Below are 57,671 nucleotides of genomic sequence, written 5' to 3'. Positions count from 1 at the left end.
TTTCCGCATTCTTCAGCGGAGTGCGGAAACTCCCCTGCCAATTCATCACTTCACGCTGGTTCAGCTGCAGCAGCAGCTCCAGATTCTCGGTAAAGAGCTGCTTGTAGTCCTCCAGATCATACCCGAACAACGGAAAGGACTCCAGAAAAGCACCCCGGCCGGAGATGATTTCCGCCCGGCCGCCGGACAGCAGGTCAAGGGTGGCGAAATCCTCGAAGACCCGCACAGGGTCGATGGTGCTCAGCACCGTTGTCGCACTGGTCAGCTTGATCCGCTTGGTCACCTGGGAAATGGCGGCCAGCACCACCGGCACGGAGGAAATGACAAAATCCAGCCGGTGATGCTCACCCACCCCAAACACATCAAGCCCCGCTTCATCGGCCAGCTTGGCCGCCTCTATGACTTCTTTCATCCGCTGCTGAGGGCTGATCCGCTGCCCTGTATGGCAGTCGGTTACGATATCCCCTAAAGTGTATAGGCCAAATTCAAATTCCGGTACTTGTTCTTTCGTGTGATTGTCCATCTTGTATAACCCCTTGTTATTCAGAATATTACCTCATGATGAGCAGTTTGCCCGTACGTTTGTCCGTAAAGGAGGAATACAAGTTATTGTATCATAATAACTTACAAAATGTAAGTATATGAGTGTAAGTTTGTTAATGTGCGGTTTGAGGGGTTGCATAGGTTTAGTGTGTTGGATTTTACCGTTTTCATCCATGGAATTTCGAGCGGGTCTGCAGGTATAATGGGAAATTATTGAATTAGGGAGAGGGTGAGTTATACTGGGTCTAGAGAAAGGCGATGGGAATGGCTCATAACTAAGGAGGAATAGCTTGATGAAAAAATTACAGATCAGGCAGAGGGCCTGCGCTATCATTGCCGGATTAAGCCTGTTGTTTGCGCCGTACTCCGTACATTCGGCTTGGGCTGATTCGCATACCTCTTACGTAGGAAACAACAGTGATTATGACTGGACCGCGACGACTCCGGCTGCCAAAACCGTCTGGACCCAAACCATGGATGTGAATACGGCGGCAGCGGATTACGAAACAATGAATCAGGGATCTGCAGTTACCGGAGGCGGGAAGGCCTATGTCATTCAGAAAGGACAGGCCGTAGCGATCAATGTGCAGACGGGGAAGGTAGCCTGGAAATATGGGGCCAAGCTTCTCGGTCCGCTGCTCTATCAGAAGGGGGTAGTCTATGCCCGTTCTGAGGGGGGGACGATATATGCCGTGCATGCCGACACTGGCCGCAACAAATGGAGTTCCACGGTCAACGCCAAAGGCAAGCTGAGCATTGATCAGGATCAGCTGTATGCTGCTGACAGCGATATTATGGCTTTCCGTCTGGGGGACGGCAAATTTCTCTGGAAGGACAACTACAGCGAAGCGTTGTTTTCCCCGCTGGTATTCCAAGGCAACCTGGTATTTGCCCAAAACTCGGTGTCCGGGGCTTACACTCTTACGGTGCTGCATGCTTTTGACCGTACAACAGGCAAACATCTGTGGGAAGCAGACAACCAGGCTCTTCCGCTAACGGCGGCGAATGGAACAGTGTTGTCTCAGCGGCTGAGTAATCTGATCGATCTGGTGCCCTTGACCACCCTGGACAGCTTGGATGCCAAAACCGGCAAGCGGGTGAAGACGGCAGAGTATAACCCGAAAAATATTGACCCGGTCAATCCCGAGCCCGTAAATGGTGTGATCAGCAGCGGGGGCAGGGCTTGGCTTCTCGGGGGACAGATTTATATCGGGGAAGGAAACAGCTTATACAGTTATCCTCTGGAGGCTGACCCTTCCAAAGTCAAAGCAATGAAATACACTGCGTCGGGCAGCGGGCTGTCCCTGGACTACGCCGCAGGTCCATATGACGGAAGAGTGTTTTTCAGCAATGCTCAGGCTGTTTACGGTATAAAGACGGCTAATCAGTCGCCGGTGCCGTATCCCTCAGGCGGACAGATTGCCAGATTTGACCTACTGGGTCACGGCATGTATCTGGCAGAGCCCTCCGGCAAGCTGGTGGCGATTAATCTCCTTACAGCGAAGCCTGTCCTGCAGCTGCAAACCTCAGGCCGAGTGTTTGGACCTACCCTGCTGGAGAGCGGGATGATTATTGTGCAGAGCAAAGGGAAGCTGACAGCGTTCAAGGAGCCGGAGAGCCTTAGAATGCAATAAGGAATAGAGTGAAAAGTTAATAATCACAACCACTCACATTAAGCGATTCGACGCACAATAATAAGCATTCTATTGCACGAAGTGCAGTCATGCTACAAATCTACTTATTCATAATGAGACTGCAGATTCAAGTTCAATCTGTAAAGTCCTTATTCCATGAAATTTCGATGCTTAACCTACAAAGGTTGATTGTATTCAGACTCTGCTTTAACATTGTATACCACATGCAATGCAAATTCGAACGGGAGGTATTATGGAACAGCAAGGGATTTGGGCGATAGGGATATTTTTGCTTACATACGGATTGATTATTTCCGAGAAGGTACACCGCACGATTCTCGCGATGCTCGGAGCCCTGATTATGATTGCAGCGGGAATTGTCCCGCAGGAAACAGCGCTTGAGCATATTGATTTCAATACGCTTGGGCTGCTGGTGGGTATGATGATGATGGTAGGGATTACCGCAGAGACGGGCTTGTTCAGTTATGTGGCGGTAAAAGCGGCCAAGCTGGCCAAGGGGGAGCCCAAACGAATATTGGTGGCTCTGGTGCTGGTTACCGCGCTGGCCTCTGCTTTTCTCGACAATGTGACGACCGTACTGCTGATGGTACCGGTCACTTTCAGTATTACAAGGCAGCTGCGCATTCACCCGCTGCCCTTTCTGCTGTCGCAGATTATCGCCTCGAACGTAGGCGGAACAGCAACGCTGATAGGAGATCCGCCGAATATTATGATTGGCAGCGCCGTGAAGGAGCTGACGTTCATGGCATTTATCAGCAACCTTACTCCGGTGATCCTGATCATCATTATGGCGTATTTGCCGCTGTTTCTGCTCATGTTCCGCAAGCAGCTGAAATCTTCTCCCGAACTGCAGCGGAGTGTGATGGAGATGGACGAGCGGGCGATGATCACTGACCGCAAGCTGCTGCGCAAATGCCTTTGGGTGCTGGGCCTGACGATTCTCGGCTTTTTTCTGCACCAGGCGATTCATTTGGAGTCGGCGACAGTGGCGCTGGCCGGGGCCTTTCTGCTGCTTCTCCTCACCGGAGGAGAGCAGATGCTGCACAAGGCTTTTGCCGGTGTGGAGTGGGTGACGATTTTTTTCTTCATCGGTTTGTTTGTGCTCGTATCTGGTCTCGTAGAGACCGGCGTGATTGCAGAGCTGGCAGGGCAAGCCATGGAGCTTACCGGCGGAAACCTGGCAGCCAGCTCGATGCTGATTTTATGGCTGAGCGCGATAGCTTCTGCTTTTCTGGACAACATCCCTTTTGTAGCGACCATGATTCCTCTGATTCAGGAGATGGGCAATCTGGGCATTCACAACCTGGAGCCTTTGTGGTGGAGCCTCGCACTTGGAGCATGTCTGGGGGGAACGGGACGCTGATCGGCGCGAGTGCGAATCTTATAGTTGCAGGCCTTGCGGCAAAAGAAGGATATCCCATCACGTTTATGAGATACTTGAAAGTGGGCTTTCCCTTGATGCTGTTGTCAATAGTAATCTCAAGCCTCTATATCTATCTGCGGTACCTGATCTAATTGTGAATTTTTGTTGACAGAGCTATAAATAGATGATATTTTAAATTTACAAATTCCAATTGATTTACTTTGAATTAAAATATGCCGACTGTTCCAACAGAGGTATCCGTGTTAATCACTGCACGGGACCTCTGTTTTTTGTTAGTGGCTTTAGCCAGTTGAGTACGCGAAGCGTGCGAAACAAAAAACCACCTGCTATGCGGGTGGTGTAGTGATGCTTATAGCAAAAAACCACCTGATGCGATCGTTATAATAGGAGTGTTCAAGCTACTATGTCTAACGAAAGGAGAAGGTGGTTTTTGTGGCACAAGCCAGAGAAGGCATGGCACAACCCAAGTGGATGTGCAAGTACCATATCGTATTCACCCCAAAGTATAGACGAAAGGTGATCTACAATCAATACAAAGAAAGTATCCGAGATATCCTAAAGCAACTCTGTGGCTACAAAGGAGTAGAGATTATCGAAGGACACCTCATGCCCGATCATATTCATATGTTGGTGAGTATTCCACCGAAAATGAGCGTCTCGAGTTTTATGGGATATCTGAAAGGGAAAAGTGCGCTCATGATCTTCGATAAGCATGCAAACTTGAAGTATAAGTACGGGAATCGCCATTTTTGGGCAGAAGGGTACTATGTAAGCACGGTAGGTCTCAATGAAGCAACGATTAAAAAGTATATCCAGGAGCAGGAAAGTCACGATATTGCACTGGATAAGCTGAGTGTGAAAGAGTATGAAAACCCCTTTAAGGGGTAGCTGGTAGTCCAAGCACCCCTTCAGGGGTAGGCAAAAGAGGCAAAGGCATAGTGGCTTGAACGAAGTGAAAGCCAGCGCCTTTAGACGCTAGCCGGCACCAGAGGCTTATAGCCTCAGAGCAAACCACCCGTTGGACGGGTGGTTATGATTGCCACCCTAGAAAATTTAAGCTGAAGGAGGAACGGGTATGGGAGAAGTTTTGCTGTCGATCACACAGCTGAATAAGAGCTTTGGTACGGCAGGGGGTCAGGTGCAGGCGCTGCAGAATGTCGAGCTTCAGGTGCAGGAAGGCGAGTTCATTACGGTCATCGGCCCAAGCGGCTGCGGAAAAAGCACGCTGCTGCGCATCGTTGCCGGCCTCGACACCGGCTATACCGGCAGCGCCACGAATGCACCGTTATATAGTCGGCCTGCTGCAGCAGGAGGAGGTAACCGGTTATAAGCTGGTCCATATGCTTACTCCTGACGCCACTGCCGCATTGGCCCGCGGGGATGTGGAAATACAGGGGTACCTGCGCTGAAGCTGATTGACCAGGGCTACACCCGTCTGGATGATGCTTCAAGCCATCCGGATCTGCTGGGCTCCAGTGCGACTGTGGTATCGGAGGAATATCTGAAGAAATTCCCGGATTTCCCGAAGGTGTGGAATGCGGCCCGTGAGAAGGCGCTGGCTGATCTGAAGCAGCATGAAGCTGAGTATTATCAGTTCCTGGCCGAGATCGGCGATACCACCCCTGAGCTGGTGAAGCAGGTGAGTCCGATCAGCGACATCAAGGATACGCCGTTCACTGAGGAGGGAACAAAGCTGCTGGAGGGCACGAAGAACTTCCTGGTGGAGGAGAAGCTGGCCAAAAAAGATTTCAATATCAGCGACTGGCAGCTGCAATAAAGGTCTTGTAGGACCAGAGATGAAGAAGCTTAGTGTGGAACTTGTGAATTTTTGTAACTGCTCAGTACCCTTCAGAAAAGGGTACTTTTTTTTGTAATGGAAAGGAATTTAACGAATGCTGTCCCTTGGGGATTTATTTTTGCTGCTGCAATGAGAGGTTTAATTTTTCAATAAGATCCTCGCACCAGGCCAGATACAGCCTTTCATACTGAGCCCCAAATTGAATGACGGAAATACTTGAGAAATTGGGGTCGCTGGTATCAAATAACTTGAACTGTCCCGAAAGTTCAACCATTTTTCGTTCATAGATAGCCAGCCGTTCCTCATGCTGGACTTTAATGTCCTTTAGCCGTTCAATCATCTCTGCGGGTGGGATCATCCAGGAATTGTAAGCCTTTATCAGAAAATCATCCCTTACTTTTTCCACTTCCTTAGGCTCGATGGTCCATTCGGCTAAGGTTGTTTTTCCTATATCCGTAATTTCATATACCTTTCGGGCGGGGCGGTAGCTGTGCTGCTCAACACTTATCAGTGTTACCAGCTCTTCCGACTCCATTTTTGATAACTCAGGATATACCTGGTTGCTTCCCGCTTTCCAGAAGGGGGCAAAACGATCGTTCATTTGCTGCTTGATATCATAACCGCTCAAAGGCTCCCGGGCCAGCAGAGAGAGCAAAGCGTAACGAATAAGACTCATAAAAACAACTCCTCTTAACATACTTATGTTCTATTTTAATCGAAAACAGGTTTCAGTTCAGCAAAAATATAGGTTAATTTTAACTTTACATCAACAGTGCTATAGGTTATATTTTCCATAGGTTAATTTTGACCTATAGAAAATATCATACTTGGGAGGTTTTTTTGATGAAACTTATTTTTCAGGACTCTACATTTTCTTTTGAACTCTTACGCACTATGAGCTACGCTGCGTTCGGCGGAGCTGATGTCGGCGAGTGTCTGGCTACCGCTTATCGAATTAAAGAAGGCGATTTTGAAAGCTGGCATACAGAATGGTATACCACAGCGAACCGTATTCAGGCATTGGCTGCGGAGAGCATGAAACTGGGAGAGCGGGTAAGTGCAAGAGAAGGGCTGCTGCGGGCTTCTAATTACTACCGTACTGCCGAATTTTTTCTGCATGGCAATCCTGATGATCCCCGTCTTTTGGATACATGGGGGAAGAGCAGAAAGGCTTTCCGGGAGGCTACTGCATTGATGGATTTTTCAGTTGAGCAGGTGGAGATTCCCTATGAGGGAATCACTTTGCCCGGTTACTTCTATCATTTGAATCAAGAGCCTAAACCTGTATTAATTATCCATGGCGGTTACGATTCTACGGGGGAAGAGCTTTATTTCGGGGGGGCGTTGGCGGCGCTGCAGCGGGGCTACAACTGTCTTACCTTTGAGGGACCAGGCCAAGGCGCGGTTATCCGGGAGCAAGCCATTCCATTTCGCCATGATTGGGAACATGTACTTTCTCCTGTCATTGATTATTTGCAGTCCCGGCCTGAAGTCGATCCTGCAAAAATCTCATTGATGGGGATTAGCATGGGGGGTATCTGGCGCCCCGGGCGGCGGCTTTTGAGCACCGTTTGGCGGCGTGCATTGCAAATGATGGATTGCTAGACTTTCAGGTCGGCGCCCTGAAAGGATTAGTGGACAAGGAGCAAGCGGAACATCCTGACAGCCTGAACCGACTCATAGAGGATTTAATGAAGAAAAATACCAATATGCGATGGGCCATCGAGAACGGTCTATTTACATTTAAAGCATCAACATTTTCAGAGCTGGCTGATAAGACGGAGCCTTTTACGTTGGAGGGTGTAGCACAGAACATTCAATGTCCGATGCTGGTATGCGAAGCGGAGAATGATCATTTTTTCCAGGGTCAGCCGCAAAAGCTTTACGAAGCCTTGACCTGCGAGAAAACCTACATGCGGTTTACCGCAGAAGAAGGGGAGAAGAACATTGTCATTTCGGAGCACTGCAGCTTTTTAACCAGCGGGTTTTTACATGGCTGGATGAGGTTATGAGCCGGATTGAATGCCCGGCAGTGTAACCGCCCGAACGATGTCCCGATGAAGGTTCTGAACAGAACGCCGATAATATTGGCGACCATCAGACCGCCCGGTTTTTCCGGGCGGCCTGATGGTCGTTCTAGAAGGGAATGCTTTTGGCTAGAAAGGGGAAGCTATATGAAAAGAAACCCGATGGAAGAAAAATGATTACAGCAGCTGCTGAATGGCCGGTTCAAGATCCATCGGATCAACGGGGGATTCGTAGCGTTTCACGACATTCCCTTGACGATCAATCAGAAATTTGGTGAAATTCCATTTGATTTCGTCATTATCAAGCGCAGCCGGATCACGCTCCTGGAGCATAGCGTGCAGCAGTTTGCCGTTTGAATCCGTGGTATCATACCCTTCGAACCCTGCCTGTTCTGTGAGATAGGTAAATAGGGGATGTTGATGCTCTCCTTTAACATCCACTTTCTCGAAGAGAGGGAAGCTGACCCCGTAATTGATCTGACAGAATACATTAACCTCTTCATTACTGCCCGGCTCCTATTCCCCGAACTGGTTGCTGGGGAAACCCAGAATCTGCAGCCCCTGGTCCTGATATTTCTCGTAAAGCTTCTGCAGATCCGAATATTGTGGGGTGAAGCCGCATTTGCTGGCAGTATTGACAATGAGCAGCACCTTATCCTTGTATTGCTCCAGGCTGGTTTCCTTGCCCCGTATGCTGCGGGCACTATATTGATAGACACTCATTGCTGTTTCAACCTCCATATTATACATCATATTAATTTATAGTAATTTAATTGTATGCAACTTAATTTAAAAAGTCAATAATCTAGACTAATTTTACTGTATACGAAGTTGTTGGATAATATTATACTTAAGAGAACTAACCGTTTCTTTCAGCAGGAAAGTTCTCCCCATACTAACAAACTCAGACAAAAGAATATAATTGCTGGAGGAAATTGAATGAGCACTACGGAACTTACTAGCCAACTATCCAGTTATGCAGGAAGACTGCTTCGGGAGCGATTCGGGAAGGGACCCGAGTCTATACATGCTTCTATCGGGAAGCAATGCATAGCACTGCATATACGAAATTTTATCGGCCCTGTAGAGCGGTTTTTGCTTAACAAGGAAGAGGAACAGGCTTTTCGGTATACACGGGAGCTATTGATGAAATCGCTGCTTCCCGAGCTTTCAGCGTACCTGAAGGACACGATGGCTATTGAGGTCGGCGAGCTTTTTTATGATTGGGGGATACATAACGCTTCAGGAATAATCGTTGCGCTTATCAAGAATGATGATGTAGCCATTGACGATTATGCTGGGCGGGATGAGGTTCATGCCCAAATTAACGAAGTGAGCAGAAAGGTGCAGAAGGAGCCGGTACATACCGATTCCTGGTGGCTGGGTCCCCGCACCCTGATTATTAAGCGTGAAGGCATTCTGATTCCTCTGGAGAAGGAACTGATCGGCCTCGGTTATGAGAACACGCTCAAAACAACCAAACGCAAGATGGAAAAACGATACTTGGAGGATACCACCACGATTGCACCGATGCTTGGCAAGGAGCTTGCCGACATCTACGTGGATTGGGATTTCGACAAAGATACCAGCGTAATAGCCTATACTTTTCTGTAATCACCATATATGAGGCGGAAATGAGTCGGACATGCAAATGAGCCGAACATGAGCCGGAGAAGGGGGAATGGTCCCTTTCTTCGGCTTTTTATTTTTTTTGGCTGTCTCATCAGAGGATTTACGCTGGACATTTAGGGGGACAAGCTGGTGATAGAATACAAGCAGACAGTGCTATACGTGGAAGATAATCAACTCAACATGGCTTTGATGCACCATATCTTCAAAAAAAACCTGCCTTCTGTACGATTGCTGAAAGCGGAGACGGCAGCGCTTGGTCTGCAGATCGCCCGGCAGATGCTGCCGGATCTGATTATTCTGGATATTGGTCTGCCCGACCTGAATGGATATGAAGCTATGGACCAGCTCAAGAATGACGAATTAACCCGTCCGATACCCGTACTGGCGATCAGCGCTTTTGCCCAGCGCTCGGACATCGAACGGGCTCAAAAAACGGGATTTTCCGGATATATTACCAAACCCTTTCAGGTGAAGGCCCTGACAGAGGCTGTGGAGAGGCTTTTAGCCGGAATTGCGTGATGCTGCGGCCATTTCATGAGAGAGGGAAGGAAGCAGCGATAGGTGTGGATCTGGGGAGAACTCCGCCTGAAAAACGGTTTGGTTCAACTGAAACCAAGCTTAGATTACCATTTGACTTTCACCTAATAATACAAGATATTTATATTGAAGATTTTATATAAAATTCTTGCGTTTGACACTCCACAAACGGGCGGTGACTACATGTTAAGACAGCAAGCACAAGGATATTCCCACTTTGAGCATGCATGTAAAACGGGAGCGATTGGAGTAGCGTTCCTTTCCGTTAACGGGCAATGGACCAGCGTAAATCCGGCTGTAACTTCGCTGCTTGGATTTACGGGGGAACAGCTCTTGTCGCAACATCTCAGAGAGCTTGTGTGCGAGGATTCATTGGAGTCATATACAGCGATGGTGCGGGCTTTGGAGGCTGGAGAAACTCCTTTTGCCAAGTGTGCAGTCCATTTGTCCTCCGCCTCCGGAGCGCGTGTGCCGGTGCAGCTGCATATGACGCTTATCAGCGATCCTTCGACTGGAGAGAAGCTGTATTATTTAATCCATATCGCTGAGCTTGCTGCCGAAGAACCGGCGGATGAGCCGCTTCCATCTGTGGACAAACTGTACCGGCAGATTGTGGCCAACATCTCGGATGTGGTCTACTACGCGACTTCAGACAATATCTGCAGATATTGCTCGCCTTCGGTAAGCGAGGTGCTGGGCTATGATTCAGAGCAGCTGGTGGGCCGGGACATCCGCGGGCTGATCCACCCCGATGATCTAGCTGCGCTTCATTTCCCCGAAGCTCAAGATTTTCAGAGAGTCCAGATTCGGGTCCTGCATACGGACGGCCGTTATCTGTGGATTGAATTCACGCTTCGGCTGATTGCAGAAGGCACACAGTACAGTGTGCTCGCCGTAGGCCGTGATATCACAGAACGCAAGATTGTGGAACAAAAGCTGCAGGAGTCTGTAGAACGGTATACTTCTCTGAAAAAGTATAACCATGATGCGATCATTTCCCTGGATCTTGAGGGGAGGATCATCAATGGGAATGAGAAGGCCTGCCAGCTTACAGGCTACAGCATCCCGGAGCTTGCCGGAATGAATGTGGGCCGGATTATCGGCGCAGAGCACCTTGGGGAGGTAATCGCCTATTCCAAAGAAGGCAGCCCTGCAGAAGTGAATATCGACCACATTTGGCACCGGGAAGGATACTCTGTTGAGGTGCTGACTACGATTGCACCGATTATCATCAACCAGGAGACGGTAGGCCTCTACATCATCGCTAAGGATATTACCGACCAGAAGAAGCTGCTGATTGCCAAAGAGGCTGCGGAAAAAACCAACCGGGCCAAAAGCGAATTTCTGGCGATGATGAGCCATGAGATCCGCACGCCCATGAACGGTGTGATCGGAATGACCGATCTGCTGCTGGAAATGAGTGAGCCGGGTTCGCTGCAAAGAGAGTATCTGGATATCATTCGCCAAAGCGGGGATACCCTGCTTGCGATCATCAACGATGTGCTGGACTTTTCCAAAATCGAGGCCGGGAAAACCATTCTGCATGAAGAGCCGTTTATGCTTATGCCCTGTGTGGATTCGGTGCTTGAGCTGCTGCAGCACAAAGCTGATAAAAAGGGCTTGAAGATTGAGGTCAGCATCGGTCCGGATGTGCCGGAGCATCTGATCGGCGATGGGGAAAGGCTGAAGCAGATCCTGCTCAATCTGGTGGGAAATGCCGTAAAGTTTACCTACACCGGCGGGATTAAGGTGACGTTGCGGGTACTGGCAAGAGCTGGAGGAAGCGTAACGCTTGAATTCACCGTAGCGGATACCGGTATTGGCATTCCCGAGAGCTCCCGGGGCCGGCTGTTTGAGCCCTTCTACCAGTTGGATCATTTCATAGACCGGCGGCATGAAGGGACGGGTCTGGGACTGGCGATTACCAGGCAGCTCGTGGAGATGATGGGGGGGTCAATCGCTCTGGATACTACAGTAGAAACAGGCGCATCTTTTGTGTTCACCGTGAAGCTCCGGGAGGAAAGCGGCAGCTTACCGGACTCCGCAAGCGGCACTGAGGAGGACGAAACGCTCTCTGGCGAACGGTCCTTGCGGATTCTGGTCGCGGAGGATAATGAAATCAATCAGATTGTGCTGCGTAAAATTCTGGAGAAACGCGGCTATTCTGTCGATGTTGCGGGAGACGGGCTGCAGGTGATGGAGATGGCCCGCGAGCAGAGCTACGATCTTATTTTTATGGATGTGCAGATGCCGCGCATGAACGGCCTGGAAGCTACGCAGGCGATCAAAGAAACGCTGCCGCCGGACAAGCAGCCAGTCATTATTGCCGTTACGGCAAATGCGCTTAAAGGAGACCGTGAGCTGTGCCTGGCCGCCGGTATGGATGAGTATATCAGCAAGCCTTTGCGAAGCGAAGCGATTACGAATATCGTCGGCAAATTTTTCTGAGTCAGGTTATATTGTGAATAAATGTCTTGCATGTGGATCATATTTTGATTAAGATAGCAGAAACTGGTACATTTGAGTGCCAACCATAATGAAATGACGATGACGGAGAGAGTAAGCGCGGGGAACGGATCTTAACAGGGAAGGTGTGCCGGAGACTGAGAGCACCCTCAAGAGACGGTTTGCGCTGAAGTTCACTTCCGAGTCGGCCCCTGAAGTACACTGCTGCAGCAGGTATGCGTAGGGAGGCCCGCGCTCCGCGTTAACGGGTGTAAGATAGAGTTAATTTCTGCCTGAAGTGTTTGATGTGCTGAACCATCAGAAGTGATTGATTTCTAAATTAGGGTGGTACCACGGCTCCTCGTCCCTTGCGACGGGGGCCTTTTTGCGTTCATCATCAAATTCATTTACAAAAAGGAGTGGAAGGTAATGAGCAATGTGGAATTGGAAGGGCTGAGAGCCCGCCTGGATGAAATCAATGGACAACTGCTGGAGCTGATCTCCGAGCGGGCCCAGGTCGTACAGGAAATTGGAGCTGTAAAAGAAAAGCAGGGTGTGCCGAAATTCGATCCCGAACGGGAAAAACAGATGCTGGAGAAGCTGGTGGCAAGCAACAAGGGGCCTTTCACAAGCGGGACCATCCGCACCCTTTTCAAGCAGATTTTCTCCGCATCGCTTGATCTGCAAAGTACGGATCATAAGAAATCCCTGCTGGTGGCCCGGAAGAACCACGCGGAAGATACAGTGATCGTTCTGCCGGGGGGTGTAACCGTCGGCGGATTATCCTCGCTGATGGTTGCCGGACCCTGCTCGGTGGAGAGTGAATTGCAGACCCGTACCGTTGCCGCAGCGCTGCAGAAGGCCGGAGTGAAGGTTATGCGCGGCGGAGCCTTCAAACCCCGTACCTCCCCTTATGACTTCCAGGGTCTGGGAATGGACGGCCTGAGAATTCTTCGGGAAGCGGCCACAGCATACGGCCTTCTGACCATTAGTGAAATTGTCGATCCCCGGCATATTGAAGAGGCGCTTGATTATGTAGACGTAATTCAGGTCGGCGCGCGGAATATGCATAACTTCGAACTGCTCAAGGCCGTCGGAGAAGTGAACAAACCGGTGCTGCTGAAGCGGGGGTTGTCCGCGACGCTGGATGAGTTCGTTCATGCGGCGGAATATATTATGTCCCGGGGCAATATGGAGATTATGCTGATTGAACGCGGCATCCGCACCTATGAGAAATCGACCCGCAATACACTTGATATTTCAGCTGTGCCGATTCTCAAGCAGGAATGCCATTTGCCGGTGCTGGTCGATGTGACCCACTCTACCGGCCGCAAGGACATTCTGATTCCTTGCGCCAAGGCTGCGCTCGCTGCCGGGGCCGACGGCATCATGGTGGAGGTGCATCCCGATCCGGCTACCGCGCTGTCCGATGCTGCGCAGCAGTTGAATATTGAAGAGTTCAATACCTTCTTCAATGAAGTCAAAGCTTCGGGACTATACCGCTGAATCCGCTGAAATCAAAAAAATTCAATATATAGAATTTGGACGAATAGGGCAGGAAAAGCGAGAATATCGTCATAAATAACGCTTACAACACCAGATTGAACTTTTGTGGAGGGTATGGAAGGTCAAGTACAATGAGTAACATTGGCGTTGCACCGGACCCGGACTTTTGCAGAAAGTCCCGAATACCATACCCAGACACAGGAGGAACAAGGTTTTGAAGCAGCTTGGTTTGAAGAACGTGTGGTTTTCCAACACACGAAGTGATGTTCTATCGGGGATGACCGTGGCCATTGCCCTGATCCCGGAGGCGATAGCCTTTTCCATTCTTGCCGGAGTCAGCCCGATGGTGGGTTTATACGCCTCATTCTGCATTGCAATCGTTACGGCATTTGCCGGAGGAAGGCCCGGCATGATTTCGGCGGCCACCGGGGCGATGGCTCTTTTGGTCGGCAGCCTGGTGCTGAACCACGGCATAGAGTATTTATTCGCCGCTACCGTGCTGGCGGGAATCCTGCAAATTCTTATGGGGATGCTGAAGCTGGGGAGATTTATCACCTTTTTGCCGCAGCCGGTCATGACCGGATTTGTCAACGCGCTGGCCATTCTGATCTTTATGGCGCAGCTGACTCATTTCAGCGGACAGGGCTGGGTGATGTATGCTCTAGTGGCGCTTACGCTGCTCATTATCTATACCGTTCCCCGGTTCACCAAGGCGGTGCCTTCGGCGCTTGTGGCGATTATAGTAGTGTCCGTGCTCAGCATCGTGCTTCATCTGGATGTGAGAACCGTTGGCGATATGGGGAACATCACCCCGGCATTGCCGGTATTCCATCTCCCGCAGCTTCCATTTACCCTGGATACGCTGCTGATCATTGCGCCCTACTCTCTGTCGCTTGCCGTTGTCGGACTGCTGGAATCGCTGATGACAGCGACCCTCATTGATGACATTACCGGCACCGGAAGCGACAAAAACCGTGAAGCAAAGGGGCAGGGGCTGGCGAACATTGTCACCGGCTTCTTTGGAGGCATGGCGGGCTGTGCGATGATCGGCCAATCCATGGTCAATATGAAATCCGGCGGACGAACCCGGCTGTCCACTTTTGTGTCGGGGATATTCCTGTTGTTCCTGATTCTGGTCCTGGGCGATGTGGTGAAGCAGATCCCGATGGGAGCCTTGGTCGGAGTAATGTTTATGGTTTCGATCAGCACCTTTGAATGGAAATCGCTCACTTCATTGCCGAAGGTTCCGTTAAGTGATGCTCTGGTGATGCTCGTTACCGTGGTTACAGTGGTCGCTACCGATAATCTGTCGATAGGCGTGCTGTTTGGTGTCCTGCTCAGCGCGCTTGCCTTTGCCTGGAAAATCGCCTCCATCCGAATGACCGTTCATACGACGGCGGTTTCCACCCAGTATATGGTCCATGGACAGCTGTTCTTCGGCACGACAAGCCAGTTCATCCATCATTTCATGGTGGAGGGCGACCCCGAGCAGATTATCATTGACTTCACCCATTCACATATATGGGACCAGTCAGCGGCAGGCGCAATTGCCAAGGTCATCTCCAAATACGATGCGCTCGGCAAAAAAGTGACCCTAACCGGACTGAACCATGAAAGCGCGCAGCTGGTGAAGCGGATCGGCCTGTCTCCGTCCGGCGGGCATTAAAATAATTATTGTGAGACTAAGAGGCTGTCCCAAATGCCAAAAATGGCTGCTGGGGCGGTCTTTTTTATAACTTGAATGTTCGGGCAACCGCCCTGTACGCGAATATTTTGACATGGGAAAAAGGATTTTTAAAAACGCTGTCGAAATTTTCCGTTAGAGGGACATTTGTCATTGCTGGATCAAGAATGCCCTACTTCATGAACGCAATTGCAGCGCACGAAAGGGAAGGCCTCCATGTTTTCTTTTATTAGAAAAAGACTTATTGCCCGCATCTTCTGTGTCATGACCGCCGTTATTCTCTGTATCGCTGCCGGAAACATCGCCATTCAATGGGTAAACACCGGATCAGCAGTAAAAGGGACGATCAGCAGCTACAATATGAATATTGCCAGCCATTATGCTGCGCAGGCGGATGCCGGACGCTTCAGCGATTTTTTGGCCGACCCGCAGGAGACGGACCTGTACTGGTCGCTGCGGGCTGAACTGGACCAGTTCCGGCAGTCGATCGGCGCCCGTTATGTATACTTTGTGAAGATTGATGAAGCGAATCAGCCGCTGCTGATGATTGACGGCAGACCCAAGGGCGATCCGCTGGCTTCGCCGATTAATGAAAATACGGATATGCCGGCCGCTGCAGTTGAGGCGGTGCTTGCCGGAGAGAATGCCAGCACACCGCTGATCAAGAACCCCGAATATGGGGATTATATCTCGGCGTATGTACCGATGAGAGACGGCCAGGGGAAGTTGGTCGGTGCGCTGGGCATTGATACGGATGTCGCCGTCCTCAGCACGTTGACCCGGGATGTTCTGCTGCAAAGCCTGCCGCTCTATGGCGGCATTCTCGCCTTATCTCTGGCTGCGCTGGGCATCATGGCCTGGTTCGTGTCCCGGGCCCTGCGCCCCTTGCGTACGATAACAGAGAGTGCGGGTACCATGGCCCGGGGCGATCTGGCTGAAGCAGCCCGGATTCTGCATGCCCGTCCGGTGAAGTCCCGGGATGAGATCGGAACGGCTTATCAGGCGATGCTCCGGATGTCGGGGGATCTGAACGCAAGAGTGGAGGGAATAGTGTCCCATGTGTCCACGGCGTCCGACCTTCTCTATGGTTCCTCCGAGACATTCGCCAGGAATGCCGATGATGTGCTGCGGATGAGCGAAACGGTCAATGGCAAAATCGCAGACATTTACGCCGGTGCCAGCTCGCAGACAGAAGGGGCACAGAGCAGCGCCTTGGCGATAGACGAGATGGCGCAAGGCATCTCCCGCATTTCGGCATCTGCTGCCTTTGTCTCTGAATCTGCAGTCAAAGCACTGGAGATTGTGGATTCCTCCCAGGCAGCTATGCACCAGATGAACCGGCAGATGAAGTCGATCTCCCTATCCACCGGACAGACCCTGGAGATCGCGCTGCTGCTGCAGAGCTATGCGGAAGAAATCGAAGGGGCGCTGGCTGCGATAAGGCAGTTTGCGGATCAGACGAAGCTGCTGGCGCTGAATGCTTCAATTGAAGCCGCCCGCGCCGGAGAACACGGGCGGGGCTTCACCGTCGTAGCCAGTGAAGTGCGCAAGCTGGCTGAAGGCTCCGCCGCTTCGGTGGAGCGGGTCGCCGATTTATTGCTGCATATCGGCAATGCTTCGGCAAGCATCGGTACGCAGATGACGGACGCCTCCAAGGAAGTCAAGGAAGGCGCGCGAATGTCTGCGGAGGCGGAAGCTGCCTTGCTGCAAGCCTCCGCCGCTTTTCGTGAGGTGGCTGAGCAGATCATCGATGTGTCGGCGACGGCAGAGCAGCTGTCCGCAGGTTCGGAAGAGGTGGCTGCAACGGTAGGCAGCATGGCTCATATTGCCGGCGGTGTGTCGGAGCAGACCCGGCAGATCCGTGAGCTGACAGATCTTCAGCTGGAGAAGATCAAAGAGGTCTACGAGGCTTCGATGACCATCAGCGCGAATACGAGCGACATGCGCGAAGCCATCCGCCAGGTGAGGGTATAGGCGGGGACGCCGCCAGACATTAGACTTATATAGCAGAGAGGACCCTTTGCGGAGGGTTCTTTCTTTTTGAAATATAAAACCTTATATGCTGAGCGCTCTTAAGTATCCTGCTATTTCCCGCAGAACCGGATATTCGTTGCGACGATTTCCCTTTTTCATCCGTATAGAAAGGTAACCGTTAAGGATTAACCATAATTCAGAGGGAGGCAGATGAAAGTGGAGGTTAACCCGAAACTTAAGCAGGTTCGTCCAGGCAAAATTATTAGCATTGTTATTGCGGTCTTATTGGTAGTAATTATTGGGGGCAATGCGTTTACTTCTGTGGAGTACGGCCATGTGGGTCTATACAAAACCTTCGGCAAGCTCAACAACAATATGCTCTCGCCCGGCATCCATTTCAAAATTCCGTTCATTCAAACAGTCATTCAGGTCAATACGCAGGTTACCAAGGCCGAGACGGATACATCCGCGTCGTCCAAAGATTTGCAGCCTGTATCCACGCATGTGGCTGTCAACTATTCCGTCAATAAGGATTCCGCTTATAATCTCATGAATAATATCGGCGGGAATTTCGATGGAGTCATTATTAATCCGGCGATTCAGGAAATTGTGAAAGAGGTTACTGCCAAATATCCTGCGGAGGACCTCATCACCCGGCGTGATCTCGTTGCAGGAGAAATCAGCGAGCTGCTGACCAAGCGGCTGGGCAGATACGATCTGGTCGTAAATGACATTAATATTGTGAACTTCAAATTCTCGGATGCCTTCAACCAGTCGATTGAAGCCAAGCAGGTTGCCCAGCAGCAGGCGCTGAAGGCCGAAAATGATCTGCGGCGGGTCGAGATCGAAGCCAAGCAGAAGATCGCCCAGGCCCAGGCGGAAGCCGAATCGCTGCGGCTCAAGAAGCAGGAGGTAACTCCGGAGCTGGTGCAGCTGAAACAAATCGAGGTACAGGAGAAGGCGCTGGAGAAATGGAACGGTGTGCTCCCGAGCGTCACTGGCGGCGCTACGCCATTTGTCGATGTACAGTCGCTGACGCAGAAATAAAAAAGACCTTCTCCTGCGCAGTTACAAGTGAACAAGAGCCTTGCTCCTTAGGGAAGCAGGGCTTTTGTTTATACTGCCGTACAGCTTTCCAAAGGGCTATAGTATTGGTATGATTACTAAGAATGCGAAGTCTACTACCGATTATCATGGAGGAATTCACAATGAGTACAAACACACTATCCGGGATCATTGACCACACCCTGCTGAAGGCGGATGCCCGTAAAGAAGATATCATCAAGCTGGCGGAAGAGGCCAAGACGTATAAATTTGCTTCGGTCTGCGTGAATCCGGCCTGGGTTGCTACAGCGTACGAGGTGTTGAAGGACACGCCTGAAGTGAAGGTATGCACGGTTATCGGGTTCCCGCTGGGCGCTTCGACACCGGAAACCAAGGCATTTGAGACCACGAACGCAATTTCGAACGGGGCCGGAGAAGTGGACATGGTTATCAACATCGGCGCACTGAAGGACGGGGACAATGAGCTGGTGAAGCGGGATATCGCTGCAGTTGTCGGTGCAGCCCGCGGCAAAGCACTGACCAAAGTGATCATTGAGACCTGCCTGCTTACGGATGAAGAAAAGGTCCGTGCCTGCAAGCTTGCCGTAGAAGCCGGAGCCGACTTCGTGAAAACGTCGACCGGATTCTCCACCGGCGGCGCAACCAAGGAAGACATCGCGCTCATGCGTGCCGCAGTTGGCCCTGACATCGGCGTCAAAGCTTCCGGCGGTGTGCGCAGCGCGGAGGATGCGCTGATCATGGTTGGCGCAGGCGCAACCCGTATCGGCACCAGCGGCGGTGTGGCTATCGCCAAAGGCGAGCAAAGCCAGAGCGGATACTAACACAAGACAATAAAAAACGGCTGCGGCCCTCCTTGTATCAAGGACGGCGCAGCCGTTTTTGCGTGATGCTGTTCAACCGTCGGGGTGATATTGTGTGTTTCTACCCGCTAATTCGTGATTGAAGCATTGTCTGCAGTCCCCTGTTCTTGGCAGGCCATGGCCCCTCCACCCGGAATGTGGTGAGCAAGGATGACTTGGGTGCAAACTTTGCCATTAAGCAGTCCCTCCAGTGTTAAAATGTGCGGATTTCTAAATCACTGTTCTCATCTGGATCATACTTGTGCTAATATAAACATTATAACATTATAATCTTTAAGTTGAAGCAGTCTCCGGTTTTAATTTTTGAAGCCGGGGATGGAGAAGGAGATGGAACAAGTGGGCACAGAGAATGTGCTGCGCAATTTGCAGCTGATTGACGGGCGGACGGTTGACATCGCCATTCGGGACGGAATCATCAGCGCCATTACACCGGCAGGCCGGGCTGAAGGAAAGACAGTGCTGGACGGCTCTGGGCTATACGTATCCAGCGGATGGATTGATTTGCATGTGCATGCCGTGCCTGAGCTGCATCCTTATGGCGATGACATCGATGAAATTGGTATCAAACAGGGAGTAACAACAATCGTCGATGCCGGGAGCTGCGGTGCGGACCGGATCGGAGCTTTTTATGCTGGGAGCCTGCTCGCTGCCACCAATGTGTTGGCTTTTCTGAATATCTCCCGGATTGGTCTGGAGCGTACGGATGAGCTGTCGCAGCTGGAATGGATTGACCGGGATGAGGCTGTGCAGGCGGCAGCGGCTTATCCTGATTTCATTGTGGGGCTCAAGGCCCGCATAAGTCAAAGTGTCGTCAAAGAAAACGGTATTCAGCCGCTCAAGCAGGCCCGGGCATTGTCCGGTGAAACGAAGCTTCCGCTGATGGTGCATATCGGCTCCGCTCCGCCGGATATTTCTGAAGTGCTGGAACTGCTGCAGCCGGGGGATGTTATTACCCATTATCTCAACGGCAAGTCCAATAATTTGTTTCATGCGGACGGCACGCCGCTTCAAGGGCTGCTGGAGGCAGTCGCAAAGGGAGTTCATCTGGATGTGGGTCATGGTACCGCAAGCTTTTCCTTCCGGATTGCCGGACAGGCCAAGAAGGCGGGCATTCCACTGAATACGATCAGCACGGACATCTACCGGGGGAACCGGCTGAACGGGCCGGTGTACAGCATGTCAAATGTGCTGTCGAAATTTCTCTATCTGGGCTACAGCCTGGAGGAGATTATTCATGCGGTCACCCGGAATGCGGCATTGTGGCTTAAGAGGCCTGAGCTTGAAGGCATCAGTGTAGGACAGCAGGCGAATCTGACACTGTTTGCCCTGGAAGAAGGACGGAAGGAACTGACGGATTCGGAAGGCGATGTCCGGGTTGCGGACCACTATATTGAGGCTAAAGGAGTCTTTGCAAATGGGTCACTCATTACATGCTAGATATGGACTGAAACGCGTAATTAACGCCAGCGGGAGAATGAGTATCCTTGGAGTTTCTGCTCCGACGGATACCGTCATGGAGGCGATGAAGCATGGCGGACAGCAGTATGTGGAGATCGCGGATCTCGTGGATAAATCAGGGGATTATATTGCCCGGCTGCTCGGGTCAGAGGCTGCGGTTGTCGTGAATTCGGCATCCAGCGGCATTGCGCTGTCAGTGGCGGCCATCGTAACCGGCGGTGATCCCCGGCTCAGCCTCCGCCTGCATCAGGAGCCTGTACTTAAGAATGAAATTATTATGCTGAAGGGCCACAATGTGCAGTACGGTGCTCCTGTGGAAACGATGGTTTCCCTAGGGGGCGGCCGGGTGGTTGAAGCGGGATATGCCAACGAAGGCCGTAAGGAGCATATTGAACAAGCGATCTGTGAACGCACTGCAGCCATACTCTACGTCAAATCCCATCATACCGTCCAAAAAAACATGATTTCCGTGGAAGAGGCCTGGGAGGTTGCCGCGCGCAGCGGAGTTCCGCTGATTGTCGATGCGGCTGCGGAAGAGGATCTGCTTAAATATGTCCAATACTCTGATCTTGCCATCTACAGCGGCTCCAAAGCCATTGAAGGCCCGACCTCGGGAATCGTTGCCGGCAAACGGAAATATGTTGAATGGGTGAAGGTACAGCTGCACGGGATCGGCCGCAGCATGAAAGTCGGCAAAGAGACCACCTTCGGGCTGCTCCAGGCGCTGGAGGAATACCAGGACAAGCCTGACAACAGTGAAGTGGAGAAAAAAGCGCTTGAGGCGCTTCAGCCGCTGGCCGCACTACACGGAGTTTCGGTCCGCATCGTGCAGGATGAAGCGGGCAGAGCCATATTCCGGGGACGCATCCAGATTGATGCCGCCGCCGCAGGAGTGGATGCCAAAACCGTTAATGACCAGCTGCGCGAGGGCGAAATAGCAGTGTACACACGGGACTATGGAGTGAAGCAGGGATATTTCGATATCGATCCCCGTTCTTTGCAAGGGGATGATCTTCAGGTAATCATAGACAGAATACATGAAATTGTGGAGGGCAAATAGAATGAGTCAAATTCAGCAGCGTTTGTACAGGAACAGAGCCGCACTTAATGTGCTGGCAGGCAGTATGGAGAATGCCAGAGACGTCTTTGCGGCTGCGGAAGGGCATGTCCTGGTTGGCGTACTCTCCAAAAATTACGCCACCGCAGAGGCAGCGGCCGCTGCCATGACCGCATACGGCCAGGACATTCAGGATGCCGTATCCATCGGCCTGGGAGCCGGTGACAACCGCCAGGCGGCGGTTGTGGCGGAGATTGCGAAGAGCTATCCGGGAAGCCATATCAACCAGGTATTTCCGGCAGTAGGGGCAACCCGCACCAATCTCGGAGCCCGGGACAGCTGGATCAACAGCCTGGTTTCTCCCTGCGGGCAGGCGGGTTTTGTGAACATATCAACCGGTCCTGTAAGCTCGGGGATAATACCGCAGGCCATTGTTCCCGTGGAGGCCGCCATTGCCCTCGTGCGGGATATGGGCGGCAATGCGCTCAAGTATTTTCCCATGCAGGGCTTGAAGCTGGAGGAGGAGTACCGTGCCGTCGCCACAGCCTGCGGAGAAGCCGGGTTTGCCCTGGAGCCTACAGGCGGCATCGATATGGACAATTTCGGGCCGATTCTGGAAATTGCCCTTCAGGCAGGGGTGCCGCAGGTCATTCCGCACGTCTATTCCTCCATTATTGATGCCGGCACAGGCCATACGAACGTGCAGGATGTCCGCAGATTGCTTGGTATCATGAAATCGCTGGTGGACCAATATGCCTAGGATTGCTGCTTTTGGCGAAGTGATGATGCGGCTGCAGGTGCCGGGCTATGAAACGCTGGTTCAAAGCAGCAGGCTGGAGTACTCTTTTTCCGGGACCGGGGTTAATGTTACGGCCGCACTGGCCAGATACGGTCATAACGGAGCCATCATTACGACTCTGCCGGAGACTCCGCTTGGGGATGCGGCTGTCGCTTATCTGCGCAAGCTGGGGATCGATACGTCTCTGGTGAGCCGGGGCGGCAAACATCTGGGGATGTATTTTCTCGAAAATGGCTTCGGCGTCCGTCCCGGCAAGGTCACCTATACAGACCGGCTGGGGAGCAGCTTCAACACCGCAGCGGTGAGCAATTATGATATGGCTGCTCTGGCTTCACGTGTAGATGTCCTTCATTTGTGCGGCATCACGCTGGCTATGAATGAGGAAGTGCGCAGGCAGATGAAGCGGCTCGCTGCGGAGGTGAAAAGCGCGGGGGCAAAGTCGTCTTTGACTGCAACTACCGCCCGTCGCTCTGGGGGGCGGACGGCTATGCCCTTGCCCGCCCGCATTATGAAGAGCTGCTGCAGCTGGCGGATACCGTGATGATGAATGAGCAGGATGCGCGGTTTATTCTTGGCATCGGAACCGGAGAATATGATAGAATAACACAGTTGAAGCATGCCATTCCCGAAGTGGTGAAGCGCTTCGGCATCGGAACAGCAGCGGGAACCCACCGCGAGATTAACGATAACAATACGCATTCTTTAACCGGATATATTTATCATCAAGGCAGGTTCGAGTTTTCCCGGAAGCTGGCTTTTCCCGTGCTTGACCGGATCGGCGCCGGAGATGCTTTTGCCAGTGCCGTCATCCATGGGGAATTGCAGCAGTACCCGCCGCAGCAAACGGTCAATATGGCAGCGGCGGCGGCGATGCTGGCCCATACCATTGTAGGAGATACTGCGCTTTTTACAGAGGGTGAGGTGCTCCGGGCGCTGTCGGAACATACCTTAGATGTTGAAAGGTAGTGAACGGCCCGTGTCCCTGAAACGCAAGCAAGGTCCTTTATATCAACAGATCCAAAAAATCCTCAAAGACCGGATTCTGCACGGCATCTATCCGCTGGGCAGCATCATTCCTTCCGAGCCGCTGCTCGAAAAGGAATTCGGAGTCAGCAAGATGACAGTCCGCGGCGCGGTCCAGGAGCTGGCCCAGGAAGGTTATGTGCAGAAACGAAGCGGCATCGGCACGATAGTTACCCGCAATACTTCTTATCAAAAGCTCTCCAAGGGCAAGAGATTTACGGAGCTGCTGGTAGAGGAGGGCCATAGGCTCGAAAAAAGGCTGCTGTCCTCCAAGCTCATTGCGAATGCTGCCGGGACGGAGGAATACAACCGGTATGGACCCTACTGCCAGCGGATCGAACGTCTGTATATTCTGAACGGCCAGCCGTATATTCATCTGATCCACTTCCTGACTGCCGCTGCGCTGCCAGACGGTGGAGCCAAGGAGATGAGCACGGATATTCAATCGCTCTATGACTCTCTGGAGGAGAACAACATCGTGCTGGAGAATTTTAAAGACCGCTTCTTTGTGGAGCCGGCTGCTGCCGAAGTCTGTCTGCTGCTGGAGCTGCCTCCGGGCACACATGTGCTCAAGCGCCTCCGCAACTCCTACGACGGGGAAGGCCGGCTGATTGAACACAGCATTGGCAGCTATAATACCGCGCTTCATCATTATCTGGTCAGTTACGATGCTTGAAGTCGGCTTTGAATGGTCATAACAATCGTACCTGTCAGCATAAAGAGGGACAATTGTCTCACTCAGACCCCCGCCGTTTGCGGCTGGGGCCTTTTGTGTGCGAGAATTAGCAGATAACGTTTGGTGAACGTAAGCGCGTGTGGAGAATGCGGGGTAAGGTGCTTTTGAAAGTGGCGGATACGGGGGATATGGTGAGTGAGAGGTAAAAATCTTTGAATTCGCCGGATGCGGGCTACACGGATAGCGTCAAGAAGCGGGTATAGATGAGCGCGTATCTTCCCGGGATTTCGTTAGCGGGTTAAGTGGGAAAAGTACCACTAATTGGGTCAGTTACCCTGCGCTCTTTACTGGAGCTGCTGCGGCGTGAGGGATTCCAGGCGGACTTATTCTCTTTTCCGGCGGGGGAGAGCTCGAAGACCCGTGAGACCAAGGCGCTGCTGGAGGATCAATTGTTAAGCCATGCCTACGGCAGAGACTGTTGTATCATTGCGGTAGGCGGCGGAGCGGTGACGGATCTGGCGGGTTTTGTGGCAGGGACCTTCGGCCGGGAGTGCCTTCTCTGAACTATGCCACCACCCTGCTGGCAGCAGCGGACGCCTCCGTTGGCGGCAAAACAGGCGTGAACAACCCTGTTGCCACCAACCTGATCGGCGTATTCCACCAGCCCCGTAAAGTATACATCGACTTGGCTGCTTGGCGCACACTTCCGGCCCGTGAATTCAGAAGCGGTCTGGCCGAGACCATTAAGCACGCCTGTATGAGCGATGAGCAATTCTTCAGCTACTTAGAAGCGAACATGGACAGAATTATTACGGAAGAAGGGGAGCTGATCTTGGATGCCGGGGTGTGCGAGCAACTTGCGCTCACGAATTGCCGGATCAAATATGCAGTGGTGGAGCAGGATGAGCATGAGCATAATCTGCGGCAGATTCTGAATCTGGGGCATACCGCCGGCAGGGCGCTTGAGGCGCTAAGTGGATACCAACTTCTTCATGGCGAAGCCATTGCTGTGGGGCTTGTTATCCAGGCGAGACTGGGGGCGAAGTACGGATATATGACGGAGGAAGAGGCTGGTCGTGTAGCGGCTCTGCTGAAATAGGCGGGTCTGCCGACAGAGATTCCAGATTATATTACAAACCGGGTGCTCCTCGATAAGATGTACACGACAAAAAAGTGCGCAGCGGCCGCATCCGCTTCGTCTTCCAGGACGGCATTGGGGCGATGAAGCGTTTTGCTGACGGCTCGTATTCCGTTCCGGTAGAGGAGTCAGAGGTGATGGAGCTGCTGGAAGAGTTACGCGCAATCCGGTGATTTTAGACGATACGAGCCAAACGAATGTGGATGGTTGAACCGCAGAAGCCAGAGTCAGGCTTCCTTCCGGCGTTTGTACCCACAGGAGCGCTTGTCTATTCCCGGATTCATGCCGGAGTCCGGCATTCACGGAACTCAGTAAGGCGAAGTCCAAAGGGAGAAACATATAGCTATCCGCCCAGCCCAAGGTCAGCATACCAAACCCTTTATAATAAGCCCCTGTCGCGTGATCCTTGAAACGAGCGAGCAGTTCTACAGCTTTGCTCCGATTTCGTTCAAACATAGAATCGTCCATAATGAACACGGGTCAACTCGAATTTCAAGACCTACATACGAGAATCCAAAGTGTCCCATTCAATTCTTCTTGCTATAAATAAGTTCCAAAATAATACTCTACCTTCTCTTCCGCATAACGATCTATGCCAAGCCATGTATCTACGGATACAAAGTCCGTCCCTCTGCCGCGTTCAGGTCCAAGTCGTTCCTCAGAAGCTAATATACCTGCATAACCCCATATCTCCATCATAACATCTCGTTCGTACTGGTTGGAGGATAATACATCCTTCCAACGCTTCTCTAATTTACGTGCGGAATCAGTCTCAGCGCAGGCATCCACCTCTGCCAGTAAATTTTTGAGAATCTGGACATCCTCAGATGTCACCTCTACCGGTTCCTCCTTCGCTAGTAGTTCTATATCCATCCAGCAATAGAGGAGCCAATTTAAGCGAACACCACCCCATTTTACTCGTTCAAAATTCAAAATATTAATATCGGCATTATTCCATTCTTCATGAGTCATTAATTTATGATCGTTACAATAGAAGCAATGGCTGTAGCTAGCACGCTCCAAAAGCTTGTCACTATATTTATGCTGGGTAAGATTGCTGGTTAATGCATAGCTGGATAACCCACTTCTCAGATGTACTTTTCTTGTTGATAAGCTATGTAAAAAGGCAGCAGCTACCCTGTCCTTCGTAACCTCATGCTCTAGCAAATAACGAATTCTCGACACACACTCATCATGTGTCATCGTCACAGGATCGAACATCACCCCTTTGCTTTTAGCATATTCAAACTCTTCTCCTGCAAAAGGTAGTCTTGTCCCAGCAGGCTTCCATCCCTGCGCAGACCAAAACGTTTTGTTTAATATTTTTTTCGCTTTAGCGTCCATCATTTCCCTCCAATTCATTTATTTACGTTCTATATAGTATCATCGTGACCCTTAATCTTTCAATATCTGAAACATGCTTCCTTTGGCTACCCACCCTAACAATGTAAGCACTGATACTGCTGAATCCCGCCCCCTCCATTCTGGGTAATATAGAGAAAGAGGGCTTAGGAGGGGACGATATGGGCAATCCGTTGAAGGAATTCAAGAGCAGCATCGATGGGCTGAAGCAGTCGCTGGACGGGGTGAAGCAGTCGGTGGACGGGCTGAAGGCTCCGGTCGAGGAGCTCAAAGCGAATATGCAGGAGACGGTGGAGTCGGCGAAGCTGCGGAGTGACGGAGTGAGGTCGGAGCTTGGGCGGATGAAGCAGTCGGTCAAGGAGACCCGGGCGGTGCTCGGCGAGGTGAAGGAGACACTGAGCGCATCGGCGGAGGTGCTGTCTACCCGGAAGCGGTATCTCAGGTTGTTCAGCCGTAAGAAGGGGCGTCAGATGGCTGCCATGGTCCGCCGTTCATGAACGATAACCACACCTCTCCCGCGCCAAAAGAAAACGCAAGAGTCAGGGCGGCATTCGTACCGTGTGACTCTTGCGTTTTTGTGTTCCGCTTTGGGGTTCCGGTCCATGCGGACTGGAGGGCCGTTATTTGGGCTATTTGCGCTATTCCGGCAACCTACCCGGACTTTTTCCACTTAAACCCTCATAATCGCTGTTTTCGGAGAAATTAAGTGTACTTTTTCCAACTAGCTATTCTACATACATGATGCGGACAGAGGAAAGTACCTTTAAATTCGGCATATGCAGGCAAGTTGGCGGGATGAGAGAGAAAAGTATCTTGGAATGGGTTAAAATGGGGTTACGAAGCTGAGGAAATTAGCCAATTTCACATGTCTGGTATACTTTTATTTTTAGCAGAAGTAATTTGCAGGAGCCAGTGAAGGTTAGGGGGAGACTTTCAAATCCATTCATGCAAGCGGTTTCTTCAGTGCGGAATAAGCCTGATCGACGGTTTTATCTGAAATAATAAATCACATTGGATTAATGAGATTTTTTTCTTCCCAAATAACATGGTTTGTGAGAGAATAGGTACAATTCTTAGTTGCTAAGCTTTACCATTACACATTTAAAGGGAGGAAAACCCATTGTCAGAAGACCGCAAGCTGTCCTTTGAAACGTTAGCCGTGCATGCAGGCCAAGAGATTGATCCAACTACCTTCGCACGTGCAGTGCCGCTGTACCAGACCACTTCCTATGGATTCCGTGACGCCGAGCATGCGGCCAATTTGTTTGGGCTGAAGGAATTCGGCAATATTTATACGCGTCTTATGAATCCGACCACCGATGTGTTTGAGCAGCGGCTTGCCGCGCTTGAAGGCGGAGCGGGTGCGCTTGCGACAGCTTCCGGGGCAGCGGCGATCTCTTTTTCTGTGCTCAATATTGCCGGGGCCGGAGATGAAATAGTCTCCTCAGCAAGTTTGTATGGCGGCACTTATAATCTGTTCTCAACAACACTTCCCAAGCTGGGAGTTAAGGTGCATTTTGTGGATTCCGACAACCCGGAGAACTTCCGCAGTGCGATCACGGACAAGACGAAGGCGATTTATGCCGAAACGATCGGCAATCCGCAGGGGAATGTACTGGATATCGAAGCCGTGGCGGCGATCGCTCATGAGCACGGAATCCCGCTGATTGTAGATAATACGTTCCCGAGTCCGTACTTGCTGCGTCCGATTGAATTTGGGGCAGACATCGTTGTTCATTCAGCCACCAAATTCATTGGCGGGCACGGCACGTCTATCGGTGGCGTGATTGTGGACAGCGGCAAGTTCGATTGGAAAGCGAGCGGCAAATTCCCCGGCCTGACTGAGCCGGACCCTAGCTACCACGGTCTGGTCTACACGGAGGCAGTCGGTCCGATTGCCTATATCATCAAAGCACGGGTACAATTGCTGCGTGACTTAGGCGCATCGATATCACCGTTCAACTCCTGGCTGCTGCTGCAAGGGCTTGAGACTCTGCACCTGAGACTGGAGCGCCACAGCCAGAATGCGCTGAAGGTGGCTCAGTATTTAGAGCAGCATGAAGCAGTAGAGTGGGTAAGCTATGCCGGATTGCCGAGCCATCCATCCCATAAGCTGGCCCAGAAGTATCTGCCCAAAGGACAAGGGGCAATTCTCACCTTTGGGATTAAGGGTGGAGCGGCTAACGGTGTTAAGCTGATTGAGAACGTTAAGCTGTTCTCCCACCTGGCTAATGTCGGCGATTCCAAATCGCTGATTATCCATCCGGCAAGCACCACGCATCAGCAGTTATCGGATGCGGAGCAGATTACAGCGGGAGTAACCCCGGAATTGATCCGGCTCTCCATCGGCACGGAAGCCATCGACGATATTCTCTATGATCTGGAGCAGGCTATCGCGGCCAGCCAACAGTAGTTAAACAGATATACAGCATACAGGATTACGTTTGGTATTCCCGTTTTTTTTACAAAGCCGGGTTCTCAGTGCCCATCAGGTGATTGGGGTTCAGCACATTATACAGGCCACTGTCCACATACGCAACCGTTCACCGGAAGAAGAGCGGCGTATTTGCACAGCGGCCTTTTTGCTTATCTGCAATACTAACTCATATCACTTGCCCTGTAAGCATATGCCTAAAAAGGGGGAGCGGCGGCAGAACGTCATTGTTCTCCTGATTTGGTGCCCCTGATTAATTGGTAACGCTTGCATATTTTGCTTAAGGTTCCCGTATTTATAAGATGAGTGTAATCCCATGCCGGCGGCAGCATCAAGCCAAGAGATCACCGGCAGTAATCCAAAGCTAAAAAAGGTGGGTGCGGAGATGAAGGGTGAACGTGAGCAGGATCAAAACCGGAATAAGAATGAGCGCCCGTTCAAGTATCTTGCCGGGGACCGGACCATTGGGGTGGAGATGAGCCAGTCGGCGACAGTGGCTTCTGCGGCTGCGGAGTTTCTTGCTGAAGGGGAACGCGCAAGTATAAGGGAGCCGCTGAACCGTGCTTATGTCAGACGTCCGGGAGAACGTCCGGCTTTCCTGGTGCTGCGGGATGGGCGCGAGGAGCGGCCGGCCCTGCGGGAGGATGCCGGAGCCATGCCGGCAGGCCCCTGTCTGATCCGCAGCGGCGAATGGCTGCTTGCCCCTGAGGTGAACGGGCTCTATGCCAGCTGGCTGTTCAGCGAGACTGCGGCGCAGGAGGAGCGGATTCTGCAGCGGATCTACTACCGGCTGCGCGCATCGGCTGCCGCGCTCCTGGATTCGGCGGACGGTCTCTGGGCCGCCGTCATGCTGCCCTTCATGCCGGAGCTGGCCGATCAGCCGGCCAGGCTGGCTGCGCTGCAGGATGCGCAGCTTGAAGCGCTGTTCGCGGCGGTCGCGGAGCGCCAGCGCCTGGGCGGCGACTGCCGCGTGGACCTGCTGGCGCCGTATCCCGCCAGCGCAGCCGAATTCGCGGCGCAGCGCGAATTCATCGAGGGCGTGGCCGAGCAGACCCTCGGCCACGCTTACGCGGCGGCGTGCCGCATCGGGGCGGTGATCCTGCCCGATGTGGAGCGCGCCGCCGCCGGGGAAATCGCGCGCATCGCCGATTTCCTGGTGCTGGACGGCGCGGCGGGCGAAGCCGCGCCGGAGGACGCCGCCGGAGGCTTCGCCCAGGCGGCGGCGGAGATCCTGGCCGCCGCGCGCAGCGTGAAGCCGGCGGCGGCACTGCTCGCCGCGGGGGCACCGGCGGCGTACGCGCTGGCCGATCTGTACCGGATCGGCCTTAGCGGGATCTTTTGCAGCGCGGGCCAGCGGACCGAGGCGCTGCTGCGGGCAGCCTGCCTGACGTGGATCGCCCGGCAGGATCATGCGGATACAGCCGCCGGAGGAAGGCTGTAACCGTCCCGCGTTCGTCCGTGTGATACCCGTCCGAACGGATCGTTCAGCAACACTCGTTGCTCCTGCAGGTCAGTGCTGAAGCCCTGCATAAAGGCAAAACCCGATTTCTCCTGCCGTCAGGATGCAGGGGGAATCGGTTTTTTTGTGGTATGAAATTGGGAAGAGGTATAGAGGACGGATCACTCAAAATCAAACATAAGTAAGCCCGATGCTTCCCACCAATCTAAACAGTAGGGGATGTTGGCGATTCTGCTCATAATACAACATTGCGGATTCTGTTCGTATCATAAGGCAGGAATCCTGCACAGTTATACAGCAATGTGTGCCCTCATTGCCTGTAAACAGGAGGGAAACCTGCAGACAGTACAACAATTGGGCGCTCAAGTGCTCTCAGTGTTTAATCCAAATTCACGGTAGCGCCTGAAGGGATCTGGCGGACTTGATCCTCTGCCGTGATCCATACATCCACTGCTGACGGATTATAGACGGTGGACCGGGAAGCGGAGAAGCGCAATCCCCGGACAGCGGACAGATAGTCAACAATCTCGATATTGGTGGCATACCAGATATCTTCATGGCCGCCCATCATGGCGGCAAACTGCTCTAATTCCTCCCAGTTATTGTTGTCGTTGAATTCATAGCTGTGCCCCCAGACATACAGGAGCTGCATTCGTGGGTATTTAGGCTTCTCCTCCAGGAATTGCTGTCCAAGCGCCAGCATATCACGGTGATGGCAGGTAGGATGCCAGGCCAGCAGGTTGTCCGGCAGGGTGAAGCTGCCGTGGGACTGTACAGTCCGTGAATATTCGATTCCCAGCGCAGGAAGGATGCTCAGCACCCCGTCATTGTAATCGCCGAACGGATAGGACATGCCCCTAACGGGATACCCGGCGATTTGCTCCAGGTGCTCGCGGTCCTTCAGAACCTCTTCGGCAATGCCTTCACGGGGGGTCATGGAAAGAAAGGGATGAGTGCAGGTATGCGCGGAAATTTCATGCCCTTTATAAAGGGAGGCCGCTTCTTCCCTGGTAATATAGCTGTCCTTACCAAAGAATCCCGAATTTAAATGAAAAGAGCCCTTCAAGCCATGCCGGTTCAGGACCGCGACCAGCTGTCTGTCATAGATTCTGCCGTCATCCCAGCTTAGTGTGAGCGCTTTCGCAACGCCGCCAGGGAAAAGATTAAGTTTGATTTTCATAACATCGTACCCTCCTGATTGCTCAAATGTTTCCATTATGAAGAATGCCAGAGTCCGCAGAGATTAGCAAGTCTTGTTCATAGACGACATATTGTCATCTGGCTTCAATGAGTTCAAAAAAAGGTTTTTTGGGCAGCATAGAGCTTCATACAGAGCTAAGCGGATTTGTCCCTTAACATTTTAAGCCCCAGCATGTCAGCTAGCCGTGAAACAACGGCAAAAATACCGTTGATACGTCCCTGCAGGGAAGTTGCCGGGGCAGTACCGGGAAATCCAGCGATTGTTAAGTCCGGATTCCCCGGATGGATTGGGCCATGTGCAATAGTGTGCGCTTGATAAGCAGCGGGGCGGGGACTGTCCATCCGTAAGCGTGATGTGTCTTCAAGCGATTGCGCGTTCTCTCGTTCAGCAACTTATGCTCTGTTATTTTACCCGAACTTTTTCTTCAGCAGCAGCCTTCAAATCCACTTATGGCTCTAGTTCCAGCCTGCCGTCACGTCACAGCCCGGCCTTATGTGTCCGGTATTCGGAAGGTGTGCAGAGGAACACTTTTTTGAATTGTCTGGAATAGTAATTATGGTCCCGGAATCCGCTATCCATGGCCACTTGGGAGATGGACAGCTCCGGATTGCGCAGCAGTGTGCAGGAGTAGTCCAGCCGTTTGCGGATGATGTAATCCATGGGCGTCGTGTGATAATTCCGGGTGAACACGCGGAGGAACTGGCGCCTCGACATATAGGCCAGATCGGCCAGATCCTGCAAAGAGACAGGCTGCAAAAAATGCTCCTCAATATAGGTAATCGCCTCTCCGATCCGCAGCGCCTTGTTCTCCGTCCCGCCGCCATTCTGCCGGTAATACCGTGACAGGGTGCCGACGAGCGCCGTGAAATAGGTGCGGATCATCAGCCGGTACCCGTCCGACTGCCGGTCATGCTCCTCCAGAATCCGGTCCAGCAAAAGGTTCACCTCATCCAGCTGCCTTGGCTCCAGCGAGAGCATCCCTTTGAAGAACATCTCTTTGCGGAAGAACGGCTCCAGATAGAATAAGGCCTGAAATCCCGGCAGGAGCTTCAGCTCAGGCAGCTGCAGCAGCTGATCGGGATGGAACATTACATTGACGTATTGAATATTCTGCACATTTTTGTAGCCGTGGGAGATATCGCTGTGAATAAAAAATACCTGTCCCGCAGAAACGGGATACTCCCTTCCTTCGATGATATGAATCGCACTCCCCTCCAGAATAACCACCAGCTCCGAGAAGTCATGGGAGTGAACATAATAGTCATGGGTAAGCGGGCATTTCTGAATTCGGAAAGTAAAGCCGGGCTCCAGTCCCAAATCCCGTGCAAAAAGTTTATTTGTCATGTCGTTATTATGCTAAATAAGGGCCTGATCGTCAAGGAACAGGCCGGCCGGATGCGCTAATCTGAAGAGGTAGATGACACAAAGTTGGAGGGTGCTTATGCAGCGCTGTTTATACAGGGGCGAGTGCAGGGAAGGCGGAGTTCCGGAGTCCTTTTTCCCTCTCGGCTTCCACAATTGAATGAACGTATGGAATTGCTGGACGTAACCCGGCTCAGCATATTTAAGGGCGGCAAAGAGCTGTTCCTTTATTATGAATGCGGCGGAGAGCTGCATGAACCGGAGAAGCTGTTGGCGGATAACGGGGAACTGCTCAAGGTCTGGCCGGGCGGGGAAAAGCCGAGATGGTGGGTGCCCATGATGGATATTTTTCATTATCAGCAGCCTGTTTCCAGGGAGTATTGGAAGCGCAGCCAAGGGGAAAGAACACCCTTTGGAAGGGTGGCTGTTTTGAAGCCGGAGCAGGTTTCAAGCTATGTCTATTACCATTATCAGTATCAGGAGGAGCGTCCTGGAGACGGGGACAAGTATGGAATCATCGGGCTTCATGAGAATTTGCTGTTCTTCTATTCCGAGCTGCCCGCGACGGTGGAACCCGTGCCGTATTCCGGCAAGCTGACAACGAATCTCAGGCCGGAGCATTGGGGGGAAGTTATGGAGCCGCATTTTATCAAGTGGGGGGATGCGCTGCCTGACCAGGAAATTTGGAAAAAGCTCACTATGGTGCTAAACGTAGCCGCCCCCGCAGGCAAAAAAGAGGAGTGAACAGAATGCGCACATCGATATGTTTGAACGGTGAATGGGATTTCATGCCGCTTTACGGCCAGCCCCTCAACCGGACTCTTCCGGAAAGGCTGGTGTATGAGGCACGCAAGGTACAGGTTCCTTCCAGCTGGCGCCATGGCTATCCGCAGCCATCAGGCAAAAAGTTCGGAGAGGTCGCAGAGTATGGCTTCATGCCCTTTGATGTATACGGCTATCCAAGGGAATGGGATGCGGCGGAGGCTGGTGTGCTGCACCGGTCCTTCCAGGTGCCTGAGGCTATGCTGGGGCAGCGGATTATCCTGCGGTTCGATGGGATTATGCAGAAGGCGGCGGTTTATCTGGACCGCGAGCGGATCGCCGTCTGGGAGGACGGGTATCTGCCCTTGCGGCTGGATATCAGCTCACGGGTGAAGCCGGGTGAGGAGCAGCACCTGCATGTGGTCTGCGGAAGCTTTGATCAAACGGTGCTGCCCTCCGGGGACAGGAAGATTACGGGGCTTGCAGGCTCCTGGTTCGGCAGAATCGCAAGGGGAATCTGGCAGGATGTATTCCTCGAAAGCTATCCGCTTGTAACGCTGGAGGATATTACGATCCGCACCTTTTTCCGCCAAGGCCTTCTGGAGGTGGACGCGCTTATTGGTACGGAATCCGGCAGCGCGTATGGGGAACCGCTGCAGGTGTTCCTTAAGGTAAAAGACCGGAAACCAGGGACGTTGCCGGTGCTTGAAGCAGAAGCTGGCGCAGAAGCCGTACCTCTGCAGGCAAGAGACGGCCGGCAATTATGCGAGAACGCGGGCAACAGGGAGTGGCAGGAAGCCCGGTTTGTATTGCCGTGGCCGGACGCCAGGCTGTGGAGTCCCGAAACTCCTAATCTGTATGAACTGGAGCTTGAGCTGCGGGCAGGAGGGGAAATTCTCGACCGCCGCACCGAAACGTTCGGCTTCCGGGAATTCTGGTGTGAAGGTCCGCAGTTTATGTTGAACGGAACTCCCGTTAACTTGCGCGGGGATTCCTGGCACTTCCAGGGTGCAGCGCAGCAGACAGAGGGCTATATCCGCAATTGGTACCGCATGTGCAAACAGGCGGGCGTCAACAGCGTCCGGCTGCATGCCGAACCGTATCCGTCCGATTATTTGCGGATTGCCGATGAGGAAGGGATGCTTATCGTCGATGAAACCGCGATTTATGGCTCCAGCAAATCGATGGATGCCAATCATCCGGATTTCATAGCCAACTGCCGGGCACATGTGCAGCGGCTGGTGCAGCGTGACAAAAACCATCCTTCCGTCATCCTGTGGAGTGTGCAGAACGAGATGCGCTGGGTCGACGGCAGGGACGGCTACAAGCAGCATATTCCCGGCCTGATGAAGCTGATGCGGGACCTGGATTCCACCCGCCCAATCATGGTCGAAGGGGATAACCGGCTGCTCCCCAAGGAGCTTACGGAGGTAGAGAGCCGGCACTACAACATTGACGGAACGATCTCCCAATGGGACCGTACGGTTCCGCTCACCTTTGGTGAACACGGCGGCTGGTGGTACATCTGCCCGCAGAACAGCAGCATGTACGTGGGGCTTGGGGCATACCGCGATACGGACGCTAGTGCTGCCGGGCTTGCCCAGAAGGAGCGGCTCTTCGTGGAATATGCGCGGCGCCAGGGGGTGTCCGGCATCTCCACCTTCAACTTCGTCCATTATTTCATGCGGGCGATGCCGGACCGGGATATTGCTCTGCCGCCTGCGGATCTGACGGAACCAGGACCCAAGCCTGTGCTTATTCCGGCATACTCACTTTCACTGAACAACGGACTGCTGCCGGAGGAATACCCGGCGTATCGGGTCAACCCCTCCTTCGATATCATGGCGGAGGCGTTCAAACCGGTCACGATGATAGCTGCCGAGTATAACCGCTGCTTTTTCGACGACTCGCCGATCCGCCGCAGCTTTGATGTGTATAACGATACGCTGGCCGAACAAGCAGTAACCATTGAATGCACCGTTCAGCAGGACGGACGCGTGGTTCATACGCGGGCCTTCAGTTTCCGGCAAGAGCCTGCTGAACGGCGGTGTATCCGGCTGGAGTGGATGCCGGATTCCGTCGATGGTGAAGGGGAAGCTGTGCTCGCGGCCAGGCTGTTCCATGGGGGGAGCTGAAGCATGAGCTTAGTCTCAGCTACAGGCTGCTGTCCGGCAGCTGCAAGACTGCTCCGGTAGCACTGGAGCTGCCCGCTGTTTATACAGGCTCTGATAGGGACTATGAGGTAATTAAAGTTCTGGTTCCTGGCCTGGACCGCATAGAACCTGAAGCCATAGAGCAGCTGCCCGGCGGCGTTCTGCTGATTGTCGGCAGTAAAATGCCGGATAAGGACGGGGGGCTGGACCGGAAGCTGAGAGGTTTTGTGCAGCAAGGAGGCAGGCTGCTGCTGCTGGAGCAGCAGCATCTCTCCCCGGCAAGCTTCCCCTGGTACGCAGAGAGTTCATCCGCGCCCAGGCGGGCAGCTATGAACATCCTGTACTTCAGGGTCTTGGAGACGAGGACCTGATGTTCTGGCATGAGGAGCTCCGTGAGGAAGGGCCGCTGCCGATCATTAAGGCAGCCTTTGAGAAGCCGGTAACCGGGGATTTCACCCTGCTGCTGGAATGCAGCAGCGGTGATTTCGGCGACGGCGGGGACTTGTGGTCGCCGCTTCTGGAATACCGGAACGGTGCAGGAATGTTCCTGGCGAACCAACTGGAGATTATGGATCATCTCCACCGGGTTCCCCAGGCCTGCCTGCTGCTGCGGGGCCTGCTCCGCTATGCGGGCCGCGCGGTCCCCGCGGCTGCGGCACCGGTGCCCGCTGCGGTATGGGTCCGCAGCGGCAGTCCGGCGGAAGCCTTGCTCCGCAAGCTTCGCCTCAAGGGCACTTGGCTGGATAGCGCCGCAGGCTTATCCAGCCTGAGTCCCGGCCTCCTCGTGGTGGAGGCCGGGCTGCTGAACGGGCCGGGCGCGGCTGAGGCCGTCCGGCAGGCTGCAAGTGCCGGCAGCAGGGTGCTGGTGCTGCCGGCAGAGCCCGGCGGGCAGGAGGCGCTCGCCCGCCTGCTGGACCGTCCCGTGCACATCGCGCCGCACGGGACGTACCATCTGGAGGCGGACTACGTACACGCCGCCGTCCGCGGAATCAGCCCTGTCGACCTGTTCGGGTTCGACAAGGTGTTTCTCTCGCCCCGGGATGTAGTGAACCGGGAGCTGGCCTTGCACAGGCTGGAAGTGCCGGACGCTGAGGTGCTGTGCACCAGCGTGGAGGGAACAGCCTGGAAGGATTATTTTGCCGGGCAGCACACAGCAGAATACAGCAGACTGGCGCTGGTCGAGCTGAACCGCGGCAAGGCGCGTGAACCCGGAGACTTTCTGATCCGGATCGCGGCAGGCGAGGGAGAAATTATCTGCTCGCAGCTGCTCACGGAAGCGGACAGCGACAAAAGCCAACGGCTCTACACCCGCCTGCTGGGGAATATGGGCGCCGCCTTCGCGGATGAACTGCTGATCCGTGATAAAGGGGATGCGGAATGGGCGGTGGAAACTGCAATGGTGCTGCCTTGTCCGCCGTATGTGGACTATCAGGCCATGAAGGATTATTATACCGACCCCGAATTCTCCTTGAACAATCTGGGTGAGGGGCTGTACGGCTGGATGAAGAAAAAGAACGCCGCACCGACGGAACACTGCTGATTCCGGACCCGGCAGGCTGTCCGGTGTTCCTGAGCTGCTTTGTGCATCTCCCGGCACTGTCTGAGGACAGCCGGACTGGAAACGTCCGCACCGGCAGACTGCGGGTTCAATCGGACAATGCCTTCGTGATTTATATGAACGGGGAACAGGTTGCAGCCCCGGAGAAGGAGATCCGGCTGAGCAGCGGAATCAACCGGCTGATTGCCATCGTTCAGGGCGGCCGGGAGGATTTTGCCTTCGGCATGGTGTTCTTGAACAGCGACGGTACTTATATGAACGATTTGGAGTACCGGCTGACGATGGATGAGGTAGAGCCCAAGTGAGCATTTTCCAACCCCGAGAGGAGCCAAATTTATGATGAAGCAACCCGGACCCGCAAGTCCTGCCGGCCTATCCGGCTCTAAAGAGCACAAGAAGGGCGAAGTAAAAACTGCCGGAGGCGCAGCGGCTGTCCGCGAGCAGCAGCTTGACCAGTATTTCACGTTCCGCGACGAACTGAAGGAAGTCGAGTTCAAACGTCATGACATGCCGACACCATGGATGAACTACCTGTCCAACGGCACGTTTCATACCATGCTGTCCCATGCGGGCGGCGGGGTCGCTTTTTATAAATCTCCGCAGATCTGGCGGATTACCCGCTACCGGTTTTTCCATCTGCCGACAGACCGATCCGGCCCTTATATATACCTCCAGGATGCCGGAACGGGGCGTTATTGGTGTCCTACCTATGAGCCTGCCTTCCAGAAGCCGCAGGAATGGAGCAGCAGCCACGGCCTGGGGTATACCCGTTTCGAGGCTCAGGAGGATGAGGTCGCTGCGAAGACAGTTTATTTTGTCGGGCCCTATGAGAACTCGCTGATCTGGAATCTGACACTGACGAACAACAGCCCGGCGGTGAAGGTGTTGAATGTGTATGCTTACGCCGAGTTTGGCATGATGGAATTCATGCGCGAGCTGCAGTGGCAGTGCTACAACAAACATCAGGTATCGGTGCAGTACCACCCCAAGGAAGCGCTGGTCTACAAATACGGTGTCGAGAATCAGCCGAAGCCGGAGGAGACGCCGCTGGTATACATGATGTCCGATACGCCGCTGCACAGCTATGACGGCGACCGTGAAGAGTTTATCGGCAGCTACCGCAGTGAATCCAATCCCGCGGCCATTGAGCAGGGAGGCTGTACGGGCTCAACGCTCCTGGGCGGTGACCCCTGCGGCGCGCTCCAGGTACAGGTGACTCTACAGCCCGGTGAAACCCGGACCGTGAACTTTTTCCTGGGGACGGCGATGAATGAAGCGGAAGTTGAGCAGGCTATTGAACATTCGCGGGAGGCGGATTTTGTCGCACGTTCCTATGCGGCCCTTAAAGAGAACTGGGACAGTTATCTGGGCGCTTGGAATTGTGAATTGCCGGATGCAGATGCGCAGCGGATGCTCAACATCTGGAACCCGTATCAGGCCCAGCGGAACTTCCTCTTCTCACGCAATATTTCCTTTTATGCCACCGGCACCTTCCGGGGTGTAGGCTTCCGGGATACCGCGCAGGATATATTGGCCGTAGCCCCGTTTGATCCGGAGGCGGCGAAAGAGAAGGTCCGCCTGCTGCTGGGGCAGCAATATCAGGATGGGCATGTGAACCATTATTTCTTCCCGAATGAGGGCTGGGACCCGGTGACCAGCATTCATTCCGATGACCATCTGTGGACCGCGCTTGCGGTATGGGACATTCTCGCCGAGACCGGGGATGCCGGATTTCTGCAGGAGAGCCTGCCCTTTTATGACGGCGGTGAGGGCACGCTGTATGAGCATTTGAAGCGGGCTATCGATTTTACCGCCTCCCGGCTGGGACCGAACGGCTTCCCGTTAATGCTGCGTTCGGACTGGAACGACCAGCTTTTCCGTGTATGCCGCCAGGGCAAAGGGGAGAGCATCTGGACTGCGATGCAGCTTGGGACAGTACTGCTGCGCATGAAGGATCTGGCAGCGGCATCCGGCCATCCGGAGCATGCAGCAGGTTATGAAGCTATGTATGAGAAACAGAAGGACCTGGTGAACACGCTGGGCTGGGATGGGCAGTGGTTCCGGCGGGCGGTGATGGATGACGGGCGTTTCCTCGGTACGGATGAGCACGACGAGGCCAAAATCTGGCTCAACGCGCAAACCTGGGCCACCCTGTCCGGCATGGCCGAGCCAGACAAAGCCGTGCAGGCTATGGACAGCGTGCGTGATATTCTGGATACGGAGCTGGGCATTAAGAAGCTGCATCCTTCCATCACCACTTTCCCTGATCCTGCGGACCCGTTGACCAATTACAACAAGGGCACGGGTGAAAATGGCGCGGTCTTCTGCCATGCCAATACCTGGGCCATTATTGCGGAATGTATGCTGGGTAGAGGAGATCAGGCCTACAAGTATTACCGCCAGCTGATTCCGAACGTCGCTATGGAGCAGGCCGGAATATGGCGCTATAAGGCAGAACCGTATGTCTATGCCTCCAATCTGTTCGGGCCGGAATCGGATAAGTTCGGACTGGCCAACGTATCCTGGCTGACCGGTACTGCCGCGTGGATGTATATTGCCGCTACCCAGTATATTATGGGCATTAAGCCTGTCCTGGAGGGGCTGTCCATTGATCCGTGTATTCCCTCGGAGTGGGAAGGCTTCACGGTGAACCGGAGATTCCGCGGCTGCCTCTACGAGATTTCTGTAACCAACAGCTCACATAGCTGCAAGGGTGTGAAGGAAATCCGTGTGGATGGCCAGCGGCTGGAAGGCAACGTAGTGCCCGCCTACCCGGAAAAGGCTAGGGTTAAGGTAGAGGTTATCCTGTAGCCCTTGCAAGTTCACGGACAATAAACATCAGCAAAAAAAGGCATCCCGGCAGCCGCTAATCAGTGGTCCGGGATGCCTTTTTTAAACCTCCCAAATGTTCAGGTTAGTCTCCTGCTTTACTTTTTCGCGGATCATGGTATATTATAGCTACAAGTTGCGCTGAGGAAATAAATTTGTACAATTGCAACAACGATTATCATTCTCATTTACCATGCTGTCCCGGCTGAGCCGGGGCAGCATGTGTCATTTTAAGGGCCTTAATAATGGCTCTCATTCTCAGTAAGGACACGATTATTCTCAGTCAGCATGTATTGTCAGCAGGAGAAGCAGCGGAGTATTTACCCAAGCATTTGTTTCTCTAAGCAATTCCCGAAAATGAAACAGGAGAGTGATTTCCCTATGCAAGCGACATCCAAACAACTGCCTAAATCCCTGGCGCGCGAAGGCAGCGCCCAGCAGCCGCGCACCCCGCGGCCGCGCCGGTTCGATCCCAAGGCTATGCTCAGCAATGCTGAAATGCAGGCAGCACTTGGCAGCGGGCTGCTTCTGCTTATTGCCTGGGCGGTCAGCGGCTGGTCGGAGATTTTTTCCATCCTGCTGTATATTGTTTCTTACTCGGTAGGCGGCTGGATCAAGGCAAAGGAAGGCGTCGAGACGCTGGTGAAGGAACGGGATCTGGACGTGAATCTGCTGATGATTGCCGCCGCGCTGGGCGCGGCTTCAATCGGGTATTGGAACGAAGGTGCGATGCTGATCTTTATCTTTGCTCTGAGTGGAGCACTGGAGAGCTATACGATGGAACGCAGCAAAAAAGATATCTCGTCGCTCATGGCCCTGAAGCCGGCCACCGCTGTGCGGATTGAAAAAGGCGGCATGAGCGAGGTTGCGATTGATCTGCTCGCGGTCGGCGATCAGCTGCTTGTCCGTCCGGGAGAGATTATTCCGGCAGACGGTACGATCTATCGCGGGGAATCCGCGGTTAACCAGGCCTCCATTACGGGTGAATCCCTGCCTGTTGAGAAAAGCGCGGGCAGCGATGTATTTGCCGGAACCATCAATGGAGAAGGCCCTCTTTATATAGAGGTGACCAAGTCGGCGGAGAACACTCTTTTTGCCAAAATCATCAAGATGGTCGAAGAAGCGGAAACCGAGGTGCCGGAATCGCAGCGATTCATCAAACGGCTGGAGTCGATTTATGCCCGGGTAGTGGTTGCCGCAACGGCAGCTCTGATTGCTCTGCCGCCATTTTTGCTTGATTGGAGCTGGAGCGCGGCCTTTTATAAAGCAATGGTGTTTCTTGTAGTAGCTTCTCCCTGTGCATTGGTATCTTCCATCATGCCGGCGATGCTGTCGGCCATCTCCAAAAGTGCGCGTAAAGGCATTCTCTTCAAAGGCGGCGTTCATTTGGAGAACATGGCGAAAACCTCGGTGGTGGCTTTTGACAAGACCGGCACACTGACGGAGGGACTTCCGCAGGTAACTGATTTTATTGCCGGAGAAGGATATGACCGGAATGAACTGCTGGCAGTCAGCGCCTCGATTGAGAAGCTGTCGCGCCATCCGCTGGCGGAAGCGATCGTGCGCAAGGCCGAGGAGGAGCACCTTGTGCTTCATGTGATTGAAGAAAGCACGTCTGTTACCGGCTGGGGGATTGAAGGGCTGATCAAAGGGCGGCTGTGGAGAATCGGCAAGTCCAATCTGCTGGATGAACGGAATGAGGGCGGAGATGAGCAGTGGAAAGCGCTGCGGCGGCAGTTGGAGAAGGAAGGCAAGACGGTGTCGCTGATTCTTGACGGCGGAAAGATTGCCGGGATGATTGCGCTGCAGGATACGGTGCGGCCGCAGGCCGTTGCAGCGGTTCGCAAACTGCAGGAGCTGGGTGTAAAAGTAGCCATGTTGACCGGTGACCGCGCGGCGACGGCGGAAGTGATTGCCGGACAGACCGGTGTAGACTTGGTGTTTGCAGGACTGCTCCCTGAGGACAAAGTAACACATATCAAGGCACTGCGTAACCAATACGGGAATGTGGTTATGGTGGGCGATGGGGTGAATGATGCCCCGGCACTGGCCACAGCGACGGTTGGTATAGGAATGGGTATGAAGGGCAGCGGCGCAGCGCTTGAAATCGCCGATGTCGTGCTGATGAACGACAATATTGAAGAGATTGCTTCCACAATTACACTGGCCCGCCGCTCGCAGCGGATTGTGAAGCAGAATATGGTTTTTGCCGTGACCGTAATCGCTACATTGATGCTGAGCAACTTTTTGCAGGGAATTGCCCTTCCGTTCGGTGTTATTGGCCATGAAGGCAGCACGATTCTGGTCATCCTCAATGGACTGAGATTATTGCGGTGAGGGCGGCAGTGTCCAAGTTTTTTGCCAATTCCAGAAATTTAATTGTTTAAAATTGAATTGTTCACAAAATGGAGCGATTACATTGTGTCTGGCATATTGACAGATTCGCTTAAGGTGAGCATAATTAGTACTACATTATAATAATTTTAATTAAGGAAATATAAACCGGCGCCTAAGCCGTCCATCTCAAGGAGGATATAGTCATGTATAAATCAATCATTATTGGTACCGGACCTGCCGGATTGACTGCAGCCATCTACTTGGCCCGGGCCAATCTGAATCCGTTGGTTATTGAAGGTCCTCAGCCGGGAGGCCAGCTTACCACAACTACTGAAGTAGAGAACTTTCCGGGGTTTCCTGACGGGATCATGGGTCCGGAACTGATGGACAATATGCGCAAGCAGGCTGAACGCTTCGGTGCCAAGTTTGTGACAGGCTGGGTCAACAGTGTAGAACTGGGCGAGCGTCCGTTTAAGCTCAATGTGGAAGGAATGGGCGCGCTGACTACGGATACCTTGATTCTGTCGACGGGTGCAACGGCCAAATACCTGGGTATTCCGGGTGAGCAGGACAACATCGGACGCGGTGTCAGCACTTGTGCGACCTGCGATGGCTTTTTCTTCCGCGGCAAGGAGATCGTAGTGGTTGGCGGCGGTGATTCAGCGCTGGAGGAAGCAGGCTTTCTGACCCGTTTTGCTTCAAAAGTAACCCTTGTTCACCGCCGTGAAGAGCTGCGTGCCTCTAAAATCATGCAGGACCGCGTCCGCGACAACGAAAAGGTGGCCTGGAGCCTCAACCGCACCCCGCTGGAAGTGACTTCCGGCGACAGAGGCGTGAACGGCATTAAGGTGCTTAACAATGTGACCGGAGAAGAAGAGTTCATTGAAGCCAGCGGTGTATTCGTCGCTATCGGGCACCATCCGAACACAGCGTTCCTGGGCGGACAGATTACAACGGATGCGAATGGCTATATCGTGACGAATCCAGGCACCTCGGAAACCAACATTCCCGGCGTATTCGCTTGCGGAGATGTGCAGGATACCCGTTACAAACAAGCGATTACCGCAGCAGGCAGCGGATGTATGGCTGCTATTGATGCCGAGAAGTACATTGAGAGCCTGGAGCACAGCGCGGTAATTCTGTAACACCTAACTTGGTATAACAGGAACTGTAGTGCTACAATATAGAACATTGATATATTAGCAACGCTCACAAAACTTGGACTATGCTTCCGAAGCGAGTTTTGTACGAAGCTGATTCAGGAAGCAAGGCTCACAAAACTTTTAGGAGGAGATTTTACTATGGAAAATGTAATTGTGTACACTTCAACCAACTGTCCGCATTGCCGTCAGGTCAAAAGCTTCCTGAGCGAGAAGGGCATCTCCTACGAGGAGCGCAACATTGAACAGAATGATGATTATGCCCAGCAGGTTTGGGATATGGGGATGAGAGCTGTGCCAGTCACCGTCATTGGCGACTTCAAGATCGTCGGCATGAACAAAACCCAATTCGACAAGGCATTGGCGAACGTATAATCATTTCCACTAATAGCCTGCATTAGGGAAAAGGCTGCTTCCACACCGGAAGCGGTCTTTTCTTTCTCGAATTATAAGCAGCGGATTGCTTCATGCTATTTATTATTCCTTGTATTTTTGCTGAAAGGAGCTGGGACAATTTGTTAATCAGCTTAAAGAATTATTGGGACAGAGATGCAGTAGAGCGGCTGCTGGCAGAGTGTATGAAGGCCGGGGCTGCTGAGATCGCAGAAGAAGTAGACCGGTATCTTACCGGGATTCCCGGGAATTGCTGGGCACCTTCGTAAATGGCGAGTTGGCCGGTCTGGCCGGCATCCGTCATGAACCGGGGAAGGCGGTCGGACTCCTGCATATTGCTGTACAAGCCCGCTTGCGGGGCCGCGGCATTGGCCGGGCAATGGTCGAAGAGCTCCGGAGATGCAGAGGGAATGATATGCTGCGGGCAGAGACGGACCTTGATGGCGCGGGCTTTTTCAGAAAAAGCGGATTTGTGGTCACCAGCCTCGGTGAAAAGGATCCGGGCGTGGAGCGCTTCGACTGTGTTCTGCCGGTCAGCAGCCAAGCGGAATATGCGCTTTGATGTTTTGCAGTAAAGCCGGTACGTATCACCGGGATGAGGAATGGGGACAGCTGCGGGATGAAGAGGACAGAGAAGCCCCTATTTTGCAAAAAAAGTCTGCTTTCCGGGCGGATTCGGACTCAGCCGTTATATCGTTAATTCAAGCACAGAATGAGGCAGAATAGGTCATATAGCGGATTCTGTGTCACTAGCGTTGCATAAAAGCTCCCACAACATTTGATTTAGATAAATTAACTATATTTGTGAAATTTTATTTTATTTTCATGGGCATAAACTGAAAAATCCCCTATTGTAAAGATGTAGGTCGTTATCCAACCCCAACTTTACAAAAGGAGACTCACCATGGATAACATACCTAAAATGACCGTCATTCGTCAATGCCTTTCTTTATTGCCTACCTTGTCCCCCACTTGCGTCCCTTTGGACTATGGGGTAAAAAAGCTGCGTACCCTCGCACTATTGCAGCTTTCGGTAACCGCTCATCTTTTGCGCTGGGAATCCTACCGCGAGTATGCGTGGCAGCTCGACGCTTCCCCTGATCTGCAGGAACTCCTAGGGCTTCCAAGCATTAGTGCTTCACAGGTCAGCCGGCGGATGAATCAGTTGCCTACGGCCTTGCTGGAACATCTGTTTTATGCCCTAACCCATCTTATCAAAAACCTGTCCCGTCCTGCCTCGAGCGGGCTGCTTCAGCGAGTCGGGCGGTTACTTCTTGTGGATGCCAGTTGCTTGAAACTTCCTGCCTTTTTGTCTGACTGGGCCCGGGTGACGCGGGACCGCTGCGGCGTTAAAATTCATGTCTCGTACGCGGTGACTTCCCCGGAACATACCTTCGTTCAGCACATGGTGCCTTCCACGGGGAATGTGAGTGACTACGAAGGATCGGATCTGTTGCTGCACGAGGAAGAGGTCACCTATGTCCTGGATCGCGGGTACGTATGCTACGAGCGGATGGACCGCTGGATTGAAGGTGGGCTGAATTTTGTGATGCGCATCGCCGACCACCATCAAGCCAATGTGCTCCACGAGCACCCCGTTCCGGAAGGAAGCCGCATCCTGCGGGACGCCACCGTCCAAATGGGGAGCGGATATACGGCGATGGAGCAACGCGTTCGTCTCGTCGAATTTACGGATGAAAAGGGACGATTGTACCGAATTGTGACCACGCAATGGGAGGCCTCCGCCGAAGATATCGCAGAGATATACAAGCACCGGTGGCTGATCGAACTCTTTTTTAAGTGGCTGAAGCAGCATCTGCGGTTGGTTCGCTTGCAAAGTACCCAGCCGCAGGGAATCTGGAATCATTTGTACCTCTCTCTGATTGCCCATGCGCTGACACTGTACATTCGTTACACGCAAGCGCCGGAGAAAACAGAATGGGAAGTCCTCAAACGATTACGAATTCATGCGGCCAAAGAGCACACGTGGGAAGAATTCATCCAGGAGCTCAATCGAAGGCCGACCCGAACGTCCAAAGGACGAAGAAAGACCGGGGCGAAGCGCAGAACACCGACACTCGACCATCCAGTAGCCTACACCAAAGCAGTCAACGAAAAACGGATCGTGGATCGGAAGCAGAAAAAAGCGGGTATCGAGCAGAACAAGAACAACAAATAAAGAGTGTTATGGAATAATATGGATGACAATGACCTACGCTTAAGAAAGGTCGTTCATTTTCTTCTTGACTGAATATATTGTGAAAATAATCACTAAATTCAATTGTCATTGCGGTTAATGTCAGTGTTTATGCAACGCTAATGATTCTGTGTCCGTTTGAGCTGCTGAATCGCCTGATTCGCCTCAATAGCGGATCTCCTGTCCGCATCACCTGGCGGAGCGGGATAAGCATCTTTTGAGCATGACGGCAAAAACCGAAACAACGGCATAAATGCCGTTGTTAGAGCTCCAGCGCCCGGTAAGCTGCGAAACAACGGCAGAAATGCCGTTGTTAGAGCCCCGGCGCCAGTTAAGCAGCAAAATAACGGCAGAAATGCTGTTGTTGAAGCCCCGGCGCCAGCTAAGCAGCAAAATAACGGCAGAAATGCTGTTGTTGGAGCCCCGGCGCCAGGTGAGCTGCAAAACAACGGCAGAAATGCCGTTGTTGGAGCTCCGGCGCCCGTTATTTCAATGCATTGTTGCAGGTTTGGCCCCTTGCACAGGCCTTTTGACCGAAGCATCGGGCTTTGGTCTATTTGTGGGTGATGTATTTGCAAGCTTAAGTAAAGTACATAATGATTTGAAAAAGGGCATACACGGCAATTCCGCTGACAATGAGCAGCAGTCCCGATTTCTTCCTCGACTGGAACAGCCGGAGAACGCCGAGGCTGATGAGTGGAGCGATGATGAGCAGCAGCAGCAGCACAGTGATGAACATCTGCGCCGAAATATCAGACGTATCAACATAGGTCATGGACTCTCTCCGTTCAGAAAAAGGGGTATGGTGACATATATCACACTTTTATCCCTTATTATATAGGATTGATCTTCCTTTGACTGTACCTGATTCTTCCGTAATTGCGGCGAATTTACGTCAATTTGCTCTAGAGCGTCACGCGGATGTTCCCCAGGAAATGCATCACTGCCGAAAAGCCTGCTCCAATCATGGTTCCCCGGCTGCCCAGCCGGGAGAAGGTGATTTCGAGCTGCTGTTTATGGTAAGGAAGCGTCCGTTCGGCCACCACTCTGCGCAGTGGCTCGCCGAGCCAGGGCTCGGCTTCGGACAGGGCGCCGCCGATCACAATCAGCTCAGGGTTGAAGCTGTTGATCAGATTGGTTACCCCAATGCCGAGATATTCGCCGATGGTTGTGAAATGGCGCAGCGTGTCCTCCTGTCCCTCACGTGCATACCGGACCAGCTCGGTTGTACTGCGGGCGGGGAGCGCCAGCCCGGGATTGTCATAGGTTCTCTCCGAGGCGTACAGTTCCCAGCATCCCCGGCTGCCGCAGCTGCAGGGTTTCCCTTCGGCCTCTATGGTCATATGGCCGGTCTCTCCGGCATACCCGCGGGCCCCCTTGTACAGCTCTCCGCCAATAATGATTCCAGAACCAATCCCCGAACCTGCACTGATATAGAGCAGATGGCGCACATCGCGCGCTGCGCCAAAATTCAGTTCCCCTTGTGCTCCCGCGTTAGCCTCGTTGTCAATGGTGACGGGGACTGCGAATGACTGCTCCAGAATGGCCCGCAGATCAACCATTTCCCAGCCCAGATTGGGTGCAAACAGCACCATGCCCTGCTCATCGACCATTCCCGGCACACCTACCCCAATCCCCACAATGCCGTAAGGCGAGGAGGGGGCGGATGCAATCAGCTCTGAAATGATCCCCTTCATTTTCTCCAGGACATAAGGCAGATCGTGGACTTCCAGCGGGCAGTCCAATTCCTGAAGAGTGCTGCCCCCAAATCGCACAGCACTGCCTTCAATTGCTTCACCTGCAGCTCGATGCCGATTACACTGCCGGCCATGCTGTTGAAATGCAGCATCAGCGGTTTGCGGCCGCCGCTTGATTCTCCCGGCCCCGCTTCGGTAACCAGCTCCTGTCCGCAAAGCTCAGCGACGAGGTTGGAGACGGTGGCCTTATTCAGCCCCGTCATTTCGGATACCCGGGCCCGGGATACCGGAGAGTGCTTGCGAATCGTATGTAAAATAATCGATTTGTTGATTTTTTTGACCAGCGCCTGATCACCGGTAACCTTCACGTCTTACACTTCCTTCTTGGCAACGTTCTCATGTACAGTATGCCACTTAGTCTAGTGTGATGCGCGCGAAAATGCAACAGGCAAGCACCAGCATTTTTATTCTGAAAGGTTACGGCACCAGGTACAGCGAGGGAGAAGCATGATGGAGAGTCTATCAGCTGTGGGACTGCAAGTCTTGCTGCGGCAGACGCATAGCGAGCAGTGCTCAGGGGTACTTTATGTTCATGATTAGCAGACAGTCTGCAGAGAGAATCGCGTAATTGAAGGGACTGGCCGGAGGCCATGCCAGAAGAAAATAAAGTTGCAAAAAACTTTGTTTAACCAATATACAAAGTCAAAAAGATGTGTTAAGATGATGCTGTAAACGCTTGCGGGCGAAGCAAAATATCGAGGAGGATTTCACAATGGCTTATTTTGAATCTGTAGGCAAGATCTCTTACGAGGGAAGCCGTTCCACCAACCCTTACGCATTTAAATTCTACAACCCGAAAGAAATCGTAGCCGGCAAAACCATGGAAGAGCACCTGAAGTTTGCAATGGCTTATTGGCATACACTAACCGCTGGCGGTTCCGATCCGTTCGGCGCAGAAACTGCAGTCCGGGCCTGGGATAAGCTCAGCACTTTGGACAAAGCGAAAGCCCGTGCGGAAGCAGCTTTTGAATTCATGGAAAAGATGGACCTTCATTACTACTGCTTCCATGATGTGGACATCGCTCCTGAAGGCGCATCTTTGCGTGAATTCTACAGCAACATCGATACTATCGTAGATATCCTTGAACAAGGCATGAAGGCTTCCGGCAAAAAGTTGCTATGGAACACTGCCAACATGTTCACTAACCCGCGCTACATGCACGGTGCAGGCTCCACCTGCAATGCTGATGTATACGCACACGCTGCTGCACAAGTGAAGAAAGGCCTGGAAGTGGGTAAACGTCTGGGCGCAGACAACTATGTATTCTGGGGTGGCCGTGAAGGCTACGAAACCCTGCTGAATACCGACATGAGCCTGGAGCAGGACAACATTGCCCGCCTGTTCAGCATGGCTGTAGATTATGCCAAGGAAATCGGCTTCGACGGCCAATTCCTGATCGAGCCTAAACCAAAAGAGCCTACCAAACACCAATATGACTTCGATGCAGCAACAACGATTGCGTTCCTGCAGAAATATAATCTCGACAAGCACTTCAAGCTGAACCTTGAAGCCAACCATGCGACACTTGCCGGCCATACTTTCGAGCATGAGCTGCGCGTAGCCCGCATCAACGGCATGCTGGGATCCCTTGATGCCAACCAGGGCGATCCATTGCTCGGCTGGGATACCGATGAATTCCCTGCAAGCATTTATGATGCTACCCTGACGCTGTATGAAGTGCTGAAGAACGATGGACTTGGCAAAGGCGGAATCAACTTCGACTCCAAAGTACGTCGTCCTTCCTTTGAGCCGGAAGATCTGTTCCTGGCCCACATCTCCGGTATGGACATCTATGCCAAAGGCCTGAAAGTGGCTGCCAAGCTGCTTGAAGACCGCGTATTTGAGAACTTCATCGATAAGCGCTATAGCAGCTTCACTGAAGGCGTTGGCGCTGATATCGTATCCGGCAAAGCCACGCTGGCTTCGCTGGCTGACTATGCGCTGAACAATGAGAATCCGCGCAAGAATGAGTCCGGGCGTCAAGAACTGCTGAGAGCCACACTCAACCAATACATCCTTGCTGAGCAATAAGAGCGGGACTTAGGTCAAGCCTGAAACATTAACGCAACGGGGGTTGCTGAAGAGAGCATTCTTCGGCAGCCCCTTTTTTGATGAATAGACAGGCAACGCTTCATATAACTAAGCAGATGCTTACGAAACGGGTTTTGCTTGAAGTAATTTCAGGAAGCAGAAGCTCGCAAAACTTAAGCAAATGCTTCCGAAGCGAGTTTTGCTTGAAGTAAATTCAAGAAGCAGAAGCTCGCAAAACTTTTAGGAGGATAACTATGAAATATGTAATCGGTGTCGATCTTGGTACCAGTGCGGTAAAGACAGTATTGGTAGACCCGCAGGGGAAGGTGGCTTTTGAGCATTCCGAATCGTATCCCTTAAGCCGCCCGCAGCCGAACTGGAGCGAGCAGAACCCTGAGGATTGGGTACAGGGCACACTGGTCAGCCTGCGCCGTCTGATCGAAGTATCAGGCGTGGACCCTTCGCAGGTAGACGGCATCAGCTTCTCCGGGCAGATGCACGGGCTGGTGCTGGTGGACCGTGAAGGCAAGGTGCTGCGTCCGGCCATTCTCTGGAACGATACCCGGACTACGGCGCAGTGCCGGAAGATCGAGCAGACACTCGGCAGCAAGCTGATCGGGATTGCCAGAAACCGTGCGCTGGAAGGTTTCACGCTGCCCAAGATTGTGTGGGTGCAGGAGAATGAACCTGAAGTGCTGGCACAGGCCGCGCTGTTCCTGCTGCCGAAAGATTATGTGCGCTACCGGCTGACCGGTGACTATGCCATGGATTACTCCGATGCGGCAGGTACGCTGCTGCTGGATGTGGGCGCTAAAACCTGGAGCGCCGAAATTACGGAGGCCTTCGGCTTGCCGTTCTCACTCTGTCCAAAGCTAGTGGAATCATTCGATCTGACCGGCACACTGCTGCCCGAGATTGCCGAAGCTTCCGGCCTGCTGCCTTCCACCAAAGTGTTCGCCGGCGGCGCAGATAACGCCTGCGGCGCACTTGGTGCCGGCATTCTTGGCGAAGGCCGGACCATGTGCAGCATCGGCACCTCCGGGGTGGTGCTGTCTTATGAGAGCAACAAGGACTTGAACCTGGAAGGCAAGGTGCATTTCTTCAACCACGGAGAGAAGGATGCCTATTACATCATGGGCGTTACGCTGGCTGCCGGTTACAGCCTTACCTGGTTCAAGGAAACCTTTGCCGGGGATAAAAGCTTTGATGAACTGCTTCAAGGCGTAGACTCCATTCCGGCCGGCAGCGGCGGCCTGCTGTTCACACCGTATATTGTCGGCGAACGCACCCCGCATCCTGACCCGAATATCCGCGGCAGCTTCATCGGCATGGATGCCGGCCATACGCTGGCCCACTTCACCCGTTCGGTGCTGGAGGGGATTACGTTCTCGCTGCGTGAATCAATTGATATCGTGCGTGATTCCGGCAAGGAAATCACCGAGGTTGTAGCCATCGGCGGCGGCGCCAAAAATGAAGCCTGGCTGCAGATGCAGGCGGATATTTTCAATGCCTCGATTATCAAGCTGGAGAGCGAGCAGGGACCGGCTATGGGGGCGGCAATGCTTGCAGCTTACGGCAGCGGCTGGTTTGCCTCCCTGAGTGAATGCGCAGAGGCCTTCATCCGTCCTGCGGAAGTGTACAAACCCAATGCGCAGCAGGCTGAAGTCTATGACGGATTGTTTCATCTCTATCAGCAAGTATACGGCCAAACCCGTGAACTTAACGACAAACTGGCGGCTTACCGGAAATAGCTTCCCGCGTGCTGTAATGGCTGCTTCACTTTATCCCAAGAGCCTTTCGCTACGCGCGGAGGGCTTTTTGTTGCCGTTTTCATCGAATTTCTGTAATGTATGTGTATTCCAAGGGAGTAGCCTTACCGGGAAAAAGAGGGTCAGGGGAGGCGTAAAGCCATGTTTCACTGGTTCGTCAAGTTGATGAATGATATAAAAATCCGTAATAAGCTGCTGCTTGCCTTTTTGGGGTGACCTTGCTGCCCGTGCTGCTGGTAGGGGGGTATCTGACTTTTGAGATGAGGACGATGGCCTTTGACAATGCCCTGGAGCAAGCCTCCACTAACGTAGACCGGGTCCGCAAAAGAACGGAAGAGGTTATTGGTGTCTCCCAGGATATTTCCTACCGGTTGAACAACGATACCCGGCTGAAACGATTGGCCGTCCGAAAATATGAGAGTATTTATGAAGTGGTGAAGGCTTACCAGGACTATACAGATGTGCGGGAATACCTACGGCTGTATTCGGAGATCAGCAATATTCGTCTATATACGGACAACTCCTCACTGCTTAATAACTGGGAGCTGATTAACCCTTCACCGGCCATTAAAGAGAGCGAGTGGTATCAGCGCGCACAGCGGTATGAGGGGTTGGTAGGCTGGGAATATATTGAAGACGAGCGGGATCACCACAAATATTTAAGTCTTGTCCGCAAAATAGAGCTGGAGGGGTCCAGCAAAACCGGAGTGCTGGTCATCAATGTCAACAGCAATAAGCTGACGTCCATTTTGAACCAGGAATCATTTGATACCATGATTGTGGATGACCAGAACAATATTATTGCCTCGAACCGGAAAGAACGGGAAGGCAAGACATTGGCCGATATCTCGTTTGATACCAAACTGCTGGGGCGGGGGAGCGGCAGCTATGAGGCAGTAGTGGACGGGGAGCCATCCCAAATTGTGATTGATGAGCTGAGTCCGCAGGCCAGCCGCAACGCCCTAAGGGTCGTCTCAGTCTTTTCCATTGACAGCATTGTCAAAGAACCCAACCGGATTATCCGGCTGGCGCTTTCGGTCATCGCCATCAGCGTAGTATTGGCTTTCCTGCTGATTTTTAGCTTTTCTTCGCTCTTCTCCCGACGTCTGCTGCATCTCAGCAAGCATATCAACCGGGTGGGCACAGGGGATTTTGACACCTCGCTGCAAATTGACGGCAAGGATGAGATTGCGCTGCTCGCGCGGCAGTTCAATTCCATGGTGCGCAGTATCCATGACCTGATGCTTGAAGTGCAGGTATCTAATGAGCAGAACAGCCTGCTGCAGCAGAAGCAGAATGATATCCGCTTCAAAATGCTGGCGAGCCAGATCAACCCCCATTTTTTATTCAATGCGCTGGAGTCGATCCGCATGGAAGCCCATATGAAAAACCAGCAGGAAATTGCCAGGGTTGTCCGTCTTCTCGGCCAAATGATGCGAAGCAGCCTTGAAGTCGGGCGCAGCAAGGTTACACTGAAGCAGGAGCTGGATATGGTCAGATGTTACCTGGAGATTCAGCAATTCCGCTATGAAGAGCGGTTAAAATATCATTTTATCGTAGATCCGGCCATAGAATCTCTCTCCATGCCGCCGCTGATCATTCAGCCGCTTGTGGAGAATGCGGTCATTCATGGCTTGGACAACACCCTGGAAGGGGCGGTGGTGACGGTGGAGATCCGGTATGAGCAGGATCATGCCGTATTTACGATTACAGATAACGGAGTAGGAATCACACGGGACAGGCTGGAGCAGATACGGATTACGCTGGAGACTCAGGAGGAGCAGGAAGGGGCAAGGATTGGTCTGCGCAATGTGCATGACCGCTTAAAACTGTCCTATGGTGAGAAGTACGGACTGACGATCGAGAGCCATCCGAGCGAAGGCACCAGGATCTCCTTCCGCATCCCAATGGAGGTTGCAAAATGATGATTAAAGTGCTGATTGTGGATGATGAGCCCAAGCTGCGTGAAGGCCTGAGAGCTTTGATTCCATGGGAACAGTTGGGATTTACGGTAGTGGCCACGGCGGCTAATGGCTTGCAGGCCCTTGAAAAATACCATATCCATGATCCCGAGCTGATTGTGGTGGATATCCGCATGCCGGGAATGGACGGGCTGGAGCTGATCGGTGAGCTTCGGAACGAAGGCTCGACAAGCCATGTGCTGATCTTAAGCGGGCATGCCGATTTTGATTATGCGAAGCGGGCGATTGGCTACCGGATCGACGGGTATTTGCTGAAACCGGTGGATGAGGAGGAGATGATCTCCCTCCTGAAGGAGCTGCGGGAAACCATTGACAGGGAAGACCGCTTTAGCCGCTGGAACGAAGAGGAGCCCACCCGCAACCGGGAGGGTCTGCTGCGTGCATTGCTGCAGCCGCCGGCAGAAGAGTCCGGGGCGGACGATCCGGGCAAGCAGGCCGCTGCGCTTGGCCTAACGCCCGGCCGTGTGGAGGTGGTTCTGATAGAGCTGCTTGCGCCTGCCCATGCCAACGAAGAGGAAGAACGGAAGATCATTGCTGCTGTGGAGCAGCATTTCGCCGGCAGCGGAGACCGGCTGTTTTTTACGCTGCCGCCGTATATCGGCCTGCTGCTGAAGGAGCCGCTGCAGGATGGGATGCGCCGGGAGCACCTGATTGATGAGCTCGCCGGGCTGATCTGCCCATGCGGGTTCAACTTCACCGCTGCTGCGGGAGGGGCGGTTCCCCGGCCGGAAGAAGCAGCGGAATCGTTCAATGCGGCGCGTGCCTTGTTGCGGCGGGCCTTCTTTTATCGCAAAGGGAGGATGCTTACTGCAGATCCATCAGAGATGTTGTTCCCTGGTTCCGGGGAAGCGGATACAGAGCAGGTGACGGATGCGGAGAGCCGTCTGCTGCTGGCCGTCGAAACCGGAAGCCGGGCGGCCATTGAGCCGCTGGTACAGGCGATCAGCGCCGGACTGATCGCCGCAGGCGGAGAGGAGCAGCAGATCAAAGACACCTTCGTGCGCATTCTCAGCACGGTATTAGCCAGGCTGGAGCCGGTATACCCGGAGATCCGCAATAATACAGCCAAGCACTTTCCGCCGATTGGAGAGCTGTACCAGAGCCACTATCTTGAGGATCTTCAGGAGCAGTCCGTAGCCTTTCTGGCTGAGATCGCAGGGCAGATGACCAGCGGCGTCAAGGGGAACGAGATCAAGAAAATTACGGAGCTGATCCAGCGCAGGTATAACGAGAACCTGAAGCTGGAGACGTTATCCGAGTTGTTCAGTTATAACAGTGCCTATCTGGGCAAGATGTTCAAGAATACCACCGGCGAGTATTTCAACACTTACCTGGATAAGGTGCGGATTGAGAAAGCCAAAGAGTTTTTAGCCCAGGGGATGAAGGTATATGAAGTGGCCGAGAAGGTTGGCTACATGAACTCTGATTATTTCAACGCCAAGTTCCGTAAATATGTCGGGACCTCCCCAGTTCCTTCCGCAAAAATAACTGAGTGCGTTTGCACTGGAAAAAAGCGGTCCGGCTATTTCAGCCGGGCTGCTTTTTTGAGAGATTTATATGTTTTGTTGTTGGAGTGTTGAAGGCCGAGTTCTGAGGGATTCGTCGGTTTATATAAGTTGAACTTGAAAAATTCATAAAAAGGGTAGAAGTGCGGAGGGGAAGTTTGGAACTGGAAGAGCGGTAGCGTCCGCCTTTGTCACCGGATTTCAACCGCAAAAGGCGGTTCCAATCAAGAAATTTGGGGACAACAGCGGCTGGAAGTCCAAACATTACCCGTAGTTACGATTGTACCCCACAATGTAAAAATAAAGTTCAACTTATATAGATATCCTAATTCCAACTAACACTTGTTTACCGGCTTCTACGCAGGTGCTAGTTGGAATAAGGGAACTTATTTTTCCGGAAATTAAAAAATCCTGAGCTTTAAGTGGAAAAAGTAAACTTAATTGGGCCACTTTTCTTGTCCAATGGCGAAATGAGCTGAATTAGTGTCCCTTTTTCCACTTCATCTGCCCGAGGATAGGGTACTCCGGCAAATTAGGTAACCTTTTTCCACTTAAAGAGTTACCGTAGGGTTCACGGGGGGCGTTCTCAAATCTCTAATTTCTATCTGATTTTAGATCAAATTTATAGGGTACTGCAATCGCTTACAGCGTTCTAGAATAATAGACATAGAGAGGAGGGGGCTTTATGAAAGCGGACACAGCAACTGCTCCAATCCCGCCGGATTCCCGAATGCGCAACAAAAAGCCTGCTTCAGGAGGACGGTTTTGGAGAAACTTTAAGAATCAGAAGTATTTATGGATGATGTCGATCCCGTTTGTAATCTGGGCATTCGTCTTCAGCTATCTGCCGTTATGGGGCTGGACGATGGCGTTCCAGAAGTACAAGCCCGCACGCGGCTTTTTTGAACAAGAATGGGTGGGCTTTGACCACTTTAGGACGCTGTTCAGCGATTCGCAATTCCTTCTGGCGCTGCGCAATACGCTGGCGATGAGCGGAATGGGCCTGGTCGCAGGCTTTATTTTCCCGATAACGTTTGCCATTTTGCTTAATGAGGTCCGCCTCGGCATTTTCAAACGGTTTGCTCAGACCGTCTCGTATCTGCCCCACTTTGTATCATGGGTGGTTGCGGCTGGTATTGTAACCAAAATGCTGTCCAGTGAAAATGGTCTTGTAAACGATATCTTGTTAGGAATAGGATTTATAGACTCGCCTATCCAGTTTATGGCCCAGGGCCATCTCTTCTGGGGAATCGTTACCTTATCGGATGTGTGGAAAGAAACCGGATGGAACGCGATCATTTATCTTGCGGCTATTTCGGGTATCGGACCTGAGCTCTACGAAGCGTCCCGGGTGGACGGTGCCAGCAGGCTCCGCCAGGTATGGCATATTACACTGCCGGGTATCCGCCCGACCATTATCGTTCTGCTGATCATGTCGATTGGGAACTTGCTTAATATCGGCTTTGAGAAGCAATTCTTACTTCAGAACAACCTCGTTACCGATTATTCGCAGGTGCTCGATCTGTACTCTCTGAAATACGGGCTGGGCATGGCGAGATATTCCTACGGTACCGCGATCAATATATTCAACTCTGTGATCAGTGTAATTCTGCTGTTTACGATTAATGGAATCTTCAAACGCACAACCAAAGAGAGCCTTCTGTAATTAGACAAGGTCCCTTTAACCAATCGTGGCAGCAAATTGCCTTTTCGTGAAAGGAGAATATTATTGTGGGAAATACAGCTCTTACAGGAAAGTCGTGGGCAGACCGGATTTTTGACTTCATCGTGTATCTCGTGGTACTAATCGTGATTGTAGTCACGATATACCCTTTTCTAAATGTGCTTGCGATCTCGCTGAATGATTCAGTGGACAGTGTACGCGGCGGCATCACAATCTATCCCGGGAATTTACCTGGGACAATTATTTGAAGATTTTCACCTTCTCGGGGCTGGTCACAGGGTTCAAGATATCCGCTTTACGGACCGTAGCCGGAACCCTGCTCGGGTTGATCAGCGCCTCAATGCTGGCATTCACCGTCAGCCGTCCGGACTTTCAAGGCCGCAAGTTCGTTTCGACATTTCTGGCGATGACCATGTATATATCCGGAGGTATGATCCCGGTTTACATGCTGGTCAAGGATCTGGGCATGATGAA

At 52.7% G+C, this 57,671-nt stretch carries 47 protein-coding genes and 8 pseudogenes (2 of these 55 cut by a window edge); 45 read left to right on the top strand and 10 right to left on the bottom strand.

Annotated elements, in window-relative coordinates; genetic code table 11:
• A protein-coding gene (locus tag JI735_RS04720; RefSeq protein ID WP_202677118.1) for an LLM class flavin-dependent oxidoreductase crosses the window boundary here: on the bottom strand, nt 1-523 show its start. The gene continues 581 nt to the left of window position 1, outside the view; 523 of the gene's 1,104 nt are visible here — the first part of the coding sequence; the start codon lies at nt 521-523; the stop codon falls past the left edge of the window.
• A 313-nt stretch (nt 524-836) separates the two neighbouring features.
• On the opposite strand from JI735_RS04720, the gene JI735_RS04715 reads away from it, so the two are divergent.
• From JI735_RS04715 to JI735_RS04695, 5 genes and pseudogenes are all read left to right on the top strand, one after another.
• On the top strand, nt 837-2,177 hold the full coding sequence (locus JI735_RS04715) for an outer membrane protein assembly factor BamB family protein (RefSeq protein WP_039837823.1): 1,341 nt from the start codon (nt 837-839) through the stop codon (nt 2,175-2,177).
• Nucleotides 2,178-2,430: 253 nt separating this feature from the next.
• Nucleotides 2,431-3,713 (top strand): annotated as a pseudogene (locus tag JI735_RS04710) (ArsB/NhaD family transporter).
• A 322-nt stretch (nt 3,714-4,035) separates the two neighbouring features.
• Complete coding sequence (gene tnpA / locus JI735_RS04705) at nt 4,036-4,470, top strand: IS200/IS605 family transposase (protein WP_202677613.1); 435 nt, start codon at nt 4,036-4,038, stop codon at nt 4,468-4,470.
• A 187-nt stretch (nt 4,471-4,657) separates the two neighbouring features.
• Nucleotides 4,658-4,852: pseudogene (locus JI735_RS04700) on the top strand (ATP-binding cassette domain-containing protein); the annotation flags it as partial.
• 213 nt (nt 4,853-5,065) lie between these two features.
• On the top strand, nt 5,066-5,359 hold the full coding sequence (locus tag JI735_RS04695; protein ID WP_051052136.1) for a hypothetical protein: 294 nt from the start codon (nt 5,066-5,068) through the stop codon (nt 5,357-5,359).
• Nucleotides 5,360-5,492: 133 nt separating this feature from the next.
• On the opposite strand, the gene JI735_RS04690 is transcribed toward JI735_RS04695, so the two are convergent.
• Nucleotides 5,493-6,056, bottom strand: coding sequence for a PadR family transcriptional regulator (locus tag JI735_RS04690; RefSeq protein WP_039837986.1), 564 nt, complete (start codon nt 6,054-6,056; stop codon nt 5,493-5,495).
• A gap of 167 nt (nt 6,057-6,223) precedes the next feature.
• Here JI735_RS04690 and JI735_RS35340 point away from each other — a divergent pair, with 167 nt between their 5' ends.
• Nucleotides 6,224-6,985: an alpha/beta hydrolase gene (locus JI735_RS35340; RefSeq protein ID WP_233476255.1), complete on the top strand. Its 762-nt coding sequence runs from the start codon at nt 6,224-6,226 to the stop codon at nt 6,983-6,985.
• Nucleotides 6,952-7,392, top strand: a complete 441-nt coding sequence (locus JI735_RS35335; protein WP_233476254.1) for a hypothetical protein — start codon at nt 6,952-6,954, stop codon at nt 7,390-7,392. Before JI735_RS35340 ends, JI735_RS35335 begins: the two co-directional genes overlap by 34 nt.
• Nucleotides 7,393-7,584: 192 nt before the next feature.
• On the opposite strand, the pseudogene JI735_RS04680 reads toward JI735_RS35335, so the two are convergent.
• A pseudogene (locus JI735_RS04680) lies at nt 7,585-8,130 on the bottom strand (glutathione peroxidase).
• 216 nt (nt 8,131-8,346) lie between these two features.
• On the opposite strand from JI735_RS04680, the gene JI735_RS04675 reads away from it, so the two are divergent.
• The 16 genes and pseudogenes from JI735_RS04675 to JI735_RS04600 all read left to right on the top strand — a co-directional run bounded on the left by JI735_RS04675 (nt 8,347) and on the right by JI735_RS04600 (nt 25,434).
• Nucleotides 8,347-9,021, top strand: coding sequence for a Na-translocating system protein MpsC family protein (locus JI735_RS04675; RefSeq protein WP_025705325.1), 675 nt, complete (start codon nt 8,347-8,349; stop codon nt 9,019-9,021).
• 147 nt (nt 9,022-9,168) lie between these two features.
• Nucleotides 9,169-9,558, top strand: a complete 390-nt coding sequence (locus JI735_RS04670; protein ID WP_039837983.1) for a response regulator — start codon at nt 9,169-9,171, stop codon at nt 9,556-9,558.
• A gap of 201 nt (nt 9,559-9,759) precedes the next feature.
• Nucleotides 9,760-12,024, top strand: a complete 2,265-nt coding sequence (locus JI735_RS04665) for a PAS domain-containing hybrid sensor histidine kinase/response regulator (protein WP_051052134.1) — start codon at nt 9,760-9,762, stop codon at nt 12,022-12,024.
• A 426-nt stretch (nt 12,025-12,450) separates the two neighbouring features.
• Complete coding sequence (locus tag JI735_RS04660; RefSeq protein ID WP_039837982.1) at nt 12,451-13,527, top strand: bifunctional 3-deoxy-7-phosphoheptulonate synthase/chorismate mutase; 1,077 nt, start codon at nt 12,451-12,453, stop codon at nt 13,525-13,527.
• Nucleotides 13,528-13,741: 214 nt separating this feature from the next.
• Nucleotides 13,742-15,193, top strand: a complete 1,452-nt coding sequence (locus tag JI735_RS04655) for a SulP family inorganic anion transporter (RefSeq protein ID WP_039837981.1) — start codon at nt 13,742-13,744, stop codon at nt 15,191-15,193.
• Between the two features lie 234 nt (nt 15,194-15,427).
• Complete coding sequence (locus JI735_RS04650; RefSeq protein WP_202677117.1) at nt 15,428-17,185, top strand: methyl-accepting chemotaxis protein; 1,758 nt, start codon at nt 15,428-15,430, stop codon at nt 17,183-17,185.
• A 216-nt stretch (nt 17,186-17,401) separates the two neighbouring features.
• Nucleotides 17,402-18,232 carry a prohibitin family protein gene (locus tag JI735_RS04645; RefSeq protein WP_233184800.1) on the top strand — a complete coding sequence of 277 codons (831 nt, stop codon included), beginning with the start codon at nt 17,402-17,404 and terminating at the stop codon, nt 18,230-18,232.
• 161 nt (nt 18,233-18,393) lie between these two features.
• Nucleotides 18,394-19,071, top strand: a complete 678-nt coding sequence (gene deoC / locus JI735_RS04640; protein WP_039837975.1) for a deoxyribose-phosphate aldolase — start codon at nt 18,394-18,396, stop codon at nt 19,069-19,071.
• Between the two features lie 354 nt (nt 19,072-19,425).
• Nucleotides 19,426-20,547, top strand: a complete 1,122-nt coding sequence (locus tag JI735_RS04635) for an amidohydrolase/deacetylase family metallohydrolase (RefSeq protein WP_411830045.1) — start codon at nt 19,426-19,428, stop codon at nt 20,545-20,547.
• Nucleotides 20,525-21,628: a DgaE family pyridoxal phosphate-dependent ammonia lyase gene (locus JI735_RS04630; RefSeq protein WP_039837973.1), complete on the top strand. Its 1,104-nt coding sequence runs from the start codon at nt 20,525-20,527 to the stop codon at nt 21,626-21,628. The genes JI735_RS04635 and JI735_RS04630 overlap by 23 nt, the downstream gene beginning before the upstream one ends.
• A 1-nt stretch (nt 21,629) precedes the next feature.
• The gene (gene dagF, locus JI735_RS04625) at nt 21,630-22,385 is read left to right on the top strand and encodes a 2-dehydro-3-deoxy-phosphogluconate aldolase (protein WP_202677115.1); all 756 of its coding nucleotides are present in this window, start codon (nt 21,630-21,632) and stop codon (nt 22,383-22,385) included.
• Nucleotides 22,378-23,390 (top strand): annotated as a pseudogene (locus JI735_RS04620) (sugar kinase). Before dagF ends, JI735_RS04620 begins: the two are co-directional and overlap by 8 nt.
• A gap of 10 nt (nt 23,391-23,400) precedes the next feature.
• Nucleotides 23,401-24,123 carry a GntR family transcriptional regulator gene (locus JI735_RS04615; RefSeq protein ID WP_039837965.1) on the top strand — a complete coding sequence of 241 codons (723 nt, stop codon included), beginning with the start codon at nt 23,401-23,403 and terminating at the stop codon, nt 24,121-24,123.
• A gap of 302 nt (nt 24,124-24,425) precedes the next feature.
• A pseudogene (locus tag JI735_RS38110) lies at nt 24,426-24,787 on the top strand (3-dehydroquinate synthase); the annotation flags it as partial.
• 21 nt (nt 24,788-24,808) lie between these two features.
• On the top strand, nt 24,809-25,222 hold the full coding sequence (locus JI735_RS38105) for a 3-dehydroquinate synthase family protein (RefSeq protein WP_459213571.1): 414 nt from the start codon (nt 24,809-24,811) through the stop codon (nt 25,220-25,222).
• A 74-nt stretch (nt 25,223-25,296) separates the two neighbouring features.
• Nucleotides 25,297-25,434 carry a hypothetical protein gene (locus JI735_RS04600; protein ID WP_157771454.1) on the top strand — a complete coding sequence of 46 codons (138 nt, stop codon included), beginning with the start codon at nt 25,297-25,299 and terminating at the stop codon, nt 25,432-25,434.
• A gap of 57 nt (nt 25,435-25,491) precedes the next feature.
• Here the strand turns inward: JI735_RS04600 and JI735_RS35330 are convergent.
• Nucleotides 25,492-25,735: pseudogene (locus JI735_RS35330) on the bottom strand (IS4 family transposase); the annotation flags it as partial.
• 66 nt (nt 25,736-25,801) lie between these two features.
• Complete coding sequence (locus tag JI735_RS04595) at nt 25,802-26,605, bottom strand: hypothetical protein (RefSeq protein ID WP_039837963.1); 804 nt, start codon at nt 26,603-26,605, stop codon at nt 25,802-25,804.
• 179 nt (nt 26,606-26,784) lie between these two features.
• Here JI735_RS04595 and JI735_RS04590 point away from each other — a divergent pair, with 179 nt between their 5' ends.
• The 3 genes from JI735_RS04590 to JI735_RS04580 all read left to right on the top strand — a co-directional run bounded on the left by JI735_RS04590 (nt 26,785) and on the right by JI735_RS04580 (nt 30,498).
• A complete protein-coding gene (locus tag JI735_RS04590; protein ID WP_039837961.1) occupies nt 26,785-27,120 on the top strand; it encodes a hypothetical protein in 336 nt (111 codons plus the stop codon).
• Between the two features lie 623 nt (nt 27,121-27,743).
• Nucleotides 27,744-29,036: a homocysteine synthase gene (locus tag JI735_RS04585; protein ID WP_020429547.1), complete on the top strand. Its 1,293-nt coding sequence runs from the start codon at nt 27,744-27,746 to the stop codon at nt 29,034-29,036.
• A 406-nt stretch (nt 29,037-29,442) separates the two neighbouring features.
• Nucleotides 29,443-30,498, top strand: a complete 1,056-nt coding sequence (locus JI735_RS04580; protein ID WP_202677112.1) for a hypothetical protein — start codon at nt 29,443-29,445, stop codon at nt 30,496-30,498.
• Between the two features lie 397 nt (nt 30,499-30,895).
• On the opposite strand, the gene JI735_RS04575 is transcribed toward JI735_RS04580, so the two are convergent.
• Together JI735_RS04575 and JI735_RS04570 are read right to left on the bottom strand one after the other, a co-directional pair.
• A complete protein-coding gene (locus JI735_RS04575) occupies nt 30,896-31,696 on the bottom strand; it encodes a polysaccharide deacetylase family protein (protein ID WP_039834231.1) in 801 nt (266 codons plus the stop codon).
• 498 nt (nt 31,697-32,194) lie between these two features.
• Nucleotides 32,195-33,061, bottom strand: coding sequence for an AraC family transcriptional regulator (locus JI735_RS04570; protein WP_051051646.1), 867 nt, complete (start codon nt 33,059-33,061; stop codon nt 32,195-32,197).
• 174 nt (nt 33,062-33,235) lie between these two features.
• Here JI735_RS04570 and JI735_RS04565 point away from each other — a divergent pair, with 174 nt between their 5' ends.
• From JI735_RS04565 to JI735_RS04525, 13 genes are all read left to right on the top strand, one after another.
• Entirely contained in the window at nt 33,236-33,823 is a 588-nt protein-coding gene (locus JI735_RS04565; RefSeq protein ID WP_233476253.1) for a hypothetical protein, read from the top strand.
• 5 nt (nt 33,824-33,828) lie between these two features.
• Entirely contained in the window at nt 33,829-35,976 is a 2,148-nt protein-coding gene (locus tag JI735_RS35325) for a glycoside hydrolase family 2 protein (protein WP_233476252.1), read from the top strand.
• A 200-nt stretch (nt 35,977-36,176) separates the two neighbouring features.
• Nucleotides 36,177-36,365: a hypothetical protein gene (locus JI735_RS35320; protein WP_233476251.1), complete on the top strand. Its 189-nt coding sequence runs from the start codon at nt 36,177-36,179 to the stop codon at nt 36,363-36,365.
• Nucleotides 36,365-37,534 carry a TroA family protein gene (locus JI735_RS35315; protein ID WP_233476250.1) on the top strand — a complete coding sequence of 390 codons (1,170 nt, stop codon included), beginning with the start codon at nt 36,365-36,367 and terminating at the stop codon, nt 37,532-37,534. Before JI735_RS35320 ends, JI735_RS35315 begins: the two co-directional genes overlap by 1 nt.
• A gap of 23 nt (nt 37,535-37,557) precedes the next feature.
• Nucleotides 37,558-37,857, top strand: coding sequence for a hypothetical protein (locus tag JI735_RS35310; RefSeq protein WP_233476249.1), 300 nt, complete (start codon nt 37,558-37,560; stop codon nt 37,855-37,857).
• A 31-nt stretch (nt 37,858-37,888) separates the two neighbouring features.
• Complete coding sequence (locus JI735_RS04555) at nt 37,889-40,363, top strand: GH36-type glycosyl hydrolase domain-containing protein (RefSeq protein ID WP_039833974.1); 2,475 nt, start codon at nt 37,889-37,891, stop codon at nt 40,361-40,363.
• 399 nt (nt 40,364-40,762) lie between these two features.
• Entirely contained in the window at nt 40,763-42,718 is a 1,956-nt protein-coding gene (locus tag JI735_RS04550; RefSeq protein ID WP_039833975.1) for a heavy metal translocating P-type ATPase, read from the top strand.
• 203 nt (nt 42,719-42,921) lie between these two features.
• Entirely contained in the window at nt 42,922-43,863 is a 942-nt protein-coding gene (gene trxB, locus JI735_RS04545) for a thioredoxin-disulfide reductase (RefSeq protein WP_039833977.1), read from the top strand.
• A 156-nt stretch (nt 43,864-44,019) separates the two neighbouring features.
• A complete protein-coding gene (locus JI735_RS04540) occupies nt 44,020-44,253 on the top strand; it encodes a glutaredoxin family protein (protein WP_020426831.1) in 234 nt (77 codons plus the stop codon).
• Between the two features lie 140 nt (nt 44,254-44,393).
• Complete coding sequence (locus tag JI735_RS04535; RefSeq protein WP_202677110.1) at nt 44,394-44,540, top strand: hypothetical protein; 147 nt, start codon at nt 44,394-44,396, stop codon at nt 44,538-44,540.
• Nucleotides 44,522-44,833 carry a GNAT family N-acetyltransferase gene (locus JI735_RS04530; protein WP_202677108.1) on the top strand — a complete coding sequence of 104 codons (312 nt, stop codon included), beginning with the start codon at nt 44,522-44,524 and terminating at the stop codon, nt 44,831-44,833. Before JI735_RS04535 ends, JI735_RS04530 begins: the two co-directional genes overlap by 19 nt.
• Nucleotides 44,833-44,997 carry a hypothetical protein gene (locus JI735_RS35305; RefSeq protein ID WP_233476248.1) on the top strand — a complete coding sequence of 55 codons (165 nt, stop codon included), beginning with the start codon at nt 44,833-44,835 and terminating at the stop codon, nt 44,995-44,997. The genes JI735_RS04530 and JI735_RS35305 overlap by 1 nt, the downstream gene beginning before the upstream one ends.
• A gap of 178 nt (nt 44,998-45,175) precedes the next feature.
• Nucleotides 45,176-46,450 (top strand): IS4 family transposase, encoded by a 1,275-nt coding sequence (locus JI735_RS04525; RefSeq protein ID WP_202676497.1) that lies wholly within the window; start codon nt 45,176-45,178, stop codon nt 46,448-46,450.
• A gap of 207 nt (nt 46,451-46,657) precedes the next feature.
• Here the strand turns inward: JI735_RS04525 and JI735_RS04520 are convergent, their stop codons facing one another.
• The 3 genes and pseudogenes from JI735_RS04520 to JI735_RS04510 form a co-directional block, all read right to left on the bottom strand.
• On the bottom strand, nt 46,658-46,912 hold the full coding sequence (locus JI735_RS04520; protein ID WP_039838443.1) for a hypothetical protein: 255 nt from the start codon (nt 46,910-46,912) through the stop codon (nt 46,658-46,660).
• Nucleotides 46,913-47,048: 136 nt separating this feature from the next.
• The gene (locus JI735_RS04515) at nt 47,049-47,243 is read right to left on the bottom strand and encodes a hypothetical protein (protein WP_039838442.1); all 195 of its coding nucleotides are present in this window, start codon (nt 47,241-47,243) and stop codon (nt 47,049-47,051) included.
• Nucleotides 47,244-47,373: 130 nt separating this feature from the next.
• Nucleotides 47,374-48,533, bottom strand: a pseudogene (locus JI735_RS04510) (ROK family protein).
• A gap of 404 nt (nt 48,534-48,937) precedes the next feature.
• On the opposite strand from JI735_RS04510, the gene xylA reads away from it, so the two are divergent.
• The 6 genes and pseudogenes from xylA to JI735_RS04480 form a co-directional block, all read left to right on the top strand.
• Complete coding sequence (xylA, locus tag JI735_RS04505; RefSeq protein WP_020426827.1) at nt 48,938-50,257, top strand: xylose isomerase; 1,320 nt, start codon at nt 48,938-48,940, stop codon at nt 50,255-50,257.
• A gap of 254 nt (nt 50,258-50,511) precedes the next feature.
• The gene (gene xylB, locus JI735_RS04500) at nt 50,512-52,008 is read left to right on the top strand and encodes a xylulokinase (RefSeq protein WP_039838440.1); all 1,497 of its coding nucleotides are present in this window, start codon (nt 50,512-50,514) and stop codon (nt 52,006-52,008) included.
• A gap of 230 nt (nt 52,009-52,238) precedes the next feature.
• Nucleotides 52,239-53,951 (top strand): cache domain-containing sensor histidine kinase, encoded by a 1,713-nt coding sequence (locus tag JI735_RS04495; protein ID WP_325175575.1) that lies wholly within the window; start codon nt 52,239-52,241, stop codon nt 53,949-53,951.
• Complete coding sequence (locus JI735_RS04490; protein ID WP_202677106.1) at nt 53,948-55,588, top strand: response regulator transcription factor; 1,641 nt, start codon at nt 53,948-53,950, stop codon at nt 55,586-55,588. The genes JI735_RS04495 and JI735_RS04490 overlap by 4 nt, the downstream gene beginning before the upstream one ends.
• Nucleotides 55,589-56,198: 610 nt before the next feature.
• Entirely contained in the window at nt 56,199-57,179 is a 981-nt protein-coding gene (locus JI735_RS04485; RefSeq protein ID WP_039838434.1) for an ABC transporter permease, read from the top strand.
• 65 nt (nt 57,180-57,244) lie between these two features.
• A pseudogene (locus JI735_RS04480) lies at nt 57,245-57,671 on the top strand (carbohydrate ABC transporter permease); it runs 478 nt beyond the window's last position.

It is taken from the genome of Paenibacillus sonchi (assembly GCF_016772475.1).
Lineage (GTDB): Bacteria > Bacillota > Bacilli > Paenibacillales > Paenibacillaceae > Paenibacillus_AQ > Paenibacillus_AQ sonchi.
Note: the sequence above shows the minus strand (reverse complement) of the source record. Positions and strands in the feature narration are given on the sequence as shown.

What these genes read in the sequence shown, in the direction of transcription:
- JI735_RS35320 (WP_233476251.1), top strand. Translation starts at nt 36,177, where the DNA reads ATGCCGGATAAGGACGGGGGGCTGGACCGGAAGCTGAGAGGTTTTGTG.
- xylA (WP_020426827.1), top strand. Translation starts at nt 48,938, where the DNA reads ATGGCTTATTTTGAATCTGTAGGCAAGATCTCTTACGAGGGAAGCCGT.
- deoC (WP_039837975.1), top strand. Translation starts at nt 18,394, where the DNA reads ATGAGTACAAACACACTATCCGGGATCATTGACCACACCCTGCTGAAG.
- JI735_RS04555 (WP_039833974.1), top strand. Translation starts at nt 37,889, where the DNA reads ATGATGAAGCAACCCGGACCCGCAAGTCCTGCCGGCCTATCCGGCTCT.
- JI735_RS04665 (WP_051052134.1), top strand. Translation starts at nt 9,760, where the DNA reads ATGTTAAGACAGCAAGCACAAGGATATTCCCACTTTGAGCATGCATGT.
- JI735_RS04630 (WP_039837973.1), top strand. Translation starts at nt 20,525, where the DNA reads ATGGGTCACTCATTACATGCTAGATATGGACTGAAACGCGTAATTAAC.
- tnpA (WP_202677613.1), top strand. Translation starts at nt 4,036, where the DNA reads ATGGCACAACCCAAGTGGATGTGCAAGTACCATATCGTATTCACCCCA.
- JI735_RS35325 (WP_233476252.1), top strand. Translation starts at nt 33,829, where the DNA reads ATGCGCACATCGATATGTTTGAACGGTGAATGGGATTTCATGCCGCTT.
- JI735_RS04650 (WP_202677117.1), top strand. Translation starts at nt 15,428, where the DNA reads ATGTTTTCTTTTATTAGAAAAAGACTTATTGCCCGCATCTTCTGTGTC.
- JI735_RS35315 (WP_233476250.1), top strand. Translation starts at nt 36,365, where the DNA reads ATGTTCTGGCATGAGGAGCTCCGTGAGGAAGGGCCGCTGCCGATCATT.
- xylB (WP_039838440.1), top strand. Translation starts at nt 50,512, where the DNA reads ATGAAATATGTAATCGGTGTCGATCTTGGTACCAGTGCGGTAAAGACA.
- JI735_RS04515 (WP_039838442.1), bottom strand. Translation starts at nt 47,243, where the DNA reads ATGACCTATGTTGATACGTCTGATATTTCGGCGCAGATGTTCATCACT.
- JI735_RS04590 (WP_039837961.1), top strand. Translation starts at nt 26,785, where the DNA reads ATGGGCAATCCGTTGAAGGAATTCAAGAGCAGCATCGATGGGCTGAAG.
- JI735_RS04485 (WP_039838434.1), top strand. Translation starts at nt 56,199, where the DNA reads ATGAAAGCGGACACAGCAACTGCTCCAATCCCGCCGGATTCCCGAATG.
- JI735_RS04690 (WP_039837986.1), bottom strand. Translation starts at nt 6,056, where the DNA reads ATGAGTCTTATTCGTTACGCTTTGCTCTCTCTGCTGGCCCGGGAGCCT.
- dagF (WP_202677115.1), top strand. Translation starts at nt 21,630, where the DNA reads ATGAGTCAAATTCAGCAGCGTTTGTACAGGAACAGAGCCGCACTTAAT.
- JI735_RS04715 (WP_039837823.1), top strand. Translation starts at nt 837, where the DNA reads ATGAAAAAATTACAGATCAGGCAGAGGGCCTGCGCTATCATTGCCGGA.
- JI735_RS04550 (WP_039833975.1), top strand. Translation starts at nt 40,763, where the DNA reads ATGCAAGCGACATCCAAACAACTGCCTAAATCCCTGGCGCGCGAAGGC.
- JI735_RS04595 (WP_039837963.1), bottom strand. Translation starts at nt 26,605, where the DNA reads ATGGACGCTAAAGCGAAAAAAATATTAAACAAAACGTTTTGGTCTGCG.
- JI735_RS04635 (WP_411830045.1), top strand. Translation starts at nt 19,426, where the DNA reads ATGGAGAAGGAGATGGAACAAGTGGGCACAGAGAATGTGCTGCGCAAT.
- trxB (WP_039833977.1), top strand. Translation starts at nt 42,922, where the DNA reads ATGTATAAATCAATCATTATTGGTACCGGACCTGCCGGATTGACTGCA.
- JI735_RS04660 (WP_039837982.1), top strand. Translation starts at nt 12,451, where the DNA reads ATGAGCAATGTGGAATTGGAAGGGCTGAGAGCCCGCCTGGATGAAATC.
- JI735_RS04525 (WP_202676497.1), top strand. Translation starts at nt 45,176, where the DNA reads ATGGATAACATACCTAAAATGACCGTCATTCGTCAATGCCTTTCTTTA.
- JI735_RS04675 (WP_025705325.1), top strand. Translation starts at nt 8,347, where the DNA reads ATGAGCACTACGGAACTTACTAGCCAACTATCCAGTTATGCAGGAAGA.
- JI735_RS04570 (WP_051051646.1), bottom strand. Translation starts at nt 33,061, where the DNA reads ATGACAAATAAACTTTTTGCACGGGATTTGGGACTGGAGCCCGGCTTT.
- JI735_RS04575 (WP_039834231.1), bottom strand. Translation starts at nt 31,696, where the DNA reads ATGAAAATCAAACTTAATCTTTTCCCTGGCGGCGTTGCGAAAGCGCTC.
- JI735_RS04580 (WP_202677112.1), top strand. Translation starts at nt 29,443, where the DNA reads ATGAAGGGTGAACGTGAGCAGGATCAAAACCGGAATAAGAATGAGCGC.
- JI735_RS35305 (WP_233476248.1), top strand. Translation starts at nt 44,833, where the DNA reads ATGTTTTGCAGTAAAGCCGGTACGTATCACCGGGATGAGGAATGGGGA.
- JI735_RS04490 (WP_202677106.1), top strand. Translation starts at nt 53,948, where the DNA reads ATGATGATTAAAGTGCTGATTGTGGATGATGAGCCCAAGCTGCGTGAA.
- JI735_RS04540 (WP_020426831.1), top strand. Translation starts at nt 44,020, where the DNA reads ATGGAAAATGTAATTGTGTACACTTCAACCAACTGTCCGCATTGCCGT.
- JI735_RS35340 (WP_233476255.1), top strand. Translation starts at nt 6,224, where the DNA reads ATGAAACTTATTTTTCAGGACTCTACATTTTCTTTTGAACTCTTACGC.